The sequence below is a fragment of the Methylomonas sp. LWB genome, assembly GCF_001856095.1.
In the GTDB taxonomy this organism is placed as follows: Bacteria; Pseudomonadota; Gammaproteobacteria; order Methylococcales; family Methylomonadaceae; genus Methylomonas; species Methylomonas koyamae_A.
This window is the reverse complement of record NZ_MKMC01000056.1, coordinates 1-57,671: the sequence shown is the minus strand read 5'-3', so window position 1 is coordinate 57,671 and position 57,671 is coordinate 1. Positions and strand designations below refer to the sequence as shown.

42 protein-coding genes (1 of these 42 running past the window's edge) are annotated in these 57,671 nt (G+C 59.1%); 20 read left to right on the top strand and 22 right to left on the bottom strand.

Annotated features, from left to right (window positions below):
• Together BJL95_RS18415 and BJL95_RS18410 are read right to left on the bottom strand one after the other, a co-directional pair.
• Positions 1-1,521 carry the 5' portion of an efflux RND transporter permease subunit gene (locus BJL95_RS18415; RefSeq protein WP_071160058.1) on the bottom strand. Its footprint begins 1,584 nt before the window's first position, so only the first 1,521 of its 3,105 coding nucleotides appear in the window; it begins with the start codon at positions 1,519-1,521; its stop codon lies beyond the left edge, outside the window.
• The gene (locus BJL95_RS18410) at positions 1,518-2,618 is read right to left on the bottom strand and encodes an efflux RND transporter periplasmic adaptor subunit (RefSeq protein WP_071160056.1); all 1,101 of its coding nucleotides are present in this window, start codon (positions 2,616-2,618) and stop codon (positions 1,518-1,520) included. The genes BJL95_RS18415 and BJL95_RS18410 overlap by 4 nt, the downstream gene beginning before the upstream one ends.
• Positions 2,619-2,908: 290 nt before the next feature.
• Here BJL95_RS18410 and BJL95_RS18400 point away from each other — a divergent pair, with 290 nt between their 5' ends.
• Positions 2,909-3,181 carry an oxidative damage protection protein gene (locus tag BJL95_RS18400; protein WP_071160052.1) on the top strand — a complete coding sequence of 91 codons (273 nt, stop codon included), beginning with the start codon at positions 2,909-2,911 and terminating at the stop codon, positions 3,179-3,181.
• 98 nt (positions 3,182-3,279) lie between these two features.
• Here the strand turns inward: BJL95_RS18400 and BJL95_RS18395 are convergent, their stop codons facing one another.
• Positions 3,280-3,612: a multidrug efflux SMR transporter gene (locus BJL95_RS18395; protein WP_071160050.1), complete on the bottom strand. Its 333-nt coding sequence runs from the start codon at positions 3,610-3,612 to the stop codon at positions 3,280-3,282.
• Positions 3,613-3,920: 308 nt separating this feature from the next.
• On the opposite strand from BJL95_RS18395, the gene BJL95_RS18390 reads away from it, so the two are divergent.
• Together BJL95_RS18390 and BJL95_RS18385 are read left to right on the top strand one after the other, a co-directional pair.
• Positions 3,921-6,425 (top strand): EAL domain-containing protein, encoded by a 2,505-nt coding sequence (locus BJL95_RS18390; RefSeq protein ID WP_071160049.1) that lies wholly within the window; start codon positions 3,921-3,923, stop codon positions 6,423-6,425.
• A complete protein-coding gene (locus tag BJL95_RS18385; protein ID WP_071160047.1) occupies positions 6,422-7,279 on the top strand; it encodes an HDOD domain-containing protein in 858 nt (285 codons plus the stop codon). The genes BJL95_RS18390 and BJL95_RS18385 overlap by 4 nt, the downstream gene beginning before the upstream one ends.
• A 620-nt stretch (positions 7,280-7,899) precedes the next feature.
• Here BJL95_RS18385 and BJL95_RS18375 read toward each other — a convergent pair.
• The 8 genes from BJL95_RS18375 to BJL95_RS18340 all read right to left on the bottom strand — a co-directional run bounded on the left by BJL95_RS18375 (position 7,900) and on the right by BJL95_RS18340 (position 18,533).
• On the bottom strand, positions 7,900-9,558 hold the full coding sequence (locus BJL95_RS18375; RefSeq protein WP_083386155.1) for a ShlB/FhaC/HecB family hemolysin secretion/activation protein: 1,659 nt from the start codon (positions 9,556-9,558) through the stop codon (positions 7,900-7,902).
• Positions 9,555-10,376: a hypothetical protein gene (locus tag BJL95_RS18370; protein ID WP_071160043.1), complete on the bottom strand. Its 822-nt coding sequence runs from the start codon at positions 10,374-10,376 to the stop codon at positions 9,555-9,557. The genes BJL95_RS18375 and BJL95_RS18370 overlap by 4 nt, the downstream gene beginning before the upstream one ends.
• Before the next feature lie 9 nt (positions 10,377-10,385).
• Complete coding sequence (locus tag BJL95_RS18365; protein ID WP_071160041.1) at positions 10,386-12,230, bottom strand: putative porin; 1,845 nt, start codon at positions 12,228-12,230, stop codon at positions 10,386-10,388.
• 74 nt (positions 12,231-12,304) lie between these two features.
• Positions 12,305-12,976, bottom strand: coding sequence for an energy transducer TonB (locus BJL95_RS18360; protein WP_071160039.1), 672 nt, complete (start codon positions 12,974-12,976; stop codon positions 12,305-12,307).
• A gap of 6 nt (positions 12,977-12,982) precedes the next feature.
• Positions 12,983-13,387 (bottom strand): biopolymer transporter ExbD, encoded by a 405-nt coding sequence (locus tag BJL95_RS18355; protein ID WP_071160037.1) that lies wholly within the window; start codon positions 13,385-13,387, stop codon positions 12,983-12,985.
• Positions 13,384-15,237, bottom strand: a complete 1,854-nt coding sequence (locus BJL95_RS18350) for a DUF2341 domain-containing protein (RefSeq protein ID WP_071160035.1) — start codon at positions 15,235-15,237, stop codon at positions 13,384-13,386. The genes BJL95_RS18355 and BJL95_RS18350 overlap by 4 nt, the downstream gene beginning before the upstream one ends.
• Before the next feature lie 420 nt (positions 15,238-15,657).
• Positions 15,658-17,583, bottom strand: a complete 1,926-nt coding sequence (locus BJL95_RS18345) for a hypothetical protein (RefSeq protein WP_071160033.1) — start codon at positions 17,581-17,583, stop codon at positions 15,658-15,660.
• 65 nt (positions 17,584-17,648) lie between these two features.
• Positions 17,649-18,533 carry a hypothetical protein gene (locus tag BJL95_RS18340; RefSeq protein WP_071160031.1) on the bottom strand — a complete coding sequence of 295 codons (885 nt, stop codon included), beginning with the start codon at positions 18,531-18,533 and terminating at the stop codon, positions 17,649-17,651.
• Between the two features lie 366 nt (positions 18,534-18,899).
• Here BJL95_RS18340 and BJL95_RS18335 point away from each other — a divergent pair, with 366 nt between their 5' ends.
• The 4 genes from BJL95_RS18335 to BJL95_RS18320 all read left to right on the top strand — a co-directional run bounded on the left by BJL95_RS18335 (position 18,900) and on the right by BJL95_RS18320 (position 32,999).
• Entirely contained in the window at positions 18,900-29,231 is a 10,332-nt protein-coding gene (locus BJL95_RS18335; protein ID WP_071160030.1) for a filamentous haemagglutinin family protein, read from the top strand.
• Positions 29,232-29,385: 154 nt separating this feature from the next.
• The gene (gene murI, locus BJL95_RS18330; RefSeq protein WP_139306327.1) at positions 29,386-30,195 is read left to right on the top strand and encodes a glutamate racemase; all 810 of its coding nucleotides are present in this window, start codon (positions 29,386-29,388) and stop codon (positions 30,193-30,195) included.
• A gap of 405 nt (positions 30,196-30,600) precedes the next feature.
• Complete coding sequence (gene lpdA, locus BJL95_RS18325) at positions 30,601-32,016, top strand: dihydrolipoyl dehydrogenase (protein WP_071160028.1); 1,416 nt, start codon at positions 30,601-30,603, stop codon at positions 32,014-32,016.
• 197 nt (positions 32,017-32,213) lie between these two features.
• Positions 32,214-32,999, top strand: coding sequence for a class I SAM-dependent methyltransferase (locus BJL95_RS18320; RefSeq protein ID WP_064026968.1), 786 nt, complete (start codon positions 32,214-32,216; stop codon positions 32,997-32,999).
• Positions 33,000-33,026: 27 nt separating this feature from the next.
• On the opposite strand, the gene BJL95_RS18315 is transcribed toward BJL95_RS18320, so the two are convergent.
• Both BJL95_RS18315 and BJL95_RS18310 read right to left on the bottom strand, forming a co-directional pair.
• The gene (locus BJL95_RS18315) at positions 33,027-33,470 is read right to left on the bottom strand and encodes an NfeD family protein (protein ID WP_071160026.1); all 444 of its coding nucleotides are present in this window, start codon (positions 33,468-33,470) and stop codon (positions 33,027-33,029) included.
• A 4-nt stretch (positions 33,471-33,474) separates the two neighbouring features.
• Positions 33,475-34,395: an SPFH domain-containing protein gene (locus tag BJL95_RS18310; protein ID WP_064026972.1), complete on the bottom strand. Its 921-nt coding sequence runs from the start codon at positions 34,393-34,395 to the stop codon at positions 33,475-33,477.
• A gap of 99 nt (positions 34,396-34,494) precedes the next feature.
• Between BJL95_RS18310 and BJL95_RS18305 the strand changes: the two genes are divergently transcribed.
• Positions 34,495-34,800, top strand: coding sequence for a hypothetical protein (locus tag BJL95_RS18305; RefSeq protein ID WP_071160024.1), 306 nt, complete (start codon positions 34,495-34,497; stop codon positions 34,798-34,800).
• A 20-nt stretch (positions 34,801-34,820) separates the two neighbouring features.
• On the opposite strand, the gene BJL95_RS18300 is transcribed toward BJL95_RS18305, so the two are convergent.
• From BJL95_RS18300 to BJL95_RS18290, 3 genes are read right to left on the bottom strand one after another with little or no spacing between them, the layout of a single operon-like run.
• Positions 34,821-36,767, bottom strand: coding sequence for a DUF3488 and transglutaminase-like domain-containing protein (locus BJL95_RS18300; RefSeq protein WP_071160022.1), 1,947 nt, complete (start codon positions 36,765-36,767; stop codon positions 34,821-34,823).
• Positions 36,764-37,708 (bottom strand): DUF58 domain-containing protein, encoded by a 945-nt coding sequence (locus BJL95_RS18295; protein ID WP_071160020.1) that lies wholly within the window; start codon positions 37,706-37,708, stop codon positions 36,764-36,766. Before BJL95_RS18295 ends, BJL95_RS18300 begins: the two co-directional genes overlap by 4 nt.
• Positions 37,705-38,610 (bottom strand): MoxR family ATPase, encoded by a 906-nt coding sequence (locus tag BJL95_RS18290; protein ID WP_071160018.1) that lies wholly within the window; start codon positions 38,608-38,610, stop codon positions 37,705-37,707. The genes BJL95_RS18295 and BJL95_RS18290 overlap by 4 nt, the downstream gene beginning before the upstream one ends.
• 130 nt (positions 38,611-38,740) lie before the next feature.
• Here BJL95_RS18290 and BJL95_RS18285 point away from each other — a divergent pair, with 130 nt between their 5' ends.
• From BJL95_RS18285 to BJL95_RS18240, 9 genes are all read left to right on the top strand, one after another.
• A complete protein-coding gene (locus BJL95_RS18285; RefSeq protein WP_064026982.1) occupies positions 38,741-39,073 on the top strand; it encodes a TraR/DksA family transcriptional regulator in 333 nt (110 codons plus the stop codon).
• A gap of 238 nt (positions 39,074-39,311) precedes the next feature.
• Positions 39,312-40,349 carry a type IV pilus twitching motility protein PilT gene (locus tag BJL95_RS18280; RefSeq protein WP_064026984.1) on the top strand — a complete coding sequence of 346 codons (1,038 nt, stop codon included), beginning with the start codon at positions 39,312-39,314 and terminating at the stop codon, positions 40,347-40,349.
• Between the two features lie 15 nt (positions 40,350-40,364).
• On the top strand, positions 40,365-41,498 hold the full coding sequence (locus BJL95_RS18275) for a PilT/PilU family type 4a pilus ATPase (protein WP_064026987.1): 1,134 nt from the start codon (positions 40,365-40,367) through the stop codon (positions 41,496-41,498).
• 18 nt (positions 41,499-41,516) lie between these two features.
• Complete coding sequence (gene mltB, locus BJL95_RS18270; RefSeq protein WP_071160016.1) at positions 41,517-42,683, top strand: lytic murein transglycosylase B; 1,167 nt, start codon at positions 41,517-41,519, stop codon at positions 42,681-42,683.
• A gap of 408 nt (positions 42,684-43,091) precedes the next feature.
• Positions 43,092-43,304 carry a hypothetical protein gene (locus BJL95_RS18260; RefSeq protein WP_071160012.1) on the top strand — a complete coding sequence of 71 codons (213 nt, stop codon included), beginning with the start codon at positions 43,092-43,094 and terminating at the stop codon, positions 43,302-43,304.
• A 221-nt stretch (positions 43,305-43,525) separates the two neighbouring features.
• Complete coding sequence (locus tag BJL95_RS18255; protein ID WP_071160010.1) at positions 43,526-45,046, top strand: fumarate hydratase; 1,521 nt, start codon at positions 43,526-43,528, stop codon at positions 45,044-45,046.
• 237 nt (positions 45,047-45,283) lie between these two features.
• Positions 45,284-46,747, top strand: a complete 1,464-nt coding sequence (locus BJL95_RS18250) for a transporter substrate-binding domain-containing protein (RefSeq protein WP_083386154.1) — start codon at positions 45,284-45,286, stop codon at positions 46,745-46,747.
• Between the two features lie 316 nt (positions 46,748-47,063).
• Positions 47,064-47,807 (top strand): methylenetetrahydrofolate reductase, encoded by a 744-nt coding sequence (locus BJL95_RS18245; RefSeq protein ID WP_071160008.1) that lies wholly within the window; start codon positions 47,064-47,066, stop codon positions 47,805-47,807.
• Between the two features lie 155 nt (positions 47,808-47,962).
• Positions 47,963-48,946 (top strand): DUF882 domain-containing protein, encoded by a 984-nt coding sequence (locus BJL95_RS18240; RefSeq protein ID WP_071160006.1) that lies wholly within the window; start codon positions 47,963-47,965, stop codon positions 48,944-48,946.
• 56 nt (positions 48,947-49,002) lie between these two features.
• Here BJL95_RS18240 and BJL95_RS18235 read toward each other — a convergent pair whose 3' ends face one another.
• Positions 49,003-50,637, bottom strand: a complete 1,635-nt coding sequence (locus BJL95_RS18235; protein WP_071160304.1) for a murein L,D-transpeptidase — start codon at positions 50,635-50,637, stop codon at positions 49,003-49,005.
• A gap of 425 nt (positions 50,638-51,062) precedes the next feature.
• Positions 51,063-51,557, bottom strand: a complete 495-nt coding sequence (gene moaC / locus BJL95_RS18230; RefSeq protein ID WP_064025471.1) for a cyclic pyranopterin monophosphate synthase MoaC — start codon at positions 51,555-51,557, stop codon at positions 51,063-51,065.
• Positions 51,558-51,611: 54 nt separating this feature from the next.
• On the opposite strand from moaC, the gene BJL95_RS18225 reads away from it, so the two are divergent.
• A complete protein-coding gene (locus BJL95_RS18225) occupies positions 51,612-51,845 on the top strand; it encodes a MoaD/ThiS family protein (protein WP_071160005.1) in 234 nt (77 codons plus the stop codon).
• Between the two features lies 1 nt (position 51,846).
• Positions 51,847-52,299, top strand: coding sequence for a molybdenum cofactor biosynthesis protein MoaE (locus BJL95_RS18220; protein ID WP_071160002.1), 453 nt, complete (start codon positions 51,847-51,849; stop codon positions 52,297-52,299).
• Positions 52,300-52,304: 5 nt separating this feature from the next.
• Here BJL95_RS18220 and BJL95_RS18215 read toward each other — a convergent pair whose 3' ends face one another.
• From BJL95_RS18215 to trxA, 4 genes are all read right to left on the bottom strand, one after another.
• Positions 52,305-52,574, bottom strand: a complete 270-nt coding sequence (locus BJL95_RS18215) for a hypothetical protein (RefSeq protein ID WP_064025464.1) — start codon at positions 52,572-52,574, stop codon at positions 52,305-52,307.
• Positions 52,575-52,764: 190 nt separating this feature from the next.
• Entirely contained in the window at positions 52,765-54,426 is a 1,662-nt protein-coding gene (locus BJL95_RS18210; protein WP_331710110.1) for an ABC transporter ATP-binding protein/permease, read from the bottom strand.
• A gap of 148 nt (positions 54,427-54,574) precedes the next feature.
• Complete coding sequence (rho, locus tag BJL95_RS18205) at positions 54,575-55,831, bottom strand: transcription termination factor Rho (protein WP_064025460.1); 1,257 nt, start codon at positions 55,829-55,831, stop codon at positions 54,575-54,577.
• A gap of 191 nt (positions 55,832-56,022) precedes the next feature.
• Positions 56,023-56,349 (bottom strand): thioredoxin TrxA, encoded by a 327-nt coding sequence (gene trxA / locus BJL95_RS18200; RefSeq protein ID WP_064025458.1) that lies wholly within the window; start codon positions 56,347-56,349, stop codon positions 56,023-56,025.
• 101 nt (positions 56,350-56,450) lie between these two features.
• On the opposite strand from trxA, the gene BJL95_RS18195 reads away from it, so the two are divergent.
• Positions 56,451-57,671 (top strand): DEAD/DEAH box helicase (locus BJL95_RS18195; protein WP_071160000.1); only part of this gene is annotated, 1,221 nt, incomplete at its 3' end.

The window sequence follows — 57,671 nt, the reverse complement described above, 5'->3', positions numbered from 1 at the left end:
GTTCATGTAAGTCCGCATCAGCCAACCTTCGGGCGCCGCGACGTGTTCGCGATCCTTCAACAGATAAGCCGACATCATCGGCGTCAACATCCGGGCCACAATCAGCGAGGCGATGATGGCCAGCGCGGCGGTCCAACCGAATTGTTTGAAAAAACGCCCCGGCACCCCGCTCATGAAGGCGGTGGGCAGAAACACCGCCACCAACGCGAACGTGGTGGCGACGACGGCCAGACCTATTTCGTCGGCCGCTTCCAGCGCCGCTTGATAGGGCGTCTTGCCCATGCGCTGGTGACGGACGATGTTTTCGACTTCGACGATCGCGTCGTCGACCAGAATGCCGATCACCAGCGACAGCGCCAGCAAGGTAATCACGTTCAACGAAAAACCCAGCAAATACATGCCCAGAAACGACGGGATCACCGACAAGGGCAACGCCACCGCCGAGACGAAGGTGGCGCGCCAGTCTCGCAAAAACAGCCAGACCACGATGACCGCCAGCAGCGCGCCTTCGTAGATCATCGTCATCGAGCCTTGAAATTCCTCGGCGACCGGCTCGACAAAATTAAAGGCTTCGGTGAATTGCACGTCCGGATAGCTTAGTTTCAAGTCCGCCAGCGCCTGTTGCACGCCGGCACCGACTTCGACCTCGCTGGCGCCTCGGCTGCGGGTAACCTCGAAACCGACCACCGGCCGGCCGTCCAGCAAGGCCAGCGCGCGCGGTTCGGCAACCGAATCGTTCAGGTCGGCGACTTGATCCAGCCGGATGCGGCGGCCGTCGGGCAAGGCCAGTTGCAGCGGCCGTAATTCCTCGACCGACGCGACTTTCGCCAGCGTGCGCAAGGGCTGCTCGCCGCTGCCAAGATCGGTGCGGCCGCCGGCGCTTTCCTGCTGCACCTGGCGCAGTTGCCGGGAAATGTCGGCGGCGCTGACGCCCAGCGCCTGTAGTTTGACCGGGTCCAACGCGATGCCGATTTCGCGGCTGACGCCGCCGACTCGGGTCACCGCGCCGACGCCGCGCACCGCCAGCAGTCGCTTGGCGACGGTATCCTCGACGAACCAGGACAGCGCTTCGTCGTCGCGTTTGTCGGAGGACACGGTCAGCGCCAGTATCGGCGCGCCGGCCAGATCCAATTTGGTAACGACCGGCTCGCGCAAGTCGGCCGGCAAATCGGCGCGCACCTTGGAGACCGCCGAGCGCACATCGTCCACCGCTTCCTGCACCGGTTTTTCCAGGCGAAATTCGGCGTTGATCACCACGTTGCCGTCGTAGATCTTGGTGTAGAGGTGCTTAAGGCCTTGCAGCGTGGCCAGCGAGTTTTCCAGCTTGCGGGCCACGTCGGTTTCCAATTGGGCCGGCGACGCGCCGGGCAGATTGGCGGTCAAGGTCACGGTCGGCAAGTCCAGATCGGGAAAGTTCTGGACTTTCATCGCCTTGAAGCCTTGTAAACCGCCGAAACCCAGCAGCACGAACAGCATCAGGGCCGGAATCGGATTGCGGATGCACCAAGCGGAGACGTTCATTTCGGCACCACCCGCACCAGATCGCCGTCGGCCAGGAAGGACACGCCGCCGGCCACCAGCTGGTCGCCGGCGCTGATGCCGGCCAGTACTTCCAGATCGTCGCCGCTGCGCCGGCCGAGTTGAACCTTGACCAGGGCCACCTTGGCCAGGTCTCCCTGGCGCTCGCCGAGCTTGAACACGTAGCTGAAACCTTCGCGCAAGGACACCGCGGTTTGCGGCACGATCAGCGCGGGACTGGCGCCCAGGGCAAATTCGCCCCTGGCGAACATACCGGCTCGCAGGCCTTGGCGGACGGCATCCGGCAGGTCAACGTAGACCAGACCGTTGCGGCTTTGCGGGTCCAGAGTTGGCGCCAACTGACGGACTTTGCCGGGCGTCCGGCCGACATTGGGCACCTCGACCGTCACTTCCAGTCCCGGCCGCAATTTGGCGATTTCGGCGGCGGTGACTTCGGCGCGCCATTCCAGGCGGCTCTGCCGAATCAAGCGAAATAATTCCTGGCCGGCCGAAGCCACCGCGCCCAAGGTCGCGTTGCGCGCCGAAATCACGCCGTCGTCGCTGGCGACCACTTGGGTATGCTTGAGGCGCAACAACTGTGCGTCCACTTGGGCCTGAGCCGATTCGACCTTGGCCTGGGCGGTCTTTTCGCCGGTCAGATATTGGGCGACTTGTTGGGCGCTAAGCGCCAACGACGAGGTGGCATGGCGGGTGCGGTCGGCGTTGAGTCTGGCCTCTTCCAGGCTGGCCTTGGTCTCGGCCAATATGGCCTTGGCTTGGGCAAGGTCCGCCTGCACGGTTTCGGCATCCAGTAGCGCCAGCACCTGACCCTTGCGCACTGCGTCGCCGACCTGAGCACGGACTTCGGCCAGCCGCAGATCGCCGACCTCGGCGCCGATGATCGCCTCCTGCCACGCGGCGATCGAACCGTTGGCGGCCAGCGTCAGCGGAATATCCCGACCGGCGGGCTGTATCGTCGTCACACTCAGGGCGGGGTTGGTGGCGGGTGTCGATTCGGTGGCCGGCACGTCGCTACCGCAGCCGGCAAAAAACATCCAAGCGGCGAGAAAAACAGTGCCGCGAAAGCAAAAGGTCGTCATGTCCGTGATCTATATGAAGTGGAGGCCCGATCCGGCGGATTGCCGAATCGGGCCTGGGTTGGTACCGTCGCCGATTCTTTCATACATTGTCGATCCGGCAAAACGGAACGGTAAAACCGCACCGCCGCGATCCGAGGTTACGATCGGCGAAGTTGGCATCGTCTCCAATAACCCTATCAACAATGTGATGGAAGCGGAACCCGCGCTTTGGTATAACGCTGGCCGGAATACTCACGGCTTCCGGCACGTTTCGGAGCAGCTGTGACCACCTAACGAGAGCGAGGTTCACTATGACAAGAATGGTTCAATGCGTAAAACTGGGTGTGGAAGCGGAGGGCCTAGACTCGCCGCCGTTTCCCGGCCCCAAGGGCCAACGTATTTTCGAACAGGTTTCCAAACAAGCCTGGAAAGACTGGCTGGCGATGCAGACTATGATCATTAACGAGCAGCGCTTATCCAGTTTCGATCCCTACGCCAAGAAGGTCCTGGAGGTCGAACGGGAAAAATTCCTGTTTGCCGGCGGTTTCCAAGTACCGAACGGCTACGTGCCGCGAAAAGAGTAAGATCGCCCGGCGCGGGCTTAAGGCACGGCTGGCGAGCCTCTGATCGCGGCTGACGCGCTAGCGTGAGATCCGGCCGGCCGGCGGTTGGCGCCGAATCCTTAATGCCCGACCGAATTGGAAAACAGACTCAGCGTCACGACACCGGCCACCACCAAGCCGATACCGGCCAGTGCCGGTCCGTCCAGCTTCTGGCCGAACAGGGCAACGTCGATCAAGCCGATGCCGACAATGCCAAGCCCGGCCCAAACCGCATAGCCTATGCTGATTGGGATCGTGCGTAGCGCCACCGAAAAGCAATAAAACGACAGACCGTAGCCGATCGCGATGGCCAACGAGGGCCACGGCTTGGAAAAACCGTCGCTGTACTTGAGCAGCGAGCTCGCCGCGACTTCGGTCAGAATGGATACGGCCAAATAAAGCCAATGCGTCATACTGGAAACTATCCTGAATTTGATTGGGACAATGTCCGGGCGCCTTGCCGCGCGCGGGGAGCTTATCCCAACGCGCGCCAGCGGCTCCGGCATTTTGCGGAATTCCGGCGTCGGCGACCCGCGTCGACGTCAATACGGCATTAGACGAGGGCGCGGTCGGAAGTTCGCGCCATTGGCAAATCCCGGATTTCGACTACCTTTTGGAGGTTTGCGCCGCGTTTCGTCCGCCAAGTCGACCGGTCCGCACCCACTCTCACTGAAATGACATCTAACCGCTTGTTCGTTCCGCTTCCGCTACTCAAGGTACCATGATCGCCGATCCGGAAAGTTATCAGTTGTTGCAACGAATCTGGACTATCGCGTGGGAAGCCGATCCGCGGACCGGCTTGTGCCGTTACGTCTCAGACCAGACCGAACGACTGGGTTACCCCGCCGAACATTGGCGGCGAATTCCGTATTTCTGGCAAACCGTGGTCATCCCCGAAGACCGGCACTTATTGACACAGCTCTCATCGAGCGGGACCGAGTGTCGAGTGGCCCGCGCGGACGGTGCGCAAATGCCCGCGCGACTGCAACTGAGCACCGCCGCGGCCGAGTCGGACCGGCCGGCCGCCTTGCATGGCACGATGCTGATCTACGCCGCCGAGCGCGCGGCTGTGGCAACGCAAGCGGCAAGTCGCGACGAATTGACCGGCCTGCCCAACCGCAACCTGATGCTGGACCGTATCGGCCAAGCCATCGCGCTGGCCGGACGTAGCGAGCACTGGCTAGCGGTACTGTCGATAGACTTCGATCGATTCAAACTGATCAACGACAGTTTGGGCCACGAAATCGGCGATAAATTATTGGTGGCGGCATCGGTGCGACTGGACAGCGGTATCCGCGAAGCCGACACCGTGGCCAGACTGGGCGGCGACGAATTCGTGATTCTCGCCACCGGAATAGGCAAGTTCGAAGACATTCATTGCATCGCTCAGAAAATTCTCGATTTGCTGGCGGCGCCGTTTTACATCGACGGTCACACCTTGTTTTTGACGGTCAGTATCGGCGTTTGCGCCTTTCCGAAAGACGGCGCCGACGCGGTGGTGTTGCTGAAACGCGCCGACACCGCGATGTACCGCGCCAAGGAACAAGGCAAGAACCGGTATCTGTATTTTTCCGACGAAATGAATGCGGCCAACGCCCACCGGCTGCATCTGGAAAACGAATTGCGCTTGGCCTTGGAGCACCGCCAGCTGGCTCTGCATTATCAACCGCAGATCGATCTGGATAGCGGCCGCATCATCGGCGTCGAAGCCTTGGCGCGTTGGCGGCATCCGACGCTGGGTTGGATCTCGCCGGCCGAATTCATCAAGATCGCCGAGGAAACCGCATTGATCGTGCCGTTGGGACGGTGGGTGCTGGAAACCGGTTGCCGCCAGGTCGGCGCCTGGCGCGCGGCCGGCCTGCCCCCGTTAAGAATGGCCATCAATCTGTCGCCGGTACAATTCACCGAACACAGCATGGCCGATTGCATCGAGGCGGTACTGCGGGAAACCGGTCTGGACCCCAGATTATTGGAACTGGAGCTGACCGAAAGCCTGTTGATGCGCAACGTCGAGGAGTCGATAGGTACGTTGCGAGCGCTACGGGCGATGGGCATCTGCTTGGCCGTCGACGACTTCGGCACCGGCTATTCGTCGCTGAGTTATCTGAGCCGTTTTCCGGTCACGACGGTCAAGATCGACCAATCCTTTACCCGCGAGCTGACCAGCGACCCTAACGTCGCCGCGCTGGTCCGCTCTATCATCAGCATGGCCCACGAATTGCGCCTGCGGGTCATCGCCGAAGGCGTAGAAACCGAAGGCCAATTGAATTTTCTAGCCAATCACCGTTGCAACGAAGTGCAAGGCTATTTTCTGGGCAAACCATTACCGGCCGATGAATTCATCGACTTTTACCGGCGTTTCGATCGATTGGCCGCCCGGCGCGGCGGCGGCGACAGCGAGGAGCGCCGTCTGCTGGTGGTCGACGACGAAACCAAGGTCGTCGAAGCCTTGGTGCGTCAACTCGACGGCGACGGCTACCGGATTATGACCGCGACCGGCGGCGGCGAGGCACTGGAGATACTGGCCAGGCAGCGAGTCGGCGTCATCGTGTCCGGCCAGCGCATGCCGGGCATGAGCGGCGTCGAATTTTTCCGCAAGGTCAAGGATCTTTACCCGGCCACGGCTCGCATCATTCTGTCCGGGTTCAACGACATCCAGACCGTGACCGACGCGATCAATCAGGGTGCCATCTATAAATTCTTGAACAAACCCTGGCGCGAGGAGCATCTGCGCGACGCGGTGCGCGAAGCTTTTCAACGCTACGAATTGACGCTGGAGAATGCCGCGCTGGGCCGGGCCTTGGAACAGGCCAACGCCGAGCTGTCGGCCATCAATCGGGACTTGGAGCGGCGCATCGCCGAAAAAACCCGGGAACTCGGCCGGGGCATCAACATGCTGCAAGTGTCCAGGGAAATCCTGGAACATTTGCCGACCGCAGTGATCGGCATCGACGACGACGGTTTGATCGTAATGGCCAATCGCCAGGCCAACCGCTTGCTGGCCAGCGACGACGGCATACCGTTGCTGAGCTGCGAGGCCTCCCTGCGCCTGCCGGCCGCCGCGCTGGCGGTACTGGCCGATCCCGACGGCCGCGAGCGGCGGATCGTGCTGACCGGCGGCCTATCCGCATGGGCGCTTTGTCGAACCATGGGCGCCGACAGCGTTTCGCGCGGACGCATCCTGATGCTTTGGCCGGAATCCGGTCAGGAAAACCCGAGACAATGACTGAAAGATCCCAATACGCCGGCAATCTCGACAAAGTTCTGGACAGCATTCGGCAGCTGCCGTCGCTGCCTGGATTGGTCGTAGAATTACTGGAAAACTTCGGCGACGAAAACGTCAATATCGCCACGTTGGCCAATAAAATCGCCCACGACCAGGCGCTAGTGGCTCGCTTGATGCGGGTCGCCAACTCACCGTTTTACGGGGTATCCGGGCAGATCGGCTCGATCAGCGAAGCCATCGCCATGCTCGGGTTCACCAACGTGCGCGGTTTAGTATTGACCGCCGGCCTGATCAACGTCTTTACCGGCATGGAAAAGTATTTCGACTGGCGGGCATTCTGGCGGCACAATGTCGCCGCCGCGGTGTGCGCGAAGCTGTTGGCGGGCGGCACAGGCCTAAACCCTGACGCCGCGTTCACCGCCGGCCTGCTGCACGACATCGGCAAATTGGTAATGTGGAGCTGTTTTCCGCACGACGTCGCCCGATTAGGCGAACTCAGCGAAGAAAGCGGCTTGTCGCCGCTGCAACTGGAACGGGAAACCTTCGGTTTCGACCATACCCTGCTGGGCAGCGAAGTTGCCAAACGTTGGAATTTTCCGGTGGATATTCAACACGCGATCGCGCTGCACCATACCCATTATCTACCCGGCGGCGGCAAGACGATGGCCGATGTCATCTATACCGCCAATCTGCTGGCCGAAACGCTCCAAGATGACGAGGTGTGCGAGGCGCGCCAATTGCAAGTCAACGGCGTGGCTTGGTCGCGCCTGAAATTGGACGGCGAGCGGCTTGCCAAACTCACCGCGCAAGCCCGTCGGCAGTTTCAAGGCACCATGCCGCTGCTGAGCGACTGAGCCCCTCCAAAAACCAAGGCCGCACTCGGCGCAAAAAAATACCCTCGGCCCGGTCAGAAGCGGAGGGTGTGAGTCCCACGGGAGAGGACAGGAGGAACAGCCAGGAGTTACGATTTTAATTTAGCAAATCCGGTGCCAACCCTTGCATGTCCCACGCTACCGGCCTTCACACCAATCCTCCCCGCGCCGCCCGCCGAAAAGCCGCACCAAAATCAATCGCAAGCCGGCTTTTTGCACCGCAATGAGCGTTACCGCGACACGCGTTACCAGCGCCCCTGGTTCGAACGGCCTTCCTTGCCCAGCACCCATTGCCGTTCAGTTTAGTCTCGACCGTTTGTCCCGAGTCCTTCGGCCTCGCTCGGGAGAGCCTTGTCGAAGGTCGTTTCGGTTTCTTCGTGAAGGTGCTTAATTGATCGTCCGGCTCTGATGAAGTTATCCGCGCGCTTTTTCTCCATCACGGTTTCAGTTTCTTGAGAACCGACGAACGGGATGGGATTTATAAACACCGATCCGACTTGTTGGCTGTCATCACTAAAGGTTGTCTTGCCTCCGCAATCCGTTGAACTCCGTTAGCCTTCCGGCGATCGGCAAACGCTACGAAAGCCGTTTGAGTTGCAGCCCTAAAATTCGTAAACCAACCGAAAATCCACGCGCTGTTGGCCGGCGGAAACACTGCTTTGGCCGTGAAACGGATAACTCCAATCCAGTTCGCCGAGCAGGCGCTTGAACCATTGCATACGCAGGCCCAAACCGGCCGAAGCGAGTTGTTCGACCGCCGGAGTCGGCGCGATCGGCGCGTCTGTCCACAATCTGGCCCAGTCGATAAAACCCAGCAAGCGCAGATTTTGCGCGGCGTCCCAGTCGGCAGGCAGCAAGTGCGGGCTGTAAAACTCCAGAGACAGATTGACGCCATGGTCCGCCAGAACCTGGGTCTGATGATAACCGCGCACGCTGAGCGGGCCGCCGGCCGCGAATTGCTCGTTGCTGATCAGTTTTCCGATGCTGGCCTGGCCGCTGGCCCTGGCCTGCAAGCGAAAATCCCAGGGCAGTAGCTGCTGATGTTTCACGTCACCGGTCAGGTAGAAATAGTTTGGGGTGGCTCCGGCCCGCTTGCGCTCGAATTCGGCGGCATCATTACCCAAGCCGCGAAAACTGAAATGACCGGCCAAGTTCAGACTGCTGGCGTAGCCGTCGCCGCGCCGCGTTCCGTCGTAGCCGGCCATGAATCCGGCATAGCTGATCGGCGTATTCTCGGTGAAGCTGGCAATCTGCTGACCGAAACTTTTATAGTCGAAGCCGAAGGTCAGATTGTGAAAAATACTTTCGAAAGAGCCCGCCAGCGGCTTGACTAGCCGCGCGCCGTAGATCGAGCCGGTACCGACCACCGACAGGCCGCCGATATTGACGCCGAGTTGGGTGTTGGAGCTGATGCCTATGCCGTACAGCGCCAAACGGGTGTCGGCCCAACCGGTCGGCAGCACGTAGGTGCCGGACCAGACTTCGACTTCTTCGCTGACTTGCGGCGAGACCTGGTATTGCAAGGAGGCGCTATGAAAAGCCTGCCACAGGTTGTCGTAACGTAGCGAGCCCAGCAGCCGGGAATAGCTGGTGCGCTCGGAGTTGCGGCTGTTCATTTCGACGCTGCCATGCAGCGGCAATTCGTCCTTGACCTTCAGTTCCACTTCCATTTTGCCCGGCGTCGAACCGGCCCGGAACACCGGCGTGACGTTGCGGTCGGCCGATTGCTTGGCCAGCGTGTTCATTTGCTCCTGCAGTCGCGGCATGTGCGGGACTTGACCCTCGGCCAGCGCCGGCAAGCCTTCGCGGATCTTGCCCAGCGCGTAATAACGCGAACCGCTGATGTAGACGGTTTCGATGCTGCCTTCCAGTACTTGTAGGCGCACGCTGTCGCCCGCCACGTCCTGCTCCGGAATCGACACGACCACGGTTGGATAGCCGGCCTGACGGTAGGCTTGCTCCAGCGCCGCGCGGGCCCGTTCGACCTCGTCGACGCTCTTATCCGGACCGAGGAAGGGATAAACGGCTTTTTCCAGGGTTTCGTCGTCTAGCAGCGTGTTGCCGTCGATTTGATAATCGAAAACGTCGAATCGGGGTTTCTGCTCGCCCGCCCATTCGGCGGCGACCGTCTCGGCATTGGCGGCGCGATCGGCACCCGTGGCGCCGGCACCGGTTGGCGCGGCTGCCGCAGTTTGCGCTTGAACCGTCGTGACGGCCAGGCTTAGCCCGAGCGCAACGGCAAAAGGCGCGATGCGGCTCATCGGCCAGCCCCCCGGCCGTGACTCGCGGTGTCATCGGCCGCCCGCGCCGCTTGGCCGGCATCCGGCGATTCCGCGTTATCAACAGGCTCTGCAGTGCCGGCGTCAGGTGCTCCGGTCGACGCCGGTTCGGCCGGCATTGCCTCGGCGGCGGCGGGCGCACCGTCGGATTGTACCGGCACGACGGCTTCGAACGGCGTGACTTTCAATTGCCGCAAGCGATAGCGATAGGTTTCGGCTTGCGCCTCGTTTTGCACTTGGGCAATCCCGGTGATCGGTTCCAGCTCGGCCAGTTGTTCGAACAGACTTTTATCGCCACTGTGTTGCACGATGTCCTGGCCGACCTCGCGCAGCTGACGGTTCAATTCGCCGCATTGGCTAATCCATCGCTCGCGTTCTTGCACCGCTTGCACCAACACCGTGTTATCTTCGCGGATGGCGCGGGCCTGCAAAACCATGTCGTTATGCTTTTGCAGCAAGGCCTGTTCGCGCTGGCGCTGTTGGACCAACTGATTTTCCAGGCTACCGCGCACGCTGTCCAAGCCGGCTTTGTAGCGTTCCACCTGGTCCTGCAGTGCCGGCAGCAATCTGGCCTGATTTTCGAGTAATTTGAGTTTGCCCTCCAAAGTTGCCTTGTCGGCCAGCCATGCGGCTTTTTCCGCCTCCAGCGCGGATTTTTCCTGGCTGAGCTGGCGGATAATACCTTGGGCTTTCTTGATCGCACTGTCGCCGACGGGTGCCGGCTTGGGTTCGGCCCGACCGGTTTCGAGGCCGGCCAACAACACCAACACCGTTAAACCTGATAAACCAATCCAACGCATCGCCCCCCCCTAGAACCGTGCGTTCAGATCGACGTTGACAGTGTCGATGCTGTATTTGGGGCCGTCGATCGCATCGGTGCTGAGCCAGCGCAGATTGAGCCAGGCGTATTTGGACAGACCGTATTGGGTGCCGATCACCCAGCCCTTGGCATTGGTACCGCCCAGATGGAAAATCGAGTCGGTGAAGGCGTCCAACACCGCGTCGCGCTGCACGTAGCGGTAAGCCAAATTGACACTCCAGTCGCCGAAATGACGAACCTCGACTTGGCCGATATCGGCGCGAATCTGATAAGCGGTGGTGCGCGGCCGGCTGTCGGTGTAGTTAACGACACCGTTGGCGAATTCGGTCAAGATTTTTTGCTGGTTGTAGCCCAAGTTTTTGGCGTAATCGGCGGTCAGCAATACATGAACCGGGTCGAAGCCGGCGTAGTCGAACATCGCGGTGGCATTGAACACCTTAAACCGCGAGGCCAGGCCGAATAAACAACCGACCGTATCGTCGCACACACCGTTCAAGGTCTGATCGTCGGTAATCGCCAACATCGAGTTGCCTTTCTGGACGAACTGCGGCGCGGTCCAGTCGTAGACATGGCTGCCGATCGGGTTGCGGCGGGCGTTGACGTTCTGGAATTCGTAATACGATGCCGCCAGATTCAGCCGGGAATCATGCCACACCAGCCAGTCGGCGCCGACCTGACCGGCGTACAGCCATTTGTCGTTAACCGACACGTCGATGTCTTGCAACGGAAACACGCCCAGCGTCAAGAACAAACTGTCCGGGGTTTGCTGACCTTGGTTGATGCCGAAGCGGGCGGTCGGATTTGGCGCTTTATAGCCGGCCAATTTGCTGGTACCGCGATTGAACGGCAAACGTACACTACCGGCCACGCCTTCGAAGCTCAAATCCGGGTCGAACACCACATCGGTGGACAGGAAGGGATTGACGATGCGCCCGGCGTACAGGCTGAACCAGGAAGTTTTTCGCTCGTCCAGGTAGTCGTATCGCAGATAGGCGCGGTCGATCGCGAACTGGTAGGACTGGCCGGTGTTGCCCAAGGTCTGGTCGTTGGAGACCGGGTTGTTCAGATTGCTGGTCGCAAAGCGGACGCCGGCTTTCAAGCCGTCGCTCAAATTGGCTTCGAAACCCAAACGGAAACGTTCCCGCAGCCGCAAACGATCGATTTGGTTGTTGACGATGGCCTCATTAGGGTTTTGAGAAACCTGCCGCTGCAAGCCGCCTTGCGGACTGTTGGCGAGCCGGTTGATCGCCAACCAGTTGTAAGGGCCGAAAAAATTGCCGGCGGCATCCAGACCGGCATTCGCGATCCCCCCGGCATTTTCCTTGCCGTAAAACTCGTCGGCAAAACGCACCCGCATATCGAAGCTGGGATGAATCGCCGCCACCCATTCCGGCAGCGCGGCGGGGATGCCCCAACCTTCGGTTTTGGCGTCTTGTTTGACGTCCTGCAACACCTCGGCCTTCAACTCGGCCCGTACCTGGTCGCGGATCTCCTTTTTGACGAATTCCGGTACGTAGCCGACGTGCTTGGTTTTGCCGGTTTTGGGAGCCGAATTACCCGGCTCCCCGGCATCTTCCGCGGTCGAGGTCGCCGCTTTGGCTTCATTGCTTTTGACTTGCGCGGCTTGGGTTTCGGCGGCTTCCTGTTCGGCCGCCCGCACCAAACCCTGGCCCTCGTCGGGTTTCAAGACGCCCCGCTGCACCAGCAGGTCCACCAAATTCACCAACGTGGATTTCTTGACCGGGATGACTTCGTCGCCGGGCGCGGCGGCCTGGGCGGCCGTCGTCGCGCCGCCAATCAACAGTAGAACCAGGGTTTTGATCGCGGTATTCATCGTGGTGTTTTCGCTATTCAAAGGTTTTTAAGTTAGTCGGCTTGGGCCAGCGCCGGGCACCGGGTTAGCCACGGCTAAACCCTGGAATTCAGCCGAATCCGGATCGGTTGCGGCATCGCTTCCGGCGGCGGACGGCCAACGCTGGCCCGCAACTTCGGCAACGCCGCGCGCAGAGCACGATCAACCTCGGCATTGCCGCTGCCTGACGCCAGCTCGCTACGGCTGATGCCGCCGTCGGCGCCGACCCAGATATCCAGAATCACGCTAAACGCCGCGCTGGCGGCCGGCGTGTCGGCCAGCAAGTTTTGCAAGCCGTCTTCGATCCGGCGCTGGACTTGGCCGCCGTACCAAATCACCGCGTTGCCGCCCCCGCCGCCCAGCAGCGAGCGGCCGCCCTTGCGAGCTTGCAAGCCGAAAGCGTCGCCGCCGGCCGAGCCGTCGGCATCCAAACCGAGCGCCTCGGCCGGCGGTGCTTCGTCCTGCTCGGGCGAAGGTTCCGGCTCTGGCGCGGGTTCCGGTTCTTCGATTTTTTCCACCTTGATCTCTTCCGGCGGCGGCGGTTGGTCCGGCGTTGGCGGCGGGGGCGGGGGCGGCTGGATCATCGCGATTTGCTGCACCTGCTTCTTGGCCTGAGGCGGCTTCTCGTAGTGCTTCGCCAACCACCACACGCCCCAGACAATCGCCACGCTCAAACCGATGCCGAGCAACATCGGCAAACGGCGTAACCACGCATACTGATTTGTCATCGGTCGCTACTTCACCAACTTCTGCGTCACCAAGCCCAACTGGCTGATTTGCAGGCGGGTGACGATGTCCAACACATCGATAACTTTCTGGTACTGCACGCTGGCGTCGGCTTTCACCACCACCGGCAAGTCCGGCGTGGCGGCCTTATATTGCGCCAGCCGGGTTTCCAGTTCCTGTAGCGACACCGGGTAGGTATCCAGGTAAATACTGCCGTCCGGCGTAATCGAAATGGCCTTGGTCTTAGGCTTGGACATGGCCGGCGTGTTGCTGGCCTTGGGTAGGTTGACGGTGATGCCTTGCACCGTGGCGGTGGTCATGATGATGAAAATCAGCAACAGCACATAAGCCACGTCCAGCATCGGCGTGATGTTGATGTCGTCGTAAACTTTATCCAGGTCGTCGATCTTCATGGCCTGGCCTCTTGCCGCGCGGCTGTTTGGCGGGCGGCGCGCATCGCCAACAAGGCCAGAAATTCGTCGCTGAACACCCGCATGCCGGCGGTGATATCCTTGATTTGGGTCAGCAGATAGTTATAGGCAAACAAGGACGGGATCGCGACCGCCAAGCCGGCGACGGTCGCCAGCAGCGCGGCGGCAATGCCGGGCGCGATCGAGTTGATGTTGACGTCGCCGGTGGCGGCGATGGCGGCGAAGGTGATCATCACGCCGACCACCGTGCCGAGCAGCCCCAAGAACGGGCCGCCGGCAATCGCGATAGTCAGCAACACCATATGCCGATTCAGGCGTTGGCTTTCGTGGACGATTCGGCTGTCGAGCTTGACCCGCAAGTAGTCCCAGGCTTCGCGGGCGACGACTTGTTCGGCGTTGCCTTGCAGCTTTTGCAACTCGTGAATCGCGGTGTGGTAGAGATGGTATAGCGGCGAGCTTTGAAAGTGATCGTGTTTGCCGACCAGCGCGGTCAGCAAATCCGAATCGGCCAGTTCGTGCTCCGCCGAGCTTTCCTGTTGGTCCAACCCGCCGAGCTTATTCGGATCGAGCTGGCGGTATTTTTCGAGAAAGGCGCGGTTGTCCTTGCCGATGCGATTAAGCACCAAGGCTTTACCGACCATAACCATGACGGCGATTATCAGCATCACCAAGGTCAGGCCGATGACGACCCAGCCATCGACGGTAACGTTTTGGACGATGACCAGAAAATGGCTATCCGAGCCGCCGCCGTTGGACTCGTCCTGGCCGTAGCCGATGACGGCGAAGTCGGGGCTTTGGCTGCGGTAGGCGAACTTGAGCCAGTCGGCGCCGCGGGCGGTGGCGGCGATTTGCACTTCGTCCAGCCAGCCTTGGTAGTTGTCGCCCAAGCGGATGACCGGTTGGCCGGCCGGGAGTTGGGTTTTGACGCTGCCGGCCGAAACACCGTCGATATAAAGCTCGACGATTTGCGGCGTAACCTCGCTGCCAGGGTTTCGCCCGGCTTGGCCGCCGGTCTGGGCGGTCAGGTGTTCCGGACGCAAAACCAAAGCGACGTGTTGCCATCGACCCAGGGTCAGCGGTGCCGGCGCGGTGCTTGCACCGCCGGCGACGGCAGTCAGGGCGTTGCCTTGCACACTCAAACGCAAGTCCAGGCCGGGGGCTTGGGCGCTGAGCAGGGTGGCGGCCGGGTTGGCTTGGTCGATTTTCAGCCAGGCCGAAAAGGTCCAGCCTTTCGCCGGATCGACCGCCAATTGCGGCGCCGGATTAACGACAATAGGCCCGGTGCCGGTGAATTGAGCGGCGGCGCCGATCCAGCCGGCGGACTGAATCGCGGCTTTGGAATCGGCGGCGTGGCTAGCGTAGGCGGTGGCGTCTTGCGGCAGGATCTCGCCGGCGGCAAAGTGGTAGACCAAGCCTTGGGCCACGTCGTACAGGCTTTTCGAATCGGAGCCGTCGGCGGCATTGGCGTTGCCGTAGTACAACCAGAAATCGTCGGTCGCCACGCCGCCGCGCACTTGCGGCAGCTTGACCCAGATCAGGCCGATCTCGCTCAACACATCGACTTGCTCGACCTGATAGGCCAGCGGGGTCTGCTCGTCCTTCAAGGCGCGCAAATCGCGGCCGTTCTCGGCCAGTTCGGCAAAATAGCCGAAGTTGCCGGCATGCAGCCGCACCAGCACCGGTACGTCAGACAAGGTCTGCTGGATGTCGGCTCCGGTCGCCGAGGCGTCCACCGCTACCTGCCGGCGCGAACTCCAGTCGGCGTTCCACCAGGCGTGGCCGAGAGAAGGTAAACAACAAAGGAATAGAATTCGCGGAATAAGATTACGCATCGAATGGGATCATCGGGAAAAATCGTTAGGGGAGAGTGATTGAAAGTTCGGAAGCCCGCCGGCCACGTTCTCGCCGAACGGACTTAGGCGAACAGGGGAATAAAAGCACTTCATCGGACAAATTCACGATCGTCGACCAGCCTGAATCCAGTGTAAAAGGCCGAAATCGCGGAAGCTCTGGACATATGCGCCGAAACTCGTCGGCTGACACATCCGGTAGCGGAATCCGATTGGCTTCCCGCGGATCGGCGAAAGGGTGCACATCCGTGTGCCGTCCAAGCGTATCCGGTTCCCTATGGACAGAGGCTCGAAGATCCTGATTTGTTAACGCTAACGTGTTTGGGTAAAGGACTTCCCGCCAATGCACGGTTCGCAGGGGATACCGCGGCCAAGGTCCGGTTTGGCCGCGGCGTGGGAAACTTAAGGGGTAGGCAACGACAAGTCGTTGTAGTTGGTGTTAAGGACAGGCAGCGCGCAAGCATCGGGCTGGCCGGCCGTTTGCCGCAGATAAGGGGTTACCGGATTGGCCGGGTCCCAACCAGCCGGCGGCGCCACGTTGGCGCTCAGTGCCACGTAGCCGGCTTGCCCCCAACCGTGGTTGCTCAAGCTGGTATTGCGGGCGGCAACGGTAGAGGCCAATTGGCCCACTTTGACCAGGCCGTTTTGCAGCTTGTTAACATCGTTGCCCTTGCTGGTTCCCAGGTTGGCGGTGTTATATGTCGTGCGCCAGGAGAAGGTGTACTCGCCGACCAAGGGATAGCGGTTTTGCGCCACTTCCTTGCCGGTTGGCGACGCGCCGTCGATTTTAATGAAGCGGTAATTGGCACTGCGGCTCGCGTTACGCTCGGTAGTTTGGATACTGATGCCCCACTGATTGCCGTGAGCGACGTTTTGCGGAATGTCGCGGTAATCGTTGTACGGTGCGGGGTTATGCCTGGTCGCGCCGGTGGTGCTATTCCAGGAGTTGGTGCCGCTGAAATAGTTGTTGGTGCCGTTGTTCAAGTCGGTCAGGCAGCTATCCACCGCGCCCAAGCTGGTCGCATACATAAAATCCGCGTTGGACGAACCGGTATCGGCAATCACCGGTCCGTGACTACCCAAGCATGGGTACTGCAAGATATTGGCTAAAACCGCCACTTGTTGGCCGGCGCCGTTTTCGCGGCGGCAGACGTGCACCTTGGTGTCCTGGGGGACGTCCAATTTGGTGTTACCGGTACCGGTTCCGGCGAAACCGGCGGCCTTGGCCTGGCTGACCAACTCTTCCAAATCGATCACGTTATCGGTGTCGTTCGGTGCCGGATCGGTATCGGTCGGCGTAAAGCCAGTGGTCGGCGTGGTCGGCAATTTCACCTTGAGCGCGGTCCAATCCCCGACCGCGCCGCTAAAGATACTGGCCAGTTGCGATTTGGTCAGGCTGGGTTGGCAAGCGGCGTTCTCGCCGGATGCGTTAGAGCTGACCGGGGTTACGCCTTGGCCGGCCAAACCGCAGTCGCTGGGCAGGGTGCCGCTGACGATGCCGGCCAGTTGCAGGGCTTGGTACAGTTTCAACGTAACCGGCGTGCCGATGATGTGGCTGGCGATGGTTCTGCGGGTGTTGAACTGGGTATAGTCGATCGGCGTGGTATCCGGCACGGTATTGTCCGGTGCCCCCATCACATCCGGGGTGACGTCGCCGGTCGCCCCGGTGGGCAGGGCCACGTTGAAGGTATCGAGCGGGTCGTCGGGCGTCAGGTGACAAGCGAAGTTATATTGGAAGGTGGTGCCGCCCGACGAGTAGCTGAAGCTGCCCGAGGTATTGGTGGTCGTGCCGCAATTGCTGGGGTCCTTGATAAAACCCAACGGGCTATTCGTGGACGCGGCGGATAAACCTACCGCGGACGCACCCAAGCGGCGGCGCGAGATCCAGACTTTGATCTTGGTGGCGGCGGTGTTGTAAGGCGCGGTGGCGGGAGCGGGGTGAGTCGCATCGGCCACATAGCTGCCGGCGGTCGCCAAGGTACTGGCCGCGCCGCTACCCAGTATGCTGGCCAGTTTCGCGCTAGAAGTCAGGCAATAAATTCCCGAATAACTGTCGTTTTTCGCGACACTGTCCACCTCGGAAGGCAGCGCTTGAAAGTAGACGTGGGTAGTCGTGCCGGCAATATTGGCCTTGTCGGCACAGATGCTGTCGATGACGCTATTGGCTACCGGAAAGCCCAGCACCGGATCGTTGGCTTGCGAACCCGGCAAATAGAGCGCCAGATCGGGCGTGCCGTCGGTGGGCAGCAGCGCCAGGGCGCCGCCCGAAAATACCATGCTGATCGCCAAGCTCAGTTGAGCCAGACGCTTAGGGGTAAAGCGATTCATTTTTTGTCTCCTAAGTTAACGATCGCCCCGGCCATGCCGGGGCTGTTACCGTTTGTAATGCTGATTCAGGCTTGAACAGACTGGCGAGAGCGGTTGGTAAAGCGCAACAAGCTCAGCAAGCCGCCCAGAAACATCCAGGCGGCGCCGGGTAGCGGTACCGCAGTGACGTAATTCCAGTTCAAGGTGCCGCTAGCGATATCCAGCGACATATAACCGGGCATGAAGTCGAAATTTGCCTGGCTATTTGTGGTGGTGCCGGGCGTGGAGCCGGTGTGCCAAAACAACATTCTGACGGTTTCGTCATTTTCACCGAAGAAATTGGTATGTTCCGTGCCGTCGGCATACAGGTAGGCAGAAGCCTGGAACAGACCAATGCCGCCTTCCTCGCTAAACGCGTTGGAATTGGTCGTCGTCAAGTCCCAGTTCGCCGCGTAGTCGGTCAACTTGGTCTTGCCCGTGGTCACAATCGGCGTACTGTTCGGCAAGGCCTGGTTAAGCGCGAGCGCCTGGTTTTTGACCCCGGTGGTTTGGCCTTGCAACTGGCTGACCTGCACCAGAAGCTTATCGGCTTCCCTTAGATCCGAGATATTGGTTTGGCTGACCAGAATACCGTAATGCGGGTCTAACAAGCTGACCGCAGTGTAATAGTTGCTGCCCAAAACGTTCCATTGCAACTCGCCGGTGGCGTTGGCGATAAAGTTGGCCCAGCGCGGTCCCAGATTCCAGGTATAGCTCGTGCCATTGGCAATGTTGTCGGTGAAGTCGTTGACCGTAGTCGCCAAATCGATGCCGTAGGTCGTGGCATTGTCGACGTCGTAGACGCTCAAAAACATCTCGCCGCTGGTTTGCTGCGCTTGGGTACCGGGGTTAATCGCCGCCTGGGCCGAACCCATGCCGAGCGCCATGCACACCGCCGTCAAGCCGAAACCGTGTTTGTTAAAAATTTTCATACTCTACCTCTGTAGTTAGTTTGAGAGGGACGTCCGTCCCGTTGGTTGCCCACGGCCTTGTCAGCATTCCGGCATCAATCTATCCGCGTCCGCTACCCAGCCCTTACGATTCAATCATCTATCTTCGATGTTTACCGTGGAGCATAACGTAATGCAAAAATGTGAAGCTCGTCAAACACATTCAGAGGCAATGGCTTATTTGCAATTTGGAAATAATCCCACACAACCTGCGGAAAATCAGCGTTTACACCGTTGGCAACATAGTTTTTTTACTAGCTTAGCCAGAGCGCTCCAGCCCGAAGGCTTGCGAATTCGATATAGACATTGATATATAACAGGCTTCAAACTCGATTCCGGTGAAATTCGATGAAATCCCAGCGCTCCCCGTTCAGCTTCAAACTGGCTCCACTCGCGGTCTGCATTCGACGGATTCTAGCGGGCAGCTTGCTGGCCGGTGCCGGCGGCGAATTGCTGGCCGACGCCGGCTTGCCGGTCGCGGTTGGCGCCGGCGCGACACCCGGTTCCAACGTCGCCGAGTTGGCGAACCCCGCCTTGCATCCCAATATCGACGTCGGCCATGCCTCGGCCAGCTACAGCGCGGACGGCCAAAAGCTGACGATCAACCAAACCACCGCTAAAACCGTGCTGGATTGGCAAAGCTTTAACGTGGACGCCGGTAAGAGCGTGCAATTCGCCCAGCCCGGTAGCGGCTCGATTGCGTTGAACAACATTCACCAGCTCGACGCCAGCAAGATTTACGGCAACCTCAGCGCCAACGGCCAGGTGTATTTGGTCAATGCCAATGGCTTCGTATTCGGTCAGGGCGCGTCGGTTAACGTCAACTCGCTGGTCGCCACCACCTTGAAAATCGAGGATGACGTCTTCGACAAGGGCATCGCCAACGTCGTCGATTCCGGCGCGACCGGCGTCAACCCCGCGCCGGTCGCGGCGTTGACCGGCGACGGCGCCGTCTACCGCGATCTCGGCAACGGCCAGCGCGAGAAAATTCGGATTTTGGTCGAGAACGGCGCCGCGATCTCCGCCGCCAACAGCGGTCGGGTGCTGTTGGCGGCGCCGGACGTGGAAAACGACGGCACCATCACCGCGCCGGACGGCCAAGTCCTGCTAGTCGGCGCGACCGATAAAGTCTATTTGCAAGCCAGCGACACCAGCGATGTGCGCGGCTTGTTGGTGGAGGTGGGTACCGGCGGCAGCGTCGAAAACGTCGGCAAGATTTTGACCGAGCGCGGCAACACCACGATGCTGGGCTTCGCGGTGTCGCAGCAAGGCGTCGTTTCGGCCTCGACCTCGGTAGCCTTGAACGGCAGCGTGCGCTTGCTGGCCCGCGAAGGCGCGCAATTGACCGGAACAGGCCCCTATAAGCTAAAACCTAAAACCACCACCAGGGCCCAAGCGGGCGAGGACGGTTTGGGCAGGCAAGCCCGCGTGGTGCTGGACGGCGGCAGTCTGACCGAAGTGGCGCTCGACGCCAGCGGCGGCACCGCCGTGGACGAACAAACCCAACCGCGCTCGCGCATCGACATCGAAGCCGGGAGCATCCGTTTGAAGAACGGCGCGCAAATAGTCGCCCACGCCGGCGATGTGAATTTGATCGCCAGCGCCGTTCCCGACGCACCGCTCACTCAAAATATCGCCGGCAACGCCAGCCGTATCGTCCTGGAGCAAGGCAGTAACATCGACGTATCCGGCGTTAAGAACGTCGAATTGGCGATGAGCAGCAATATCGTCGATCTGGAATTGCGCAATTACGAGTTGCGCGACGCGCCCTTGCAGAAAGACGGTATCTTGCACGGTAAAACCGTCAAGGTGGACGTCCGCGACGGCACGACGCTGGCCGACGCTTCCGGCGCGATCGCCAAGCGGCCGCACTCGGTATTCGAACGCAGTATCGGCGCCGGCACGATCAGCTTGCAATCGGAAGGCGATCTGATCGTCCAGACCGGCGCCAACCTGGACATTTCCGGCGGCTACCTGAGTTACCTGGGCGGTTACGTCAATACCACGCAACTACTGTCCGACGGCCGCCTGTTCGACATCGCCACGGCCGACCCCAACCGCACCTACCAACAAATCGTCAGCGGCCGGCATTACGAAGCGGCTTACCGGCAGGGCGGCGCTGCCGGCACGCTTTCGATCCGGACCCAAGCGGCGCGCCTCGACGGCAGCGTGAATGCCAACACCGTCGGCGGCCTGTATCAGCGCGATCCGGCCACGGCCGCCGCCGGCGGCACGCTGGACCTGGATCTTACTTGGAACGGCACCGCGTCGCAAACCGTGGCCTTTGTCGGCGCGGCGAACGGCGGCGGCGAAGACATCGCCAACGTCTTGGCCCTGACGCCGGCCTTGTTCGGCCACGGCCTGAATCATTTCGAGTTGAAAACCCTGGGACGTTTCACGATCGACGCCGGCGTGGTCTTGAACCTGGCGGCCGGCGGCGGCTTCACGGTCCGTGCCGGAACTATCGATGTGCAGGGCAGCCTGATCGCGCCGGCCGGCGACGTCACGTTGACCTCGGTGTCCGGCGATTTAGACGGCAAGCTGACGCTGGGTACCGCGAGCCGCATCGACACCAGCGGCCGCTGGATCAACGACATCAAGGACGGCCGGACCAATAGCTTGCAAACCTTGTGGCTGGACGGCGGCGACATTGCCTTGCAGGCCGGCGGCGGCTTGCTGTTGGCGCGCGGTGCCAGCTTGGCGGCCAACGGCGGCGCCCGGATGACCGCCACCCATAAAGTCACCGGCGGCGCCGGCGGCAACATCTCGCTGCAAAACAACAGTACCGCCGGCGAACCGAGCGAATTCCGGCTCGGCGCCACGCTGTCGGCGGTCGGCTTGCAAAAAAACGGCACGCTGAGCATCAGCACCGGCCGGGTCGAAATCGCCGACGGCACCGGTCTGCCGATTGAAGCCGACGGCACCTTGTATTTGAGCAGCGGTTGGCTGCAAAACGCCAACTTCGGCGCTTACGCGCTGACAACGACGGATGGCGCGTTAAAAATCGCCGACGGCACCCGCTGGCAATTGCGCCAAACCAATTGGCAATTGAACGGCAACGCGATGCAAGCCGCCAGCGGCACGCCATTAAGCGAATTAGTCCATCTGGCGCTGCTGCCGGATTACCAGCGCCTGGCGGTTGATCTGAATTTAACCCATGCCAGACGAACCAGTTTTGGCATCGTCAGCGACCACGGCGGCATCGTGATCGGCGCCAACGCCTGGATAGGCGCGGATTGGAGCGCGCAATTCGCTCTGACCTCCGACGATAGCATCCGTATTAACGGCACGTTGAATGCGCCGGCCGGTACCATCAAAATCGCCCTAACCAGCCCCGGCAGCGCTTTCGACAGCGGCTACGATCCCGATTTAGGCATTTTCCTCGGCGCCTTCGGCCATCTCAACGCGGTCGGCGCCAGCGTGCTAACGCCGAACGGCTCCGGCTTGTTACAGGGCGATGTGAAAGCCGGCGGCACGGTGTCGCTGACCGCTCTCCGAGGCTATATTGCCGCCGCCGCCGGCAGCACGATCGACGTTTCCGGCACACAGGCACGGCTGGACATCCTCAACGCCAAGGGCCGAACCAAACAGACCCTGGCCTCGGCCGGCGGTACGATCGACCTGAGTGCAGCCGAAGGTTTGATCCTGCAAGGCCAATTGCTGGCGCAAGCCGGCGCCGGTACCGGCGCGGCCGGCGGCGGCGTATCCGGCGGCACCCTCAATCTGGCTCTGGACATCCGCAAACGCGGCGCCGGCGAGTTCACCAATTTTCCGACCGGCGAACGGGTGATTCGGGTCGGCGCCGAAGCGGAGGTGCTATCGAGCGATGTCGAGGCCGCGATCGCGGCCGGCGCCGTACCGGCCGAATTCAATGGTCTTGCTTATATCAGTGCCCGCCAAATCACGCAAAGCGGCGCCGACCGGCTCAGTCTGGCTAACCTGAGCAATGGCGAAATCCGCTTCGACGGCCCGGTCACTCTGGCCGTCGAACAAAGCTTGACCCTGGATGCGCCGTTGATTGGCCACGTTGGCGACGGTTCGGCCGTTCTGTCCGCCAACGTAGTCAATCTGGGTTCGAGCTTGAACCGAACCGTGTCCGGCTCGCCAGGCGCGGCCGGCGGCGAAGACCGCTTGACGGTTAACGCCAACCTGATCAACCTGTTCGGCGCCACCGCGATCGGCGGCTTCGCCGAGACTCGCTTGCTCAGCAACGGCGACCTGCGGCTGACCGGCATCAATCCCAATGCCGAAGCGGATTTGCTGGGCGCGCTGAGACTGGCCGGCGATCTGGTCTTGGGCGCTCGGGAAATCTACCCGACCACGCTCAGCCATTACACGATCGCTATCGATGCGGCCGTCAATCCCGACGGCACGGTGACGGTTCTGCCCGGCGTCGGCAGCCAGGCGACGCCGTTGTCGGCGGCCGGCGCGTTGACGATAGAGGCGGCGCATATCCAAAGCCAAGGCCGCTTGCTGGCGCCGTTCGGCAGCATCGAGTTGAATGCCGGCCTATCCTTGGCCTTGTTGGACGGCAGCATTACTTCGGTCGGCGCCGACAGCGTGATTCCGTTCGGCCGCACCCAAGGCGGTCTGGGCTGGCTGTATCCGCTCGGCACCGCCAGCAACATCCAAACCACGACACCGGCCAAGTCCATCGTATTGTCCGGGCCCGACATCAACCTGGCCGCCGGGGCCAGCGTTAATCTGAACGGCGGCGGCGATTTGTCGGCCTTCGAATTCGTCGCCGGCGCCGGTGGCAGCCAGGATGTCCTCGACACCAGCGGTGCTTACGCGATCTTGCCGGCTTATTTGGCGGATTTCGCCGCTTACGATCCCATCGAATTCGCCAACTCGGGTCTAAATTTTGGCGACAACCTGCATTTGAGCGCGGCGCTGGGTAATCCGGGCGATGCCAATTATCTGGCGGCCGGCGACTACGTGCTGTTACCGGCCCATTACGCACTGTTGCCTAATGCGTTTTTGGTCACGCCGCAAGCCGACAGCTTGGACATGGCCGCCGGCACCACCGCCACTCTGATCGACGGCACCCAGGTCATCGCCGGTTACCGTTACACCGCGAATACCGGTATCGCCGCCGGCCGCTGGTCCGGTTTCGCGGTCGAAGCCGGCACTGTTGCCCGGACCCGCTCGGAATACGACGAGACCACCGCCAGCGAATTTTTCGGCGCGAAAGGCGCCGGCTTGCCGCAAGATGCCGGCAATCTGGCCCTGTTGGCGCAAGGCCGCCTGACGTTGGCCGCCGACATCAGTGCCACCGCCGCGGCCGGCGGCTTGGGCGGCATGCTGGACATCGGCGCCAATAAACTCAACGTCGTGCAAGACTTGAGCGCGGCCGTTCCGAGCGACGGCGTCGCCTTATTGGCCGAGCAACTGAATCGGCTGAACGTCGATAGTCTGTTATTGGGCGGACGCCGGCAACGGAACGACGACGGCACTCAACTGACCGTCGCCGCCGATAGCGTCGCGATTAGCGACGGAGTAGCCCTGCACGGCCGGGAAATCCTGTTGGCCGCGCGCGACCGGGTCACGGTCGGCGCCAACGCGAGTTTGGCCGCATCCGGCCAGTTGAGCCGAACCGACACCGAATTCAGCGTGACGAATGCCGACGGCAGCGGCGCCGGCGCCTTGCTGCGGGTTTCGGCGGGAGCGCAAAGCCAAATCGAACGCTCCGGCGGCGGAGTCGGCAACGCGACCGGCTTGCTGGAGGTAAAAACCGGCGCGGTGTTAAGCAGCGCCGGCTCCATCTTGCTGGACGGTAGCCGGGATGTGGCATTCAACGGCACGATCGCGATGAACGGCGGCGATCTGGCCTTGAGTTCCAGCCGAATCACGCTGGGCGGCGACGGCACGGCCGCCGGCCTGAACCTGAGCGACAGTAGCTTGAACGGCCTAAATGCGGACCGTATCGCGTTGAACAGCTACGACGCCATCGACTTTGCCGGCGCGCTGCATCTGGCGGTGAAAGAATTAACCTTGAATGCCGCGAACTTGCGCGGCGTGGCCGGTGGACAAACCGCCAGCATCGTTGCCGATACGATCACGTTGACCCATACCGGTCGCGCGGCGGCGGCGCAAACCTTAGCCGGCGACATGCGCTTGGATTTATCCGCCCGTAACAGCCTGAGCTTGGCCGAAGGCGAATACGCTTGGTCCGGCTTCGGCCAAGTCGCGCTGAGCGCCGGCGCGGCGCTGATCGACGACGGCACCGCCACGATCCACTCGACCGCCGACTTGGCCGTTACCGCGCCGGTGTGGACCGCCAATGCCGGCGCCAATACCGTGATCGAGTTGGGCGGCCACGATTTGACGGTCGGCGCCGGCAACGGCAGTGCGGTCGGTGGCGGCCTGGGCGCGCGCTTGACCGTTAACGCGCGCGACATCGTGCAACAAGGCCGTATCGAACTGGCCGCCGGCGGCGTAACGCTGAACGCCGGCCGCGACCTGACGGTCGGCGGCGACATCGATGCCGCCGGCCGGGTCGTCAACCTGGCCGATGCGGTAGCCTATGCCGGCGGCGGCTATATTTCGCTGACCGCCGAGCAAGGCAAACTGGCAATCCTGAACGGCGCACGCTTGGACGTATCCGGCAGCAGTGTCGGCGGCGACGCCGGCAGTCTGAACCTGGCGGCCGCCAACGGCGAGCTGACGTTGGCAGGCAGCTTGGTGGGCCGTGCCCACGCCGGCGCGGTCGGCGGCGGCTTGGCCTTGGACAGCCTCAGCCTGAGCCCCACCCAATGGGCCGGGTTGCTCGGGCAATTGCACGACGGCGGTTTTAACGGCGATATCGCGATCCGCCAGCGCCTGGGCGACATGACAATAACGGCCGGCCAAAGCCTGCAAGCCGCCAACATCGCGCTGGCCGCCGACAGCGGTTCGTTGACGGTGGCCGGCGAACTGAGCGTCAGCGGCACCCAAGCCGGCAAACTGCAACTGGCGGCCGGCGACGCACTGACGATCTTGGCCGGCGCCAAACTCGGCGCGGTTTCGAGCGGTGCCGATCAGGCCGGCGGCACGATCACGTTGACCTCGACCGACGCCGACGGCGACGGGCTGGAAGGCGTCGCGATAGCGTCCGGCGCCGTGCTGGACCTGAGCGGCGCGGCCGGCGGCGGCGAAATCGATGTCATCGTCAACCGCAAAGGCGACGACGATGCGGCGGTCGATATTGCCGCCGGCAGCGTCGCCGGCGCCGCCAGCCTGAAAGTCGCGGCGATGGCCCATTACGCGACCGACGCCATCACCAACGCCCAAATCAAGCAATGGTACGACGATACCCGCGTTTTCATGACCGCCGCCGCCGACAACGCGGATTTGAGCGGGCGCTTGGGCGGCTTTACGCTACAGCCCGGATTGGACGTGCAAGGCAGCGGCAGTCTGGATATGAATTTGTCCGAGAATTTGGCGACGGCAACCTGGACCAGAGTCGGCTCGACGACAGTCTGGCGAACCAAGCTGGACAATATCGCCGGCGCCGTCCAGGCCTTACGCCGCTTAAACGCCGATGGCGAGATTATCAAGGAGTACAGCTACTTTTCGCCGGCGTCTTCGAACTCTCCGTGCACGCTGACCAGTTGCTCGTTGACTGCCGGCAGCTATTATTTCGATGCCAATCCCAACTCGCCCACCTACCGAACCTTGTTTTTCAGGGGCACTACCAACGCCAACCCGCGCACGCTGAGCGGCTTGACCGAATTCAACGGCTGGGACCTGGCCTTGCCCTACGCCAATGGTCAGGATTGGCATTTCGGGGCAGAAAAAGTACCAGGGCTGTTGGTGATTCGCGCCGCCGAAAATTTGGACATCAATCAAAACCTGTCGGACGGCATTGCCCGTTATGACGGCAAGCAAATGAACGCATTATTGGGTACTAACGACAGTTGGCAAAGTCGGGAAGTCCTGCAAACCGGCGCGTCCTGGAGCTACCAACTGGTGGCCGGCGCCGACTTGTCCAGCGCGAACCTGATGGGCTTGCTGAGCGCGCCGGCATTCGGCACCGGCAATTTGACGGTGGGCGCCAACAGCCGCATTCGGACCGGCACCGGCGACATCGAGATTGCCGCCGCCGGCAATATCAAGCTGACCGACTGGACTTCGGCAATCTATACGATGGGCCGCGCCGAGTCCGTCAACCGCTACGGCAGTCTGTCCGGTAAAACCGCCGGCAAGGAGTTTTTCGTGGAATATCCGGTCGACGGCGGCGGCTTGTCGCTGCGCGCCGGCGGCGACATCATCGGCGCGGTCAGCTCGCAGTTTCTCAGCGATTGGCTGCAACACGGCAGCGTTCGATCCCCAGCCGATGACGGTACATTGACAGGCGCCACGGCCTGGGGTATCAGCTTCGATGCGCCGTATAGCTTTAACAACCAAAACCAAAGCTTCGGCTTCCGGGAAAACCTTGGCGCGCTCGGCGGCGGCGATATAGAAATCAACGCCGGCCGCGACATCTTGAATTTGTCGGTGATGCTGCCGACCTCGGCCAAGCTGACCGGCGCCGTCGATGCCGACGGCAACATCGCCGAAAGCTTGCCGCTGATTCGCGGCGGCGGCGATCTGAACTTGCGGGCGGGAGGCGACATTGCCGGCGGGGTGTTTTTTGTGGACAAGGGCAACGCTAACCTGAAGGCCGGCGGCGCGATTACCGCCAGCCGATCCGATCCGGACGCCCCGGAAGACAGCGTCGTCTACAGCGCGGGGCCGATTTTCGCGATCGGCGATTCGATTTTTAGCGTGCAAGCGGCGACCGGTATCGCGGTCGGCGCGGTTGTGAATCCGTTCGGTGTCCCACCGGCCAGTAATCCGGCGTCCAATACGGCCATCGTCAACAGCTACTTTTTCAATTACAGCGAGCGTAGCGGCCTCGCACTGCAAACGCTGGCCGGCGCTATCGATTTTAACAACGACACGGATCTGATCGACCAACTGGCCAAAACCTTCCCGACCGCCACCAGCGATCCGCAATCCTATATTTCTCAGGCCGGCGTGGATTGGTGGTCCTACTATCCCGGCAATCTGACCGCCCACGCGCTCAGCGGCGATATCAACGTCAACAATTCGCTGTCGCTGTTTCCGAGCAGCGGCGGGACGCTGGATCTGGCGGCCTGGGGCAATCTGACCCTGGGCGTCGGTACGCTAAGCGACAGCAAGATCGAACAACTGGACGCCGATCCCAGCCTGTTGCCGTCCGTGCTGAATCCGACCAATACCGGCGGCGTTTGGCCCGAGCACGCCGATGTATCGGTCCACACCAACGACAGCCGTTCAAATCGGCTGATTGCCGCGCACGGCAGCATCACCGGTATCGGGTCCGCCAGCGTGATTACCGCCAAGGCCACCACGTTTTACGCCGGACTGGACTTTAAAAACCTGGGCTTGGCATTGCAGAATCTGCATGCCGACGACGTCAGCAGCATCAGCGCCGGCCGCGACATCCTCTACGAATTGATCAGAAACCCGACGACCGGGGCTTATATTACGACCAACGCCCAAATCGAACTGGGCGGGCCGGGTTTGTTGAACGTGTGGGCCGGTCGCAATATTGACCTGGGCGTGTCCGGCGGCATTATCTCGGTCGGCAATTTGCACAACGTCGCGCTACCCAGTCAAGGCACCGACATTAGCGTGTTGGCCGGCAACCGCTTCTCCGACTCCACCGCGCCGCTGGAAGACTTCCTGAACACCTATGTCGTGTCCGGCAACTACCAAAGCTTGCGCGCTTCCTTGGAGCAACAAACCACGCCGATCGGCCGGCTACAAATCGCGTTGGCGGTGCTGTTCGACGAAATTCGCGCCTCGGCCAAGGCCGCGGCGGTGACGACGGGCGCCAAGCAGCAGGCGGCCTACCAACGCGGTTACGACGCGATCGCTCTGTTGTTCCCGGACGCGCCGGCCGGCGACATCAAGTTGTTCTTTAGCCGGATTCAAACCGTGCAAGGCGGCGACGTCAATCTGTTGGCGCCGGGCGGCATGGTCAACGTCGGCCTGGCTTCGGGATTTACCGGCGGTAAAGCCGACCAAGCCGATCTGGGCATCATGGCTCAGCGCGAAGGCAACATCAACATCCTAGTCAAAAACGACTTGCAGGTGAACCAGCAACGGGTATTCACATTGGCCGGCGGCGACATTACCGTCTGGTCTTCCGAGGGCAATATCGACGCGGGCCGCGGCGCCAAAGCGGCCTTGGCGACCGCCGCGCCAAGAATCAGCATCGACAAATCCACCAGCCAACTGATCGTCGAATTTCCGCCGACGATTTCCGGCAGCGGTATTCGGGCGCAATCGGGCTATAACAGCGATAGGATAGGCAATGTCGTGCTGGCCGCGCCGAAAGGCGTCGTCGATGCCGGCGAGGCCGGTATCGGTGGGCAGAACGTGACAATTGCCGCCACCGCCGTGATCGGCGCCAGCAATATTCAGGTATTGGGAAGCAGTATCGGATTCGGCCAAATCCTGGCGCTCCCGACCATGCCCGACAATGCCGGCGCGGCAGCGGCCGCCGCCAGCCGGTCAGCGTCGACAAACGAACCGGCCGCCGAGCAGCAAACCGACGATTCCGCAGCTGGACGTTCGGTCAAAGTGGCGTTGTTGGACAGCCAATTGCTTGGTTTCGGTGCTTGCAGCCTTGCCGACATCAAGTCCGGCAAGGCGGGGTGCGGCGAATAAGGGGGCTGCTGGGCCGCGATTTAATTTCGCCGGTAGGCGGCGGCGATAACCGGTCGAGCACGCGGGCAACCTCAAGACAGGATTCCAAGCGGGCGTTTTTCGGTGGATGTGCGAAAATTCAACGTTCGCCAAAGTTGGGAGCCTTAGCTCGATCATGCCCACCTCCGAAACCTGTTCCGCGCCGATCGGCGTTTACGACTCCGGCATTGGAGGGCTGTCGGTGTTGCGAGCCCTGCGGGAAAAGTTGCCAAACGAATCCTTCGTTTACGTCGCGGACAATGCCCACGCACCCTACGGCGACCGGGCGCCGGCGTTCATAGAAGCGCGCGCCCGGCAAATCGCCGCCTTCCTGGTGCAACGCGGCGCGCGGGCCTTGGTGCTGGCCTGCAACACGGCCAGCGTGGTCGCCGCCCAACAGCTACGCAAACTGCATGGCTTGCCGATCGTCGCGATGGAACCGGCCATCAAGCCGGCCGCGCGAATCACGCAATCCAAGGTGGTGTTGGTCATGGCCACCACCAACACGATCCGGAGCGCGTCGGTCGCCCGACTGTGCAGCGCCTACGGCCGGGAGGTTAACGTGATCCTGCAACCGTGTCCGGGTTTGGCGGACCAGGTCGAACGCGGCGAATTTGGTAGCGCGGCAACCTTAGATCTGTTGGACAAATTCATCAGACCCGGCATTGCCGCCGGCGCCGATACCATTGTGCTGGGCTGCACGCATTACGCGTTTCTGACTTCGGAAATTTCGCGGATTGCCGGACCGACGGTCGCGGTGGTCGAGCCTTCCGACGCCATCGCCCGGCAACTCGCCCGTGTTCTGCCGGCCGCCACCGCGCCTCGGCGACCAGCCAGCGCCACCACTTACTACACGTCCGGTTCGGCGCCCGACATGTCGGCCTTTTTGGCGACGATCGGCGAAACCTCCCAAGCGGTGTATACGCTGCCAGCGGGCGTGCCGTAGCCGGCCCGAGGGTATAAGGACCCGACGAGCACTTGTCTGTTTGTGCCGAAAGTCGTTGAGGGAAGTACGGACAGACCGGTGTCCGAACGCCTTCGATTATGTGGAACACCACGCCACAGGTCCTCGCCTACGGATCATCCGTTAAAACCCAGTCTCGAAAGTCGCCCGGCGATTCCGACCGGGTTCCCCCCGAAACCCGGCTGATCCTTACCCCTAGCCTGATGCTCAGCGCGTCAGGGCATCTGGCTCTCGAGTGCCGCCGGTCGCTGACGCAGGTTTTACCGAAAGGCCTCAGTTTAGTTTTTGATCCGTCGCGGTAAGCTGTAAAATCGCCTTTAAGCGTTGGCGCCGTTTCGGCATCAGCTGGCACGCCTCACCGATTTCGTCATTTAGGAGTTCCATTTCATGAGCAATACACAAACTCACGCCGAAGTTCTGGTCCTGGGCGGCGGCCCCGGCGGTTACACGGCGGCCTTCCGCGCCGCCGATTTGGGCAAGCAGGTGGTCCTGGTCGAACGCTATCCGGTGCTGGGCGGCGTTTGTCTGAACGTCGGTTGTATTCCGTCGAAAGCCTTGTTGCACGCCGCGCAAATCATTCACGAAGCCGAGGCGATGGCCGAACACGGCGTCAGCTTCGGCCAGCCGCAAGTCGATTTGGATAAAATTCGCGGCTGGAAGCAAAGCGTCAGCCAGGGTTTGAATCAAGGTTTGGCGAAGCTGGCCAAACAGCGCAAAGTCACCGTGATCAACGGCGTCGGCAAGTTCGCTTCGGCCAATAGTCTGGCCATCGAAAACGAGTCCGGCAGCCAAACCGTGACTTTCGATAACGCGATCATCGCCGCCGGCTCACAGCCGACCAAAATTCCCAGTTTTCCGCACGACGACCCGCGCGTCTGGGATTCGACCGATGCGTTGAACTTGAACTTCGTGCCGGAGAAGCTGCTGATCGTCGGCGGCGGCATCATCGGTCTGGAAATGGCGACTGTGTATCACGCGTTGGGCTCGAAAATCAGCGTGGTCGAGTTGATGGACCAAATCATCCCCGGCTGCGACAAGGATTTGGTCACGCCGCTGCAACGTAAGATCAAAAAGCAATACGACAATCTGTGGCTGAAAACCAGCGTGAAAGCGATGGAAGCCACCGACGCCGGCATTAAGGTATCTATGGAAGGTAAGGACGCGCCGGAAAGCGAAACTTTCGACGCGGTGCTGGTCGCGGTCGGCCGTCGGCCGAACGGCAAACTAATCGACGCCGATAAAGCAGGCGTTACCGTCGACGAACGCGGCTTTATTCCGGTCGACAAACAGGGCCGCACCAACGTCGGCCACATTTTCGCGATCGGCGACATCGTCGGCAACCCGATGTTGGCGCACAAAGCCACTCACGAAGGCAAAATCGCCGCCGAAACCATTGCCGGCCATAAAGCCGGTTTCGACGCGTTGACGATTCCGTCGGTGGCCTACACCGATCCGGAAGTGGCCTGGATGGGATTGACCGAAACCCAGGCGCAACAGCAAGGTGTCGAATACGACAAAGCCGTATTCCCGTGGGCCGCCAGCGGTCGGTCGTTAGCCTTGGGACGTAGCGAAGGCATCACTAAAATTTTGACCGACAAAACCAACGGGCGGATCCTGGGTGCCGGCTTCACCGGCCCCGGCGCAGGCGAATTGGTGGCGGAAGCGGTATTGGCGCTGGAAATGGGCGCTGACGCCACCGACGTCAGCCTGAGCATCCATCCGCACCCAACCTTGTCGGAGACGTTTGCGTTCGCGGCGGAGATGATAGAAGGGACGATTACCGATCTTTACGTTAAAAAGTAGATAGTTTAGCGGTTTGATTTCCGATCATAATTGACGTCGGAAATTGAATGTCCGGCAAGTTGTTTATTTGATGATTGATTTTTCCTCGATCACTTGCGTCGTCCATCGGAATGGGAAATTTCCTTCGGAATTAGCGTTAGATTCCAGACAGGCCGCCGCGTGGGCTATAAATATTTACTTTGATAGCAGGTCTGAAAATGGAAAAATTATTCAAAAAGATAAAATACTTGCCTGAATTGGCAAAGAAGTACCGAATACTTAAACACTGTAATCTGCTGGACGATAGGCTTAGCGCATCTGAGTTGGAGCAGTATTTGTACACTTGCAGCGCGGTTGGAACTCATAGAGGGTATTTGCGTTCGCTTCGCGAAACCATGTGCGTCGACCGCGAAGGTAATCCGCTCCCCTGGTACACCTATCCGGCCATCGAACAACTAGCGAAATGGGATTTTTCAGAAGCGGAAGTCTTTGAATTCGGTTGCGGCAATTCGACTCGATGGTGGGCCGGCCGGTCTAAATCGGTCGTGAGCCTGGAGGGCTCACGGGTCTGGTACGACAAAATCTTGTCTTCCAATGTCTTACCGGACAACACCACACCGATACTTGTCGCAATAGATGGGGATGAATATAGTCAAGCATTTGGCGATTACGCGGAGGCTTTGAATAATTTCGGCCAGTTCGACGTCATTATTGTCGACGGCGAATCTCGTTTCAGGACGCGCTACGCTTGCGCAAACAACGCGTTAAAGCATTTAAGAGCAGGTGGTTTGATTATTCTCGATAACTCCGACTGGCATCCGGAATCCGCCAAATTGCTAAGAGATTCAGGATTGCTTCAGATCGATTTTTGCGGTCTCGGCCCCTTGAATACCCACGCCGAGACTACCTCGTTGTTTTTGGACAAATTCTTCAGCGTTAAGCCCGTGAACGATAACGAGCACCCAGGGCAAACTATTGGCGGATTGAAGCTCACTCTGGGTTAAAAATCGCAATCCCCTCACTGGGGGTAGCTAGCGACAGATTTCCACGTCGAACACGGTACCGTTGACGGCGACTACCTTGACCTTACCGCCCACCGGGCAATCCTCGCCGTGAACTTTCCAGATCGTGTCGTCCACCTTGATTTTGCCCTGTCCGTTTTCGATGGCTTCCACCAGATTGAAGGTGCGGCCGACGTATTGCGCGCCGCGCCGGTTCAATAGCGGATGATCGCTGGTTTGCGATTTGGCGCTGGCGTAACGGCGCCAAGCCAGTACCGCCGCGATCGCCATCGCCGAGAACAGCAGCACTTGCACGTTAAATCCCATCACCGGCACGACCAGTAACAACGCGCCGGTCACGAAAGCCGCCACCGCCAGCCACAAAAAGAAGAAACCGCTGACCAAAATCTCCAAGCCCAGGAACGCGACCGCGGCCACCCACCAATACCAGAACACGATGTCGAATTCGCTCATCGCACTAGCCTTTCTTGGACAAAGCTTCCTTGGCCAATTCGCCGATACCGCCCAAGGCACCGATCACGCTGGAGGCTTCCAGCGGCATTAGAATCAGCTTGCTGTTGTCGGCGGTGGCGATCTCCTTGATGGACTCGATGTATTTTTGCGCGACGAAAAAATTGATCGCCTGCACGTCGCCCTTGGCGATGGCTTCGGACACCATCAGCGTGGCCTTGGCCTCGGCTTCCGCCAAGCGCTCGCGGGCTTCGGCCTCGCGAAACGCCGCTTCGCGGCGGCCTTCGGCTTCCAGAATCGCGCTCTGTTTCAAACCCTCGGCTTTTAAAATTTCCGCCTGCCGCAAGCCTTCGGCTTCCAAAATCTGCGCGCGTTTTTCCCGTTCCGCCTTCATTTGCCGAGCCATCGAATCGACCAAATCCTTGGGTGGCGCAATGTCCTTGATTTCGATCCGGGTGACTTTGATGCCCCACGGCGTCGTCGCGTCGTCGACCACCGCCAACAAACGGGCGTTGATCTCGTCGCGGCGCGATAACAATTCGTCCAGGTCCATCGAACCCATCACGGTGCGGATGTTGGTCATCACCAGATTGATGATCGCCACATCCAGATAATTCACCTCATAAGCCGCCTTGGCGGCATCCATGATTTGGTAGAACACCACGCCGTCCACCCGCACCATGGCGTTGTCCTTGGTAATGACTTCCTGCGACGGCACGTCGATGACCTGCTCCATCATGTTCAATTTTCTGCCGATCTGATCGATGATGGGGACGATGATGTTCAAACCCGGCGTCAAGGTCGCCGTGTACTTGCCGAAACGCTCGACCGTGTATTCCATGCCTTGCGGCACCGATTTGACGCTCATGAACACCATCAAAATGGCGAAAAAGAACAACACTGTCACGAATAAACCGAAACCGCCCATAACTGCCTCCCGAGGCTGATGTAATTTTTTTATGATTGCCGATCCTAAGCCTGGTAATAATATAGGTTTCTTTCACCTGCCGCTAACCAACCCGGATACATGAACACTCTGATTTACTACAGCTTCAACCTCCTGATTCTTACCTTAGTCCTGTTGCTGGTCGGTTTGATCAAGCCTAAGTGGCTGCTATTTTGGATGGACAAACCCGGCCGCTTACCGATCATCTTTGTTTGCACCGGCCTGTTCATGACGTCGGCCGTGATGTACGGTGAAGGCAACAAGGAACTCCAAGCCGAAAAAGCCCAACAAGCCAAGGCCCAAACCCCACCGCCGCCGGCACCCACCGGCGGCGACGTGCCGGTCGTTAAACCGGCGCCGGCCGCCAAGCCGGCGACTCAGCCCTAAAACGGGCCGATCCGGGCCGATCAGCGTAGAGCGTCGATCCGCCGTTTCAAATCGCTTAGATCGACGTCTTCGCCGGTTTCCTCGAAATACAGACGGTTAAACGTTTCGGCGATGCGGCCGGCCGGTTCGGCTAAATCGGGTCTTAGCCGGCGAAGCTGATCCGCCAATTCGCTCGGACCGTACCCCGGTTTGGCCATCAATCCCGCTTTGACCAAGCGCGCGACGAAGCGTCTATACAACTCGGCGACCGGGTCCCGGCGCCGACGCAAGGGTTTCAACAAACGCCAGGCCAGTAGCCCGCCGATGCCGGCCAAACTGGCAAACAGCCAGTAGGCCAGCGTCAACCAATCCTGGATCCCCAGCGCCGTCAGAAATTCGCGCTGACTGGCGTTATCGTAATTGATGACCCAGCGCTGCCATTGATAATCGACGTTGCTCCACAACTGAGCACCGCGTTGCAACCAGCTCAGCGCCGTTGGATCGAAATTGGAAGTCCTAAAGTTCACCGCGCCGCTGGCAACCTGCAAGTCGATATCGACGCCGCGCTCGATACGTTCCGGCGCAATCGCCGCGGTCGGATCGAAGCGTACCCAGCCGCGTTCCGCCAGCCAGACTTCCGCCCAGGCATGCGCGTCGGCCTGGCGAACTTCCAGAAATCCGCCGACCGCGTTGAACTGGCCGCCCTGATAACCGCCCACCACCCGCGCCGGAATGCCCGCCGCCCGCAACACATAAACGAACGCGGTCGCGTAGTGACTGCAGAAGCCGGCCCGCTGGTCGAACAAAAACGCTTCGATCGGTTTGACCGGCATAGTCGGCGGCGTCAGCGTGTAACGAAAATTCTGCTCGCGAAAATACCCGAGTAGTCGAGTGATGAAGCGTTCCGGATCGGCATCGCCGTCGCGCAAGCGCTCGACCAGCGCTTGGATTCTGGGCGCCAGCTTGCCCGGCAGTTGCAGGTTTTCCCGGCGCCCCGAATCGTCGAGGTCGCCGGTCCGGTAGTTGGGGACCGACACCAGCCGATATTCGGCGCGCTCGCCGGGGTTGTTGTCGGCCAGCAATTGGTACAAGCCGTTGCGGCGCAATTCGGGCGGATAGCGGTAAGGTAAATCCAGCGCGTAGACCCAATGCTGGTTTTGCGGCTCCATCAACAGCGTGTAGTCGTAAATCCGAGTCGTATCGAAGGCCGGATCGGTTTCGCCGCGACCGGCATAGGGCAGTTGCTGCCAAACCACGCCGTCGGTGAAGGCGTAAATCGGCCCGCGCCAGTAACGCTGACGCGGCGGCGGCGGCTCGCCGGCGAACTTCACCCGGAATACCAGGTCGCCGGACAGACTCAGTTCGGCGATGGCGCCCGGCTCCAGCTTATTGCTCAAGCCGCTCCTGGCCCTGTCGGTATCCTGCAACCAACTCCAGCGCGGCGCCTCCAGTCGCGGAAACAATACGAACAACACCAGCGCGGCCGGAACAGCCTGGGCGATCAAGCGCCCGGCACTCCACAGCGCCGCGCCGGTGCGCGGCGTCCGGCTGTTCAACGTAATCAAGGTCGCCAAGCCTAGGACGCAGACCAGCGCAATATAGCCGGCCATCAAGATGCTTTCTTCGTAAAGAAATTGGGTGGCGGCGACGATGAACGACAAAAACACGATCACGTAGACGTCGCGCCGGCCGCGAATTTCCAGCAATTTCAAGCCCAGCGACACCACGAATAAACCGGTGCCGGCATCGCGGCCGAACACGCCGCGCTGCTGACTGAACAGCAAGGCCAGCCCGGCCACGGTCAGCGCGAACAACAGCCACTTGCCCGGCAAGCAGTCCGGCCGGCCGATACCCACGCATCGCCAACCCAGCGGCAATAGGAAAAAACCGAACAGCGGCAGCGGCACGTGCCAGGCGTGCGGCAACACGATCAGGCCGGTGGATGCCAACACAAACCAGAGCAGGCGGTCCGGTAAATAGTCGGTCATACGCCGAACACCGCCAGCGCTTCCAGGCAGCGCCGATAATGCTGGGTACCGCGATCGGGCGCCAGGCGCAGATTGGGTAGAACCAAGCCGTAACGCAGGCCGGCATGTTCGGCGTCCACCACCCAGCGGCACAGCAAACTCAAGCGTTCCTCCAAATGGTGGCCGGACGCCGCTTGCAAATCCAGCCACAGCTCGGCGGCGGTATTGCCGCCGTACTGTTTGCTATGCACGCCCTGGCCCTTGGCGTAAGTCTTCCAATCGATCTGCCGAAGGGTGTCGCCGAGTTGGTAGGCCCGCAATCCGTTGAACTCGTCGCCGCCGCGCGCCCGATAGCCTGCCCGGCCGTCGCCGCCGGCTTGCTCGGGAAACGGCACGCCCGGCTCGGCCGGTTTAGGGTAAACCAGCAACGGACTATCGAAACGCAACGGCGACCAAGCCCGAAATATACCCAGCGGATAACTACTGGTGACGGTTAAAGTGCCCGGTTGGCGCCGTCCGCGCAGGGCGGCAGTCTCGAATAACGTGACGGTACGGCTTTGTTCGGCCGGCAATTCCACCGTCAAGCGACTCCGCAAACTCAACTCGAGATTTGGACGAGGTCGCCGGCCCGGTTCCAGCGTAAAAGCGTAAGCGGCCGGTTGGCCCGCGAATACCGGTGCCTGCCGCCCGGCCCGCACCACCAAGCCCGCCAGCGCCAGATAGGTATGCAGTATCGTCACGAAAAAAACGCCGGCCAACAAAAACCCCAACAAGTAGCACAGGTTGTTGCCGTAAACGTAGCCGATCAGCAATAGCACGCCGATCAAGCCAACGAACAACAATCCCCGCCGGTTGGGAATAATGAAGATGCGCCGGTGATTGAGTTCTATCGCGTCGCCGGACGGCGCTTCGCCGCGAATGAAGCGGGACAGGCGAAAGCGTTCCGACAGCTTCAGGCTCACAACACGGCGACTTGTTCGAGTATCGGCGCGACGGTGGCCGCCGAATCGACAACCCCCGCCTGCAAGCGATGGCCGGCCACCGCCGGCAACACGGCTTGCAAGTCTTCCGGCAAGACCGCCTTGCGCCGGTCCAGAAACGCCCAAGCCCTAGCAGCGGCCAATAAGCCCAATCCGCCACGCGGCGACAAGCCGCTGGCGTAATCCGGGTGGTGGCGGCTGAAATCCAAGATGCCTTGCAGATAATCCAGCAAGGCCGGCGAAACGTGAACCTCGGTCGCCGCCAATTGCATTTCGAGCAATTCGCCGGCGCCGATCACCACCGGCAGATTGTCGATCAAGGCATGGCGGGGACGGCCGCTTAGCAATTCGCGTTCGGCCTGGCGATCGGGATAACCCAGTTCGATCCGCATCAAAAACCGATCCACCTGCGATTCCGGCAGCGGGAAAGTGCCGATCTGGTGAGCCGGATTCTGGGTCGCGATCACGAAAAACGGCCGCGGCAACGGATAGGTCTTGCCTTCTATCGTGACCTGACGCTCTTCCATCGCCTCCAGCAACGCGCTTTGGGCCTTGGGTGTGGCCCGGTTGATTTCGTCGGCCAGCACCATTTGCTTGAAAATCGGTCCGGCGTGAAACGTAAAACTCTGGCGTTGGGCATCGAAGACCGACGAGCCGAGAATATCGGCGGGCAAGATGTCGCTGGTGAATTGGATGCGCTGGTACTCCATCCCGAACAGTTTGGCCAGAGTGTGCGCCAGCGTGGTTTTGCCGACGCCCGGAATGTCCTCGATCAACAGATGCCCTCTGGCCAGCAGGCAGCAAACCGCCAACCGGATTTGGCGGGGCTTGCCGAGGATAATCCGGTTAGCGGTGTCCAATAAGCGTTCGAGGGCGAGATCCATCGGAGAAATGTCGGTAGCGAAAGGGCTGCGGCCGAGTATAGTCCAGCCCGGTTGCACCCGCCATCGGCTTCGTTGTATAAAGCCGACAGCCCCAACACCCATGCGATCCGGCCGGACCGCGGAGACGCTTATGAAAGACTACGACGACGTGCGCGACCAGCTTTTGAACATGCTGGAAGAGCTGGACGACCGCCTCGGTAAAATTACCGACGACGTTAAGCACATCGACCAAGCGCTGGACCGCGATTTTTCCGAACAAGCGACCCAAACCGAGAACGACGAAGTGCTGGATGCCATCGGCAACGTCACTCGGGACGAAGTCGAAAAAATCAAGCAAGCGATCATCCGCATCGACGCCGGCACCTACGGCATCTGCCAACGCTGCGGCGAGCCGATCAAGCCCGCCCGGCTGGCCGCGTTGCCCTACGCCGCGCTCTGTATACGCTGCGCGGAGCAACAGTAAACCCGCCGAGGAATCACCTTCAGTGGTTCCAGACGGATGACGCGAGCCCTCGGGCCTGAACCCCGCATTCAAAAACAACGGCCGGGCCTTCAGGGCCGCAACCATTCCGGCGGCCAGGGTTCGCGGCATCGTGACGTCCAAGCCTGTCGTTTCCGGCGGGTTCGGCGCGCATCCCCGCCGCCGATTCGGATTTTGTACTATCCTTTGCCCACCACCTTTTTTCGTTGGACCCCGCCCCATGGACATCGCAGAATTGCTGACTTTTTCCGTTAAAAACAAAGCCTCGGACCTGCACTTGTCCGCCGGCTTGCCGCCGATGATCCGGGTGGACGGCGACATCCGGCGGATCAACATCCCGCCGCTCAATCACAAGGAAGTCCACGCGCTGATCTACGACATCATGAACGACAAGCAGCGCCGCGATTACGAGGAGTTTCTGGAGACCGACTTTTCGTTCGCGTTGCCCGGCGTGGCTCGATTCCGGGTCAACGCTTTCAATCAGGATCGCGGCGCGGCCGGCGTGTTCCGGACCATTCCGTCCAAGGTGCTGACGTTGGAAGATTTGGACGCGCCGAAATTTTTCGCGGAACTGTGTACCAAACCGCGCGGCTTGATCCTGGTGACCGGACCGACCGGTTCCGGTAAGTCGACGACGCTAGCGGCGATGATCAATCACATCAACACCAACGATTACGCGCACATCCTGACCGTCGAAGACCCGATCGAATTCGTTCACGAAAGCCAGAAATCGCTGATCAACCAACGCGAAATTCACCGCGATACCTTGGGTTTTAACGAAGCCTTGCGCTCGGCCTTGCGGGAAGACCCCGACATCATCCTGGTCGGCGAGATGCGCGACCTGGAAACCATCCGGCTGGCGCTGACCGCCGCGGAAACCGGCCACTTGGTGTTCGGCACGCTGCACACCACCTCGGCCGCGAAAACCATAGACCGGATTATCGACGTGTTCCCCGCCGCCGAGAAAGACATGATCCGGGCCATGCTGTCGGAGTCCTTGCAAGCGGTAATTTCTCAAACGCTGCTGAAGAAAGTCGGCGGCGGCCGAATCGCCGCGCACGAAATCATGGTCGGCACGCCGGCGATTCGCAACCTGATCCGCGAGGCCAAGGTGGCGCAAATGTATTCGGCGATCCAAACCGGCCGCAAGGACGGCATGCAGACGCTGGATCAAAACCTGAAGGAGCTGGTTGATAAGGGTTTGATCACCGCGAAGGCGGCGATGACGCGCGCGGTCAACAAAGATATGTTCCGCTGAGGTTAAGGAGGGGCCATGGACTTTAAAGCCTTATTGGCGCTGATGGTTGAGAAAAGAGCGTCCGACCTGTTCATTACCGCCGGCCGGGCGCCGTCGATGAAAGTGGACGGCAAGGTCGTCGAAGTATCCAAGGGTGTTTTGAACAGCGAACAAACCATGAAACTGGTGCTCAGCGTGATGTCGCAACGCCAGCGCGACGAGTTCGAGAATACCAAGGAATGCCAGTTCGCGCTGAGTGTCAGTGAATTGGGACGCTTCCGGGTAAGCGCCTTCACTCAACGCGATTCGGCCGGCATGGTGTTACGCCGCATCGAAACCACGATTCCGACCGCCGAACAACTGCACCTGCCGCCGGTGCTGAAAGACTTGATCATGTATAAGCGCGGTCTGGTGATGTTCGTCGGCGCGACCGGCACCGGTAAATCCACATCGCTGGCGGCGCTGATTCGGCATCGCAACGAAAACACCAGCGGCCACATCATTTCGATCGAGGACCCGATCGAGTTCATCCATCCGCACCAAGGCTGTATTGTGACGCAGCGCGAGGTGGGCCTGGATACCGAGTCCTTCGAAGTCGCGCTGAAAAACACCTTGCGGCAAGCGCCCGACGTGATCCTGATCGGCGAGGTACGCACCCGCGACACGATGCAGCACGCCATCACCTTCGCCGAAACCGGTCACTTGTGCGTTTGTACCTTGCATGCCAACAACGCCAACCAAGCGTTGGACCGGATTCTGCATTTCTTTCCGGAGGAGATGCATAGCCAATTGTTCATGGACCTATCGTTGAATCTGCGTGGTATCGTCGCCCAACAACTGGTGCAGCGCTCGGACGGCAAGGGCCGCTATCCGGCGATCGAAATTCTGTTGAACACCCCGCTGGTGTCGGACATGATCCGCAAGGGCGAAGTGCATAAATTGAAGGAATTGATGAAGAATTCGCGCGAACACGGCATGCAGACTTTCGACCAAGCGCTTTACGATTTGTACGCAGCCGGTAAAATTAGCTACGAAGACGCGCTGCACGCCGCCGACTCCCGCAACGAAGTCCGCCTGATGATCAAACTGGGCGCCGAAAACGTCAATTTCGAGGTCAAGGACATGATGCTGGAAGAAAACGACGACGACGGAGGCGCGCTGTATAAATAGCATTGGGTAACCCGACCTTTGAAACCTCCGAATTCTCCGCGCGCCAACAAAATCGCCGCCGTCCTGCTGATTGCGCTGCTGGATGGCTGCAGCTCTCAACCCATTTCCAAGAACGCGCCCTCCGAGCGGGCTTACAGTCCAACCCGGCAAGCGCCGCCGGAACGCGGCCGTACCGCGACACCCGATTTAAGACCGCTGGCCGAACCGGGCAACTATCGGGCCTCTTCGGTATCCGGCGATTACGCCGGATACCCAGCGCTCGGCCGTTTTATTGACGACATCAGCCAAAAGCACGGCTTCCATCGCGAATATCTGTACGGCCTGTTCAGCCAAGCCAAGCGCAAGCAATGGACTCTGGACTACCTCGCCAAGTCGGACCAAGCGATGAAGGGCAAGCCGGCCAAGGGCGGCTGGAGCCGCTATCGCGCCCAATTTCTCGACGCCCGTCATATCGACGCCGGCGTCGCTTTCTGGCAAAAGTACCGATCCTCGCTGCAACGCGCCAGCCGCGAATACGGCGTGCCGGCCGAGTACATCCTTGGCATTCTGGCGGTGGAAACCACGTTCGGCGGTTTCGTCGGCAATCACCGCGTCATCGACGCCCTAACCACCTTGGCCTTCGATTACCAGCGCCGGGGCGAGTATTTCCGAGGCGAACTGGAGAATTTTCTGGTCATGACCCGTGCCGAAGGCGTGGACCCCGGCAAGCCGGTCGGCTCGTTCGCCGGCGCGATGGGCTTGGGTCAGTTCATGCCCAGCAGCTTTTTGCAATGGGCGGTCGACTTCAACGGCGATGGCCGCCGCGATCTATGGAATCCGGAAGACGCGATCGGCAGCGTCGCCCACTATTTTGCCGAACACGGCTGGCAAGCCGGTCAACCGGTGGTTTCCGCCGCGTCCGGCCAACCCGCCGCCGAATTGGAAATCGGCTTCGACAGCCGGTATTCGCTGGACAAACTGACCGACGCGGGGCTGAAACCGGCGGAATCCTGCCGCTGTGATTACCCGCTCAGTTTGCTGTTGCTCCGCCATCATGACCGCGACGAGTACCGGCTGGGGCACCCCAACTTTTACGTCATTACCCGTTACAACCACAGCACCCATTATGCGATGGCGGTACACGAGCTGGCTCAAGCGATCAAAAGCGGCTATTTGAGAACGGCGGGCGGGGACGGTCTTGGTTAGTCCCAAGGCCTAACGTAAGTCGTACGGTAAGTCGAATGCCGCCAAGCCCGGCCTTAACCGCACTGGCAAATTCCGGTTGCAGCGCGAGCCGGCCCGCGCGGTGTCCACCCGACTGAATCCTCACACTCCACATCCATAGTTTCAATGCGTTGCGAACCGCGCGGTTCCCACCGACCAGCGCCGACGCATGTCAAAAATCTTCCCGACATCCGCACCGTCATCATGGTCGCGCACTGGACCTTCGAACAATTCCAGGCCGGCGCTTTCAAGGCGACCATACGCAACAAGCCGATAATTGCAAAATTGATCACATTTTTAATCAAACCAGATTGCCAAATCGTAAATTCTTTCAAAGAAAAATGGCGATGCTGACATTGGACTGACCGTGGACGGTAAAGGATAGTTGTCATGAAAATTTACTTAATAACAGACGAGCAACAGGAAGAACTGGAGAGGCAACGCGACTCCCTGATCAAAACCAAATCGATGTGCGATCTGATGCTGGATATCGCCACCCAATCCGGCGACTTGGCGACTTTCGATGCCGCGCTGGAAATCGCCAACACCGAACTGGATCGCCTGGAAGTCTTCTTCGATATGCCGGATTTATGCCTTCGATAATCAAACAAGGCCATCGAGATCGAGAGCGGCACGCCGCACTTTCAAACCCCTATTGGCCGTTGTCCGGAATATCCAGGCCTTCCTGCGGCGTTGAGGGGCAATTTTGCGGCTCCCGCGTATCGACGAGCTAACGGATAAATACCGGCACTTTCAAAAGTGCCCAACAACCCCTCGGCTCTTCGTGGTAAATTTCGGGCTGATTTTTAGCTTTCAGTCGCGCCATGACAACGATACGTCAAGACGATTTCATCCAAAGCATCGCCGATGCCTTGCAATTCATCTCGTACTACCATCCTCAGGATTTTATCGACGCCTTACACACGGCGTATCTGAAGGAGCAAAGCCCGGCCGCCAAGGACGCGATGGCGCAGATTCTGATTAACTCGCGGATGTGCGCGGAAGGCCGGCGGCCGATTTGTCAGGACACCGGTATCGTCACGGTGTTTTTGAAGATCGGCATGGAGGTGCGCTGGGAGGCCAAGCTGGGCGTCGGCGAGATGGTCAACGAAGGCGTACGGCGGGCTTATCTGCATCCGGATAACGTGTTGCGGGCATCCATCCTGTCCGATCCGGCCGGCAAGCGTATCAACACCAAGGACAATACGCCGGCGGTAATTCATATGGAACTGGTGCCAGGCGACAAAGTGGACGTGGAAGTCGCTGCAAAGGGCGGCGGCTCGGAAGCCAAGTCCAAATTCGTCATGCTGAATCCGGCCGACAGCATCGCCGATTGGGTGATGAAAACCGTGCCGACCATGGGTGCCGGCTGGTGCCCGCCCGGCATTCTCGGCATCGGCATCGGCGGCACCGCCGAGAAAGCCATGATCCTGGCTAAGCAGGCTTGCATGGGCGCTATCGATATTCAGGACTTGATCGCGCGCGGCCCAAGCAACGCGCTGGAAGAGTTGCGGCTGGAGTTGTACGACAAGGTCAACGCACTGGGCATCGGTGCCCAAGGTCTGGGGGGGCTGACCACGGTGCTGGATGTGAAAATCCTCGATTACCCGACTCACGCCGCCAATAAGCCGGTGGCGATGATCCCCAACTGTGCAGCCACCCGCCATGCCCATTTCGTCTTGGACGGCTCGGGCCCAGCCGTGTTAACGCCGCCCAGTTTATCGGACTGGCCGGCAATCACCCAATCCGCCAGCACGGCGCGGCGGGTCAATATCGACGGCCTGACCAAGCAAGATGTCGCCGACTGGAAGCCCGGCGAAACCTTGTTGCTCAGCGGTACGTTAGTGACCGGCCGCGACGCCGCCCACAAGCGTATCGTCGATCTTTTAAACAAAGGCGAACCGTTACCGAACGGCGTGGATTTAAAGGACAAGTTCATTTATTACGTCGGTCCGGTCGATGCGGTACGCGACGAAGTAGTTGGCCCGGCAGGTCCCACCACCGCAACGCGAATGGACAGCTTCACCGACACCGTGCTGAAAAAAACCGGTCTGCTGGGCATGATAGGCAAATCCGAACGCGGCCCTGTAGCGATAACGGCCATTGCCAAGCACAAAGCCGTCTATTTGATCGCGGTCGGCGGCGCGGCCTATTTAGTCTCCAAGGCCATCAAGCAGGCGCGTATCGTGGCCTTTCCCGAGCTGGGTATGGAAGCGATTCACGAATTTGTGGTGGAAGACATGCCGGTGACGGTGGCGGTCGATAGTCGGGGCGAGTCGATACACGACACCGCTCCCAAGGAATGGCAATCGAAGATTGGCAAGATTCCAGTCGTGACCGAGTAATTTACGGCATTACCCCCGTAGCCTGAAGGCGGCAGTCTACCGATACGCACGGATTCGAGGCCTGGTAATTAGAAACGGGGGTAACCCCGGCACCTTAGCCGTCCACGCTGACTCGACAACGAAATCTATTCGGAAAATCAAGCGGCCCCGCATGCCAACTCGACGTTCCCACCTGTCCCCGGCTCGCGGTATAGTGCCAGTCTTCGATCATTTCAAAGCAGTGTTATTCATCGTCCGATGCCGAAATTCATACTGAAACTGTTTTTACTGTGTCTGGCGTTGCCGCAACCCGCGCTTGCCGATGCCGACCTATTTCCGAACCGGTCCTCATCCGGTTCGACCCGACAATTGTCGCTGACCAACGAGGTTTGGGTCGGCGATTTCTCGCAAATGTTGGAGCGGCGATTAATTCGAGTTTTAGCGCCTCACAGCCGGACGCTATATTTTCACGATAAGGGCCGCGAGCGCGGTTTAACCGCCGAACTGGTGCGTAACTTCGAACGTTACATTAACCATCAATACGCCAAGCAGTTACACAAACGGCCGATTACCGTCGTAATCGTGCCGACGACTCGCGACCGGCTGATTGATGATCTCAACCGCGGTTTGGGAGACATTGTCGCCGCCGATCTGACTAAAACCCCGGAGCGTCTTGATCTGGTCGACTTCCTGGTGCCCGACGACTATTCGATCTCCGAGTTGGCGCTGGTTCGTCGCGGCGGCGAAGTAATCGCTAACGTCGAAGACTTAAGCGGCAAAACCGTGCATGTCCGCCCGTCGTCCAGCTACCACGCCAGCCTGACCGCGTTGAACGGCCGACTGAAAAGCGCCGGAAAAGCGCCGGTCAATATCGTCACCGTACCGGATGCGATTGAAGACGAAGATTTAATGGAAATGCTGAATGCCGGCTTGGTCGGCATCATCATCGTCGACGATTGGAAGGCGGATATTTGGGCCAAGGTTTTGCCCAATATCACCGTGACCGATGTGGCGGTGCGCTCCGCCGGACAGTCGGGGTGGGTTTTTCGCAAGCAAAGCCCCGAATTGCAGACAGTACTGCGGGACTTTTATTTCAATGATGTCAAAAAACATCGTTTGATCGAACAAACCATCGTGGCTTTCAATAAAAACATCGAGCAAATCCGGAACAACACCGCCGATCAGGAATGGCAGCGTTTCGCCGATATGCTGAAGCTGTTCGAAAAATACGGCGACCAATACCGCTTCGACCCACTGATGCTGGCCGCCCAAGGTTTTCAGGAATCGCAACTGAGGCAGAGCGCGCGCGGACCGACCGGCGCGATTGGAGTGATGCAGGTACTGCCGTCCACCGGCCGGAGCCTAAACGTCGGCGACGTGCGGCGTTTGGAAGCCAACATCCACGCTGGCGCAAAGTATTTGGACGATTTGATGGCGCGTTACTTCAGCGACATCGAGTTCCGCGACGACGACCGAACGCTTTTTGCCTTCGCCAGCTACAATGCCGGCCCTGGCGCCATCACCCGTCTGCGCCATGAGGCGGAAAAGCGCGGCTTCGACCCCAATCGCTGGTTCAATAACCTGGAATTGGTCGTCGCCGATAAAATAGGCTGGGAAACCACGACCTACGTGCGCAATATTTACAAATACTATGCGGCGTACAAGCTGCAGTTGGCAATTCAGCAGCATCAGCAACAGACGCGCGAGCAATTCATCCCTTAGCACAATAGTTCCGAACCGTCTCGCACGCGTTTTTTGTCCCGGAGTCGGCTAGAATACCGAATCAATCGGCCCGATGTAGCGTGTGTATTGCCCCCCGACGGAGATGTCTCCGTCGGAAATGCCTAAATATCCGCTGCCGCCAACCTAACATTCATTAACTCAACGTCCAACAAACGTTTCAACACCCTAACATCGCAACCAGCGCTAGCGCCGGCAGCCGAATCTCCGAGCAGGCCATCTAGGATGATTGAGTTTTGGTTCGGCCTAAGCGCTAACGGTAGCGGCGAATCGATGCTCAACACTGCACGCAACGTCCATGAATATCTCTTTTGAAATAGTGCCTAGAAGCCTTGCGGCTTTCGATGAACAATACGCTTTCGTTCAAGGTTTGGGTAACGGTATCAATATCATCAACATACCGGATATCCAGCGTTTCGACACCCGTAGTTGGGAATTGGCGACTCGCATCGATCGCGGCAAATATCGCTTTGTTCCGCATTTTCGAGCAATCGATTTCAAGATTGAGAGCGGCGAGTTGTACCGGATCATCGAGCAGTACCAGTTGGACAGCGTATTGCTGGTCACCGGCGATCCGCCGGAAGGCTTGAAGCGGGCTTTTTACAACACCGATGTCGTGGATCTGATTCGTGCGACACATCAGCGTTTTCCCGAGTTGAATATCTATGCCGGTTTCGACCCGCATCGGCACGGTCTGCGGGACGAATGCGACTACATCCAGCGCAAGGCCGATGCCGGCGCGACAGGGCTATTTTCGCAACCGTTCTACGATAGCCGAATGGTGGAGATTTATGCCGAGCAGGTTCGGGGGCTGGAGACCTATATCGGGATCAGTCCAATCATCACCAAAGCGTCGATGAATTATTGGGAAGTCAAAAACCAGGTCAAATTTCCGGCCGACTTCCGCCCCGATTACGACTGGAACGTTGCCTTCGCCAACCAGCTGATCGCGTCCGCCACCATTGCCGATCTGCACGTTTACTTCATGCCGATTCGGATCGACTTGCAAAAATATTTCGAACGGATAGACCTGCCGCGTTGAGCTGCTCCTACCCATTGCCGCACCGAAGGGGAGCCGCGGTTTCCCACAAAACGGGCCAGAACCGTGATGCAGTGCTATAATCGTTCCGGACCTTTTTGGGTTTTGGCCTTCGGAATCAATAACTATCCGAGCGAAGTTAAATTGGGAGATGATGGATGCTGAGACGTAACTTAGAAAATCACAGCAGCAAACAGGACGAGGTGGAACTCTCTCGTCGTAGTTTTTTCGGCCGTTTCGCGGTCGGCGCTGTCTTATCTATAGCGATGCCCGGCGCGGTGCAGGCAGCAAAAAAATCGGCGGCAAAATCGGAACACAACCATGGCGCGGCAGCCGCCGGCAGAACTGCGGTGCGCTTACCTAAACACGCCGCTAAGGCGGCGCGAGAAATTCACAAGTCTGGATCCAGCCGGGGATCAAACATGACGGTAGCAAGCAGATCGGCTAAATCCGCGCGACCGGATCACGGTCATGCCCGTCTCGCTTCGGCGGACCAGCATGGCGCGCCTAACAGCCGGGTACACGACGTTTACGGCGGAAAAAAACACGGCGTGACGACGGAATATCACTATGCGAATCGGCATAGTTATCACGGCGGTAGAGTACATTCGGAGATTCAACCGATCCAACGCGATTTGGTGATGCCAGGCCCGCGCGAGCCGATGTTTTTAGCGGACCGGGGACGCTTGGTGAATCATCGTTCGCTGGCTTTTCAAAATCCGCATACCGGCGATCACTTGAATCTGACCTATTTTGAAAAAGGCCGCTATCTGAGCGATGCGTTGAACGAAATCAGTTTTTTGCTGCGGGACCACCGCACCGATGATGTTCACCCCATCGATCCGGAGCTTTTGGATCAATTACACGATCTCAAGCAAATGCTGGGTCTAAGTCAGCCGTTCGATGTGATTTGCGGTTATCGCTCGCCGTTAACCAACGCCAAATTGCACGCCGAACATTCGGGCGTCGCCAACAACAGCTTCCATATGTATGGCCGGGCGGTCGACATTCGCATCGAACGCTTCGATCTGCGGCGCATCCACAATGCGGCGGTAGCGATGCATCGCGGCGGAGTGGGCTATTATCCGGACTCGAATTTCATCCACCTGGATACCGGAACGTTTAGAACCTGGAGCTTGTAACTCGCCAGCCCATAAAAAAAGCGCCTTTAAGGCGCTTTTTTTATGGGCATCCCGGATTACGGATTGGTCGGGAGGTCCGAGGTTTTGTTCGCCGCCAATTGATTGTTGGCGGCGGCATTCGGCGCCGACGGGTTTTGCAATTTTTGTAGGGCTTTTTTCAATTGCTCGTCTTGCCGGTAAATATCCGGATAAAAGCGCAACTGGTTTTGGTGATCGACGAACGCGGTGCCGTAATAAAACAACACCGGTACCGAGCGCTTCAAGGTCACGTGGCGAGTCTTCGGAGCGGACATCGCTGATTTAATGCTTTCCTTGTCCCAGCCTTGTTGATCGCCCAACACGAATTCGGCCAACTGCTCCGGCTCTGCGACCCGAACGCAACCGTGACTCAAGTCGCGACGTTGGCGATTGAAAGCCGCCCGGCCCGGCGTATCGTGCAAATAAACGTCGGCGGTGTTCGGGAACACGAATTTGACGCGGCCCAGCGGGTTTTTCTTGCCGGGCCGTTGCCGGGCGCGCAAATAGCTGCCGCCGCCGCGCTCCTCGCTATTTTGGTGACGAACCAGTTCGATATCCTGGCTAGCCAGATAGCCTTCGTTATTCGCGGTTTTCGGCAAGATTTCCTTCTCGAAAATGCTTTTCGGAATATTCCAGTAAGGCATGAACTCCAGGTATTTCATTTCTTCCCAGAGTAGCGGCGTCTGATTGTCCGGGGATTTACCAACGATGACTTTCATGTTCAACGGATTGGCATCGTCGGTCGAATTAAACGCCCACAATTCGAAGGCGGGGATGTTGACGACTATCATAGGGCCGTCGGCGGGATCTGGAATCCAGCGCGCCCGTTCCATTGCCAGCTCGATTTGCGCAATTTTTTCGCCGACGGATTGCGCGTTCAACGCCGCCAGTGTCGCCGGACCTATGACGCCGTCGGCCTTCAACACTTGCTGTTGCTGAATCTTTTTGACCGCTTCGACCAAATCGCTAGAATACGTATCGTCTCCACTTTGCAGCGAGTCAACCACACCCAGCGCGACCAAACGTTGACGCAAATTAGCGACTTGCGGATGCCGATCGCCGGGTCTTAACGCATGTCCGGGTTTGAACTCCGCCAAATCGCTTTGCCGGTCCAGTTGCCGCAGCCGATTCAGAATCTGTTTCAGCTGTTGATACTGCTTGGCTTTCGGCTCGAAAGTTTGGACGAGTTCGGGCAGAGTCTGCTTATCTAAATGCTCTCGTAACAAGGTCGCCACATCCAAGGTTGGTTTAGGGGCGATATGCACCGGATAGCCGACTTCGCGGGGCTCGACCTGACCCTGACGCAATTCGTGCAGGAAGCGCACTAGCGACACCGTCAATGCGACGTCGTGGCCGGCGATTTCGTTTCCGGCCGGACTTAAGCCGCCAACCAAATTCCGGATGCGGTCGACATCATAATTGCCCGGATTTAGCGCATCGTTAGGCGCGTTATTCAAAATATCGATCAAATCGCGCAGATTCTTTTCGGAACGTGCGGCGGAGAACCAAATCGGTTGAAAATGGCTGTTCTGGTAGACCTGATTGACGAGCTCGCTCACGCGACTAAAATCGGCGCGCAACAGCAAAGGGTGTTGTTTGCTGAGCAGTATCGCGCCGATAGGATTGTCGGCAGGAATCGGAATCGTAGGCGGACTGACCTGGCTTGGGGGCATGGTCTCCAGCACAGGCGCGGCTGCGGGTACATCCGCACTTAGCGCTGGAACCGTGCCTTGATAAGTCGCGAGGCAAGCCAGTAACGTAAACCAGGCAGGTCGGCGGCGATGATCTATTGAGACGCGTGGTTTAAAAGTCATGGTCAAACGGTTGAAACTCCTGATGCGATAGTACGGTCGTTTGCATATCGGCAGCCAATTGCCAAATTCAACGCCATCATCATTCGCTAATTCTACCCTGTTCTGGCGACAATTGAATCGGTAACCGACCTTTTCCAGTTGCGGTTCAGCAAATTAGGCGCTTCATGGAAGTTTAAAATAGCATGGAGAGGCGTTTTGACCAGTAAAATTCGTGCGCTGTTCCGAAAGCTTGACAGTGGTACGCGGCATACCTTTGGCGTGCTTGGCGCCAAAGGTCGACGACATCAAACGATTTCGGATTCGTCGCGGCGCCAGTGGCCGGATTTGCCGCCGATTTTTTCCACCAAGCGTACCGATTGTATCGTCATGCCGCGATCAACCGCCTTGCACATGTCATATATCGTCAATAGCGCTACCTGGGTAGCATTCAGGGCTTCCATTTCCACGCCGGTTTTCCCGGTAGTTTTGACGGTGGCTCGACAATAAACTCGATTGAATTCGGGTTGCGGTTCCAGTTGGATCTCGACGTGGGTCAGCGACAATGGGTGGCACAGCGGAATCAACTCGGCGGTTTTCTTGCTGGCCATGATGCCGGCGATTCGGGCAATTCCCAGCACGTCGCCTTTTTTATGGCTGCCGGACATAATCAACGTCAGAGTGTAATCCTGCATCGCGATATAGCCTTCGCCGACAGCCGTGCGCTCTGTCACGGCTTTATCACCGACGTCGACCATGTGCGCTTCGCCGACGGCATTAAAATGAGAGAGCTTTGCTGGCATCTGGGTGTTCGGTGTAGTAAAACAGGCTTGTATTGTATTCTCCGGAAAATTGTTATGTCGATTAAAGTCCTCTATTTCGCCAGCCTGCAAGATCGGGTAGGGCGGCAGACCGACGAATTCGCGTGGGACGGCCCGATTTCGGCCGGCGCGCTTTGGCGGCGTCTGAATCCCGATCTGGCCTGGCCTGACAATATGTTGATTGCAATCAATATGGATTATGCCTCTAGCGACGCCGCACTAAGCGACGGTGACGAAGTGGCGTTTTTTCCACCGGTGACCGGCGGCTGACATGACGATACGCATCGTGGAACAAGCGTTCGAACCTTGGTCGCTATTGGCGGACTACGAGCGATTCGAACTGGCGGAACACATTGGGAAATACGGCGCGGCCGCGGTATTCGTCGGTAGCATGCGCGATTTCAATCTCGGCGACGGCGTTATCGGCATGACATTGCACCATTACCCAGGCATGACCGAGAAGCAATTGGCCGCCATCCTGGTCGACGCCAACTCGCGCTGGGCACTGCTGGATACCTTGGTGATTCATCGGGTCGGCGAGGTGCAACCAGGCGATACACTGGTTCTGGTCGCGGCTTGGGCCGAGCATCGCGGCGACGCTTTCGATGCCAGCCGCTACATCATGGAAGCGCTGAAAAGTCGGGCACCGTTTTGGAAACGGGAAACCCTGGCAGCCGGGCAGAGTCGCTGGGTCGAAAAAAACAGCGACGGTTACAAGGTCTGATCGGCTCAGCCGGCCGGCCGGCCGATACGTGCCTGACTCTCGCCTTGATAACCGACAGATCCCATCTCGTCCAAATCGACATCGCTCCGCAACTGACGTTGCAGTTCGGCGATTTGCTGATTGGCTTGCCCGATCTGTTGGCGCAAATCGCCGATCATTTCATGCAAATATTCGAAATGTATTTGAAAGTAACGCGCCGATGGAAAGCTGTCGGATGTAACGGCCAATGCATCGCCGTCGGCTTTGGAGCGATTAGAGCGTCTTGGTTTTATCATGAACTACACCAGTTTTTCCTTGTCCGGCGGCGAAATGCGGCCGGGCTTTTTCGGGGTTTCATTTGATAAGACGTTTCAGCGGCGAAAAACCTCATCATTGTGCAAAAAAAATTTAGCCCAACCGGCCGGACCCAGCCTTAACGACTGGTCCGGTGCTTGTTCACCACCAGCGCGGGCGGCCGCAATTCGACTAGCAAAGCGTGATTTGACGCTGGTGTAAGGCTTGAATATTGGGTTGTTTGGTAATCGTCAATAACGCCGAATTCGGCAATCTTTCGAAAATCAGATTGATCATTGCCAATTCGCCATCCGGATCCAACGAGTCGAAAGCCTCCTGCATCAATATCCATTTCGGCTTGTGCAACAGCAAGCGCACCATGCCCAGCCGCTGTTGTTGCTCGCGCTCCAACGATTTCGCCCAGTCGTCGAATTTGTCGAGAGGTTCGATCAATTCCGGCAAGCCGGCCAGTAACAGCGCGGCTTCCAGGTCATCCTGCTTGACGGCGGTGCCGGAGGCCGGGTAACAAATCGAATCGCGCAACGTGCCGGTCGGCAAATAGGGACGCGGCGGCATGAACATTAAGGGTTCGTCGTCGGGCAGCTCGATGACGCCTTCGCCCCACGGCCACAAGCCGGCAATCGCCTTGAATAACTTGTTACCGGAAAATGCGTTGCCGCCGATTAGGATGCGCTCGCCACCACGAACCTCCTCGTTCAGATTGGCGATGCAGACAATGGAGTCCAACCGGGCGATACACAAATCGCGAAAACGCAACACCGAGTCGCTGCCTTTTTGGATTTGAATGCGGTGCGGATCGGGTTTGGCGATTTCGCGTTCGAGCTGGATCAAGCCTTGGCTCAAACCCAGCACGCGTTCCACCGAGGCCCGCCATTCCGCGACCTTGCCCATATTGTCGACAGGCCAGGACAAAGCGGACACCGTGTGCTGGAAAGCCTGGGCCGATTGCATCAGTGCGCCGAGCGTGATGCTACCCAAGATGTAGCGCGGCGCGGATACCAGAATCGGAAACGCCATCGTCAGCACCGAATAACCGGAACTGAACAGCATAATCTTCTCCCAAGCCTTGGTTTGATCGTGCCAAGCGGCGACGATGTCGGCAAACAACGTTTGAAAGTGTTGCTTTTCATGAGGTTCGCCATGGATCAGCGCGATGGCCATCGAGTTCTCCCGCGCCTTGACCAGGCCGAAACGGAAATTGGCTTCGACGGTCTGGCGGTTGTCGGTGGCCTTGATCAACGGCCGGCCGATCAGCCAGCCCAAGGTCGAGGCGGTGGCGGCGTAGATCAGCGCCAACCACACCAAATGGCCGTGAATGGGCACTTGAACGAATAGTAGATCCAAGGTCACCGTGCCGGACAAGGACCAGAGGATCTCGGTAAAGCTGATCAACAACAGCACGCAGTACAGCAAGGTATGAAACAAATCCACCGCATATTCGGTAGCGATCCGAATATCCTCGGCAATCCGGCCGTCAGGATTGTCATGCTTGCCGGGAATATGGGTAACGAGATAATGACGACCCTTGTGCATCCATTGGCCCAGCATTTTTTCGGTCAACCAGGCTCGCCATTCCAGTTGCAAGCGGCGTTTGACTTTTAAGTGGGTAACGGTGATGCCGATGTTGGCGACGAAAATCAGCAGTATCGCGCCGACTTGAGTCCAGAGTTTGCTCATGTCATGCTGATCAAGAGCATCGAATAGGTGCGCGCTCCACTCGGTAATAATCACCGATACAGCGATTTGCGCGACGGTCAACCCGATGAGAGATAGCGTCAGGCTACGGCTAAGCGCCTTGTTTTCGGCGTTCCAGAATGGTCCAGTTAAGTGCAAAAACTGGACAAGAAATTTACTTGAGCGTTGCAAAACACGTCCCCCCAAACAGTCTGGGGGCGGACTATAGCAAAGATCGGCGGGAAAAAGCGATATTCGGATATCGGCAACGTCGAGGCGGCGCGACAGCACCGCCTCGGCCGACGGTTTAGCGTTTCATCGAATCGAAAAACTCGGCATTGGTTTTGAAATCCTTGAGTTTGCCCAGCAGGAATTCGGATGCCGCCAACTCGTCCATCGGTTGCAGGATCTTGCGCAGAATCCAGGTTTTTTGCAGTTCGTCGGGATCGACCAAGTATTCCTCGCGGCGAGTACCGGAACGGTTGATGTTGATGGCCGGATAAACGCGTTTTTCGGCGATCTTACGTTCCAGATGCAACTCCATGTTGCCGGTGCCTTTAAACTCCTCGAAAATCACCTCGTCCATCCGCGAACCGGTCTCGACCAACGCGGTAGCGATGATCGTCAAGCTGCCGCCTTCCTCGATATTTCGAGCCGCGCCGAAAAAGCGCTTAGGTTTTTCCAGCGCATTCGCGTCGACACCGCCGGACAGCAATTTACCGGACGACGGCACTACCATGTTGTAGGCGCGCGCCAGACGGGTGATCGAGTCTAACAGAATGACTACATCGAATTTGTGCTCTACCAACCGGCGGGCTTTCTCGATCACCATCTCGGCCACCTGAACGTGGCGGGTCGCCGGTTCGTCGAAGGTGCTGGAAATCACTTCGCCGCGTACGCAACGTTCCATTTCGGTGACCTCTTCCGGCCGTTCGTCGATCAACAATACGATCAGGTAGCAGTCCGGGTTTTTCTCGGCGATCGCATGGGCGATCGCTTGCATGATCATCGTTTTACCGGCTTTCGGCGGCGACACGATTAGTCCGCGCTGACCCTTGCCGATAGGCGCGACCAAATCGATGATACGGGCGGTAAGATCTTCGCTGGTACCGTTACCTTGCTCCAAGCGAAAACGCTTATTGGCGAACAGAGGGGTCAGGTTGGAAAAGGAAATCTTGTTTTTGGATTGTTCGGGAGATTCGAAGTTGATGCTTTCGACTTTCAGCATCGCGAAATAGCGTTCGCCTTCTTTTGGCGGTCTGATCTTGCCGCTTACCGTGTCGCCGGTGCGTAAACCGAAACGTCTGATCTGGCTGGGCGAAACGTAAATGTCGTCGGGGCCGGCCAAATAGGATGCGCCGGGGGTGCGTAAAAACCCAAAACCGTCCTGCAAAATCTCCAATACCCCATCGCCAAATATATCCTCGCCGCTTTTAGCCTGTTTCTTCAAGATCGAAAAGATCAATTCCTGCTTTCGGGCTCTATCTATGTTTTCCAGTCCTAGGGACTCGGCTATATTGATGATTTCACTGACTTGTTTAAGTTTTAACTCGGTAAGATTCATGATGTTTTAGGGAAAAAAGAACACGTAAAGCAGCAGAATGCCGTTTACAGCGGGGGTAAGTGTGTTGTTGGAGTTTTGAGTTCGGGCGGCTAAGGCGCGTGTGGGGTATACGCTGCCGGGAATTCTAGCGCAATAACCGGACTTAGCAAACTTAATTTGTCAGCGGTCCGGTTAACGTCGAATACGGTAAATTAGAGGTTGCTATCGATGAAGGCAGCCAATTGGGATTTGGTCAGCGCGCCGACCTTGGTAGCTTCGATCTCGCCACCCTTGAATATCATCAGCGTCGGGATGCCGCGCACGCCGTAATGTTGCGGAGTTTTGGGGTTCTCGTCGATGTTCAGTTTGGCCACGGTCAGCTTACCTTGGTATTCCGAGGCGATTTCGTCCAGAACCGGGGCGATCATTTTGCAAGGGCCGCACCATTCCGCCCAATAATCAACCAGAACCGGCCCGCTGGCTTTCAATACGGTATCGTTAAACTCCGCGTCCGATACATGAAGGACTAGGTCACTCACGCCAATCTCCAATAGTTTGCAAAGTCAAGACTATAGTTTCGTCCCGCTTCGATTGTCAATCGATTTCAAACGCCACGGCTTTTACGGTATTCTATCGCGTTATGAAAAAAACAATTTTGACGGAAACCCGTTTTAGCAACCTGGAGTTGTCCGACTCCATTATCAAAGGTTTGAAAGAAGCCGGATTCATCCAATGCTCGCCGATCCAGGACAGAGCCCTGCCGATTGCGCTACGCGACCGCGATGTCGCCGGCCAGGCCCAAACCGGCACCGGCAAGACCGCCACGTTTTTGTTGGCGACCTTTCAGCGTTTGATCAACGACGAAAGCGAAAAGATCAAAAACCCCAGAGCATTGATTTTGGCGCCGACCCGTGAGCTGGCAATCCAGATTCATAAGGACGCCCTGGCGCTCAGCCGCTATCTGAATCTGAAATTCGCGCTGATCTACGGCGGCACCGATTACCAGAAGCAACTCGATAAACTGAAAACCGACGTGGACATCATTATCGGCACGCCGGGGCGCATTATCGACTTTTACCGGCAAGGCGCATTCACGCTCGACAATATTCAGGTGTCGGTGATGGACGAAGCCGACCGGATGTTCGATCTGGGCTTCATCAAGGACATTCGCTTCCTGCTACGCCGGATGCCGCCGCCGGAAAAGCGTTTGAATCTGTTGTTTTCGGCCACACTGTCCTACAAAGTGACCGAACTCGCCTACGAACACATGAATAACCCGGTGATGGTCAAGATCGAGACCGAGGAAGTCACCTCCAAGGCCATCAATCAGTTCGCGTTCTGTCCGGCCAACGATCAGAAAATTCCGCTATTGCTGGGTTTGTTGAAAACCCACCAGCCGGTGCGCAGCATCGTGTTCGTCAACACCAAGCGTTGCGCCGAACAGCTCGACGACTATCTGCAAGCCAACGGCCACAAAGTAGCGATGCTGAGCGGCGACGTGCCGCAGGAAAAGCGTCAGCGCCTGCTCAACGACTTCCAGGAAAACCGGGTCACTTTGCTGATCGCCACCGACGTCGCGGCGCGCGGCTTGCATATTCCCGATGTGTCGCACGTGTTCAACTACGATCTGCCACAGGATGTCGAGGATTACGTACACCGTATCGGCCGCACCGCCCGTTTCGGCGCCAGCGGCGAAGCGATCAGCTTTATCTGCGAGGAATATGCCTATTCGATGCCCGACATCGAAGATTACATCGGCGAAAAAGTGCCGGTTAGGGCCATCGACCAGGAATTGCTGATCGAAGACGTGATCAAGCCGGAACGGCGCGAGCCGCGCGAACGCGTGCCGGCCCACGGCAAG

Bases quoted from the DNA above. Each gene is read 5' to 3' on its own strand.
- BJL95_RS18365 (WP_071160041.1), bottom strand. From the start codon at position 12,230: ATGAATACCGCGATCAAAACCCTGGTTCTACTGTTGATTGGCGGCGCG.
- BJL95_RS18315 (WP_071160026.1), bottom strand. From the start codon at position 33,470: ATGAGCGAATTCGACATCGTGTTCTGGTATTGGTGGGTGGCCGCGGTC.
- BJL95_RS18225 (WP_071160005.1), top strand. From the start codon at position 51,612: ATGTCGATTAAAGTCCTCTATTTCGCCAGCCTGCAAGATCGGGTAGGG.
- murI (WP_139306327.1), top strand. From the start codon at position 29,386: ATGCCCACCTCCGAAACCTGTTCCGCGCCGATCGGCGTTTACGACTCC.
- BJL95_RS18235 (WP_071160304.1), bottom strand. From the start codon at position 50,637: ATGCCCCCAAGCCAGGTCAGTCCGCCTACGATTCCGATTCCTGCCGAC.
- BJL95_RS18370 (WP_071160043.1), bottom strand. From the start codon at position 10,376: ATGCGTTGGATTGGTTTATCAGGTTTAACGGTGTTGGTGTTGTTGGCC.
- BJL95_RS18400 (WP_071160052.1), top strand. From the start codon at position 2,909: ATGACAAGAATGGTTCAATGCGTAAAACTGGGTGTGGAAGCGGAGGGC.
- BJL95_RS18385 (WP_071160047.1), top strand. From the start codon at position 6,422: ATGACTGAAAGATCCCAATACGCCGGCAATCTCGACAAAGTTCTGGAC.
- BJL95_RS18240 (WP_071160006.1), top strand. From the start codon at position 47,963: ATGCTGAGACGTAACTTAGAAAATCACAGCAGCAAACAGGACGAGGTG.
- BJL95_RS18220 (WP_071160002.1), top strand. From the start codon at position 51,847: ATGACGATACGCATCGTGGAACAAGCGTTCGAACCTTGGTCGCTATTG.
- BJL95_RS18360 (WP_071160039.1), bottom strand. From the start codon at position 12,976: ATGACAAATCAGTATGCGTGGTTACGCCGTTTGCCGATGTTGCTCGGC.
- BJL95_RS18215 (WP_064025464.1), bottom strand. From the start codon at position 52,574: ATGATAAAACCAAGACGCTCTAATCGCTCCAAAGCCGACGGCGATGCA.
- BJL95_RS18345 (WP_071160033.1), bottom strand. From the start codon at position 17,583: ATGAATCGCTTTACCCCTAAGCGTCTGGCTCAACTGAGCTTGGCGATC.
- BJL95_RS18245 (WP_071160008.1), top strand. From the start codon at position 47,064: ATGAATATCTCTTTTGAAATAGTGCCTAGAAGCCTTGCGGCTTTCGAT.
- BJL95_RS18250 (WP_083386154.1), top strand. From the start codon at position 45,284: ATGCCGAAATTCATACTGAAACTGTTTTTACTGTGTCTGGCGTTGCCG.
- BJL95_RS18280 (WP_064026984.1), top strand. From the start codon at position 39,312: ATGGACATCGCAGAATTGCTGACTTTTTCCGTTAAAAACAAAGCCTCG.
- BJL95_RS18255 (WP_071160010.1), top strand. From the start codon at position 43,526: ATGACAACGATACGTCAAGACGATTTCATCCAAAGCATCGCCGATGCC.
- moaC (WP_064025471.1), bottom strand. From the start codon at position 51,557: ATGCCAGCAAAGCTCTCTCATTTTAATGCCGTCGGCGAAGCGCACATG.
- lpdA (WP_071160028.1), top strand. From the start codon at position 30,601: ATGAGCAATACACAAACTCACGCCGAAGTTCTGGTCCTGGGCGGCGGC.
- BJL95_RS18285 (WP_064026982.1), top strand. From the start codon at position 38,741: ATGAAAGACTACGACGACGTGCGCGACCAGCTTTTGAACATGCTGGAA.
- BJL95_RS18290 (WP_071160018.1), bottom strand. From the start codon at position 38,610: ATGGATCTCGCCCTCGAACGCTTATTGGACACCGCTAACCGGATTATC.
- BJL95_RS18395 (WP_071160050.1), bottom strand. From the start codon at position 3,612: ATGACGCATTGGCTTTATTTGGCCGTATCCATTCTGACCGAAGTCGCG.
- BJL95_RS18355 (WP_071160037.1), bottom strand. From the start codon at position 13,387: ATGAAGATCGACGACCTGGATAAAGTTTACGACGACATCAACATCACG.
- BJL95_RS18375 (WP_083386155.1), bottom strand. From the start codon at position 9,558: ATGAGCCGCATCGCGCCTTTTGCCGTTGCGCTCGGGCTAAGCCTGGCC.
- BJL95_RS18320 (WP_064026968.1), top strand. From the start codon at position 32,214: ATGGAAAAATTATTCAAAAAGATAAAATACTTGCCTGAATTGGCAAAG.
- BJL95_RS18310 (WP_064026972.1), bottom strand. From the start codon at position 34,395: ATGGGCGGTTTCGGTTTATTCGTGACAGTGTTGTTCTTTTTCGCCATT.
- BJL95_RS18350 (WP_071160035.1), bottom strand. From the start codon at position 15,237: ATGCGTAATCTTATTCCGCGAATTCTATTCCTTTGTTGTTTACCTTCT.
- BJL95_RS18275 (WP_064026987.1), top strand. From the start codon at position 40,365: ATGGACTTTAAAGCCTTATTGGCGCTGATGGTTGAGAAAAGAGCGTCC.
- BJL95_RS18260 (WP_071160012.1), top strand. From the start codon at position 43,092: ATGAAAATTTACTTAATAACAGACGAGCAACAGGAAGAACTGGAGAGG.
- BJL95_RS18340 (WP_071160031.1), bottom strand. From the start codon at position 18,533: ATGAAAATTTTTAACAAACACGGTTTCGGCTTGACGGCGGTGTGCATG.
- BJL95_RS18305 (WP_071160024.1), top strand. From the start codon at position 34,495: ATGAACACTCTGATTTACTACAGCTTCAACCTCCTGATTCTTACCTTA.
- BJL95_RS18300 (WP_071160022.1), bottom strand. From the start codon at position 36,767: ATGACCGACTATTTACCGGACCGCCTGCTCTGGTTTGTGTTGGCATCC.
- rho (WP_064025460.1), bottom strand. From the start codon at position 55,831: ATGAATCTTACCGAGTTAAAACTTAAACAAGTCAGTGAAATCATCAAT.
- BJL95_RS18335 (WP_071160030.1), top strand. From the start codon at position 18,900: ATGAAATCCCAGCGCTCCCCGTTCAGCTTCAAACTGGCTCCACTCGCG.
- BJL95_RS18410 (WP_071160056.1), bottom strand. From the start codon at position 2,618: ATGACGACCTTTTGCTTTCGCGGCACTGTTTTTCTCGCCGCTTGGATG.
- BJL95_RS18390 (WP_071160049.1), top strand. From the start codon at position 3,921: ATGATCGCCGATCCGGAAAGTTATCAGTTGTTGCAACGAATCTGGACT.